Here is a 55,059-nt window from a genome sequence, read left to right on the forward strand (position 1 = left end):
AGCACGCCGGTGCCGCCCGCGCGGGCGACGGCGACGGCGAGGTGGGGCGCGGGCCGGCCGAACGGGGCGACCCCGATGATCTCGGTCCGGGGCCGCTCGCCCCGGCCTGCGTCCCGCCCGCCCCTGCCCGCCATGCACAGCCCCCCGACGTCCCGCGCGGTCCGGCGCGTGACCGGCGCGGCTCGCAACAACGGAGCGCCACACTACGGTCGGCGACGGCATGATCACGGGGACGACACACCCGGGGGCGCGTTGATGGCGGCCCGGCGAAGGAGATTGGAACGTCCCTTGACGCGCGGCGGGGGCCGGAGGTGGCCCCGGCCTGGGTCTCCCGCCGCCGCGGCCACATCGCGCATAATGGCGATCACAGTCCGTGGCGGTGTGCCGCGGACGGGCCAGGCGGGGGCGCGATGGCGACGCTGAATCCGGCGACGGGGCGGTTCCGCCTCCCCGCGCGGCGGCGGGAGGCGGCGGGAGGCGGCCCGGACCCCGTGCGGGCCGCCCTCGCCCCCCTGCTCGCGGCCCATCGCGCCGCCCACCCCGGCGGCGCCCTCCCGGGAGCGGCCGAGGCCGAACTGCTGCGCGGGTACACGGTGGCCGAGCGCATGCACCGCGGGCAGCTCCGTAAGTCCGGCGCCCCGTACATCACCCATCCGCTGGCCGTCGCGCTGATCCTCGCCGGCATGGGGCTGGACACCACCACCCTGGTCGCCGCGCTCCTGCACGACACCGTCGAGGACACCCCGTACACGCTCGGCGAGGTCCGCGCCGACTTCGGCGACGAGATCGCGGTGCTGGTGGACGGCGTCACGAAGCTGGACGGCCGGCGCTGGGGCGACCGCGCCGAGGCCGAGACGTTCCGCAAGATCGTGCTGGCCGCGGCGGCGGACCTCCGGGTCCTGGTGATCAAGCTGGCGGACCGGCTGCACAACCTGCGGACGCTGCGCCACCAGCCCGAGCACAAGCGCGCCCGCTACGCCCAGGCGTCCCACGAGCTGCTGGTCCCGTTCGCGGAGCGGCTCGGCATCCACGTCCTCAAGCGGGAGATGGACGACCTCGCCTTCGCCGCCCGCGACCCCGGGGCGCACGAGGCGACGCGGCGCGCCGTCCGGGCGGCGCTGAGCGGGGCGGGCCGCACGTTCGGTCCCGCCACGGCGCTGCTGCGCCCCTCGCTCGCCGAGCACCGGGTCAGGGCGCGGGTGGAGGTCCGTCCGTCGCACCTGTACGCGGTGCACCAGTCGTTCGGCGGCGGCCTGGCCGGGCTGCGGCCGTGCGAGGCGGCGCGGCTGCTGCTGGTGGTGGACGGCGCCGAGAGCGACTGCTACATCGCGCTCGGGGCCGTGCACGCCGCGCTGCACCCGGTGGCCGGGCAGGTCCGCGACTTCATCGCGACGCCGAAGGACAACCTGTACCGGTCGCTGCACACCCGGGTGATCAGCCCGGACGGCGACCCGTTCGAGGTGATCATCCGCAGCGAGGCGATGCACCCGGTCGCCGAGTACGGCATCGTCGCGCACATCCGGGACGCGGGCCGCGACACCGGTCCCACCGTCGCCGAGCGCCGCGACCTGGTGTGGCTGAGCCGGCTGCTGGCCTGGCAGTCCGACGCGCCGTCCGGCGAGTTCCTGGACCGGCTCCGCGCCGACCTCGCCGCCGGCAACGTCGCCGCGTTCACCACCCGCGGCGACATCGTCCCGCTGCCCGCGGGCGCGACCGCGCTCGACTTCGCCTACGCGCTCGGTCCCGGCACCGGCGACCGCTGCATCGGCGCCGTCGTCAACGGCCGGCTCGCGCCCATGTCGGTGCAGATCCGCAGCGGCAACGTCGTGCAGATCCTCACCGACCCGGCCGGCGCCCCGTCCGAGGACTGGCTCGGCTTCGCCGTCTCGGTGCCCGCCCGCGTCCGCATCCAGCAGCGGCTCGCGCTGCGCCGCGCCGAGGAGGACGCCGAGGCCGGCCGGCGCCGCCTCGTCCGGGCGCTGGCGGAGCGCGGCGTCGACCTGCTCGCCGCCGAGGCGCGCGGCGACTCCCTGGCCGTCGCCCGCGACCTCGGCTACGGCGACGCCGACGCGATGTACGGCGCGCTCGGCACCGGCGCCCTCGGCCTCGACGACCTTCTGGCCCGGTTCGTCCGGCCCTGAACCGCCGATTACGCTGGTCCCGTGGTGATCACATGAGACCGTTCGAGTACGGCGTCGACGGACCGAAGGTGATCGTGGCCGGAGTGGACGGCTCCGAGACGTCGCTGCGCGCCGGCGCCTACGCGTGGGGCCTCGCGCGCCGCGCCGGCGCCCGGCTCGTCGTCGTGCACGTCACGTCGGTCGCCTCGATGGGCACCCTCACCCCGGGCGGCGCCGCCGCGCTGCGCGAGACCGCCGAGGAGGTCACCGCGCAGATCCGCGCCGAGCTGGAGGCCGCCGCCGGGCGCGAGCAGGTCCGCTACGACCTCGTCACCGAGCTGGGCGACGCCTACACCGTGCTCGCCCGCGTCGCCGACGAGTCCCGCGCGGACGCCGTGATCGTCGGCGCGTCGGCGCAGGCCGGGCACCGGCTCATCGGGTCCGTCGCCGTCCGGCTGGTCAAGGCGGGGCGGTGGCCGGTGACCGTCGTGCCCTGACCCCGGTTCGGCCCCCGCTCGCGGGGAAGGGCGGGGTGGACGGCGGCGACCGGGGCGGAGGCGGCGATGGCGGATCCCCTACTGACGGAGATCGGCTGGGCGGGGACGGCGCTCCGGCTGGCCGGCACCCTCGAACCCGGCGGCGCCGTCCGCGAGATCGAGCTGCTCCTGCGCGAGCGCGACGGCGACGGCCTGCTGCGCGTGCCCGCCTCGGCCCGCGAGCGGGACGGGCGCGTCGCGTTCGAGGCGGAGGTCGACGTCGCGACCCTCGCCGGCGGGAACCCGCTGCCCGGCGGGCTGTGGGACGTGAGCCTGTCGGTCGGCGCGCCGATGGAGACCTCCGTCGTCCCGCTCGGCCCGGGCCGAGCGCCCGGCCTGGACGCCTCGCCCCTGCGGCGGTTCCTGCCCGACTCCTGCACGGTGATCGTCTACTTCGGGGCCGGCGGCGCCCTCGCGATCGACGTCGGCGGCCGCTCGCACGTCGCCGGATCCGTCGCGGCGGACACGCTGAGCTGGAACGAGGAGCGCGAGGAGATCGTCGTCGCTGGGCATCTGGACGTGCGGCGGAGCGGCAGGCCGGTCTCCGGGACGTTGATCATGACCGAGCGCCGCTCGCGGCACGTCTACGAGGTCATCGCGATGCTGGAGGAGCGCCCGGACCGGCTCGGCTACCGGGCGGTGGTGCCCGCGACGCGGGCGTTCGTCGACGACCCGCTGCCGCGCGGGACCTGGGACGTCTCGCTGTGCCTCGGCTTCTCCGGGATGCACCGCGAGGTGCGGCTGCTGGCGCCGGACGAGCCGGTGGACGTCCGGGTGCGGCGGCGCCTGCGGCACGTCCGGGTCGTCTCCACCGCGGCGCCCGGCCCGCTGACGATCACGGTCGGTCGCGTCTGAACGGGCGGTCCCACGGGGACTGCCGGGACGTCGCCGCGACCACGGCACACAGCAGCGCCACCACGGCCGACCCGCCGGCCAGGTTGATCGCGGCCGTGGCGAGCGCCGCGTCGAGGCGGGCGTGCAGGGTGAGCGGCAGGATCGCCAGCAGCGCGACCGCGATCCCGCCGATCCAGGCGAACGCCCGGACCGGGCGCGCCGCCGACGACAGCAGCAGGTGCATCAGCGCGGTGGCCTGGATCACCGCCGCCGCGGCGCACAGCGCGTAGCTCGTCGCGGCGGGCGCCGCCGCGGTGTGCCCGCCCGCGAACACCGGCACCTCGACGCCGAACGCCGACCGCAGCCCGATCGTCACCGCGAACGCCGCGCCCCCGCCGACCAGCGCGGCGGAGACGCCCGTCCACCACAGCGGGCGCAGCGGCGCGCCGGAGCCCTCCCTGGAGATCTCCTCGTGCAGCGCGACGAAGTCCTCGTACCGTCGGGGCGGCGCCTCCATCGGCCGCCGCCGCGCCGCGGAAGGGCAGCGGAACGAGCGTTCCCACGGCCGTGGCGCTGGGCGGCCGGCGTGCCTGCCCGGCAGGCCTCCGGAGTTCCGCCCGAAGGATGAGTCGGGCATGTTCCCTCCCCCGGTGCGACGTAGGTGTGCTACCCGTCGCCGCAGCAAGGAATACGCCCAACCTCACCATTTTGCAGATGTTTGGCCGCGTTCCCCCTTATGGCAGAACACGGCGGATCCCCGGGAAGCCGCGCTTCCCGGGGATCCGTTTCGCCGGAATCGTCAGACCAGGCCGGCCTTCTCCAGCGCCGCGCAGCAGGTGCCCGTGATCAGGCGGGTCACCACGTACGGGTCGACGTTGGCGTTCGGGCGGCGGTCCTCGATGTAGCCCTTCTTCTCCACCTCGACCTGCCACGGGATCCGCACCGAGGCGCCGCGGTTCGACACGCCGTAGCTGAACTCGCTCCACGGGGCGGTCTCGTGCATGCCGGTCAGCCGCCGCTCGATGTCGGCGCCGTACCCGGCGACGTGCTCCTGCGCCTTCTCGGCGAGCGCCTCGCACGCCGCGATGATCGCGTCGTAGCCCTCGCGCATGGCCTTGGTCGAGAAGTTGGTGTGCGCGCCGGCGCCGTTCCAGTCGCCCTCGACCGGCTTCGGGTCGAGGGTGGCGGACACGTCGTGCTCCTCGGCGATGCGGTACAGCAGCCACCGGGCGATCCACAGGTGGTCGCCGACCTCGATCGTCCCCGCCGGGCCGATCTGGAACTCCCACTGGCCGGGCATGACCTCGGCGTTGATGCCGGAGATCTTCAGCCCCGCCGCCAGGCAGGCGTCCATGTGCTGCTCGACGATGTCGCGGCCGAACACCTCGTCCGAGCCCACACCGCAGTAGTAGAAGCCCTGCGGGGCCGGGTAGCCGCGCTCCGGGAAGCCGAGCGGGCGACCGTCCTTGAAGAAGGTGTACTCCTGCTCGATGCCGTACCAGGAGTCCTGCGCCGCGAACTGCTCGGCCACGGGCCGCAGCTTGGCGCGGGTGTTGGTCTCGTGGGGGGTGCCGTCCACGAGGTACACCTCGCACAGCACCAGCTTGTTGTCACCGCCCCGGATCGGGTCGGGACAGGAGAAGACCGGCTTGAGCACGCAGTCCGAGTGGTCGCCGGGCGCCTGGTTCGTGCTGGACCCGTCGAACCCCCAGTCCGGCAGCTCGGCGCCGTCGGCGAGAATCCTCGTCTTCGACCGCAGCCGCGCGGTCGGCTCGGTGCCGTCGATCCAGATGTACTCGGCCTTGTAGCTCAACGTCGGTCCCTTCGTTCGCTGCCGGGCCTTTGCGGGTTCGGCCTCACAGAACGTGCCAACCGGGCATTTCGCGTCTGTTGCCCGTTTGTGAACGGCGTGTAACACGCGAGACGACCTGCTGAGACGTTGCTCACACCGGCGCCGCGCCGCCGCTCCCTCCGTCCGACACACCGTCCGACACACCGCCCGACACGCCGCCCGGCACGCCGCGCGGACACCGCCCCCGACCGCCCAAATCGGTATTTAACATCCCATGAAATGGCGTGCCACCATTTATCAGACGCTTCCCACTCACTTGACGAAACCCTCGGATGTTTCTTTACTTCTCGCTCACCCGGTCGTGCCATCTCTTCTGTTCAAGATGAGCGAGGACGCGCCACTCCGGCGCGCCCCCACCATTGGCAACAGAACGGGGAAAAAGGATGAGGCGGACTCTCGCGGCCTCGCTCGGTACGGCCGTCGCGCTGGCGGGGCTGGCGTCCTTCGCACCGGCCGGGCACGCCGCCGACGGCGGCAAGGGCAGGCGGATCCACATCGTGCGGCCGGGCCACTCGATCCAGAAGGCCGTCGACCGCGCGCGGCCCGGCGACGTCATCCGGCTCGAGGCCGGCGCCTACGAGGGAGGCGTCCTCGTCCGCAAGCGCCTGACCATCGAGGGGGACGGCGACAGGACCGTCCTGCACCCGGGCCGCAGGGACCACTGCGCCAAGGCCGGCGCGGCGGGCCAGGGCATCTGCGTGATCGGCCACCGCAAGCACCCGGTCAGGGACGTCACGATCAAGAACCTGAGCGTCCGGGGCTTCAAGCAGAGCGGCGTGTACGGCCTGTACACCGACCGCCTCACCGTCGAGCGCGTCCTCGCGGCGCGCAACGGCGAGTACGGCATCACGGAGTTCCGCTCCACCCGCGGCCGCTTCGTCAAGAACCGCGCCATCGACAACTCCGCCGACGCGGGCTTCTACGTCGGCGACATCCAGAACGCGCGCGGCACCGTCGTCGCCTACAACCACGCCTCGGGGAACGCGATCGGCCTGCTGGTCCGGCACGCCCGCCACGTCCAGGCCTGGGAGAACGAGCTCGTCGGCAACTGCACCGGGGCCGCGCTCGTCAACGACGACCAGAAGGGCGGCCAGGGCGACACCAAGCTCTGGAAGAACAAGATCGCGAAGAACAACCGCTTCTGCCCGCAGCACGAGGACGTCCCGCCGCTCGGCGGCACCGGCGTCCTCGTCTTCGGCGGCGACCACAACACGATCGAGAAGAACGCCGTGCTCGGGAACCGGGGCAGGCTGCCCTACTCCGGCGGCATCGTGCTGTTCCCGAGCCCGAAGGGCGAGCCCGCCCGGCACAACCTGATCAAGTTCAACCTCGCGAAGGGCAACGCCCCCTTCGACCTGGTCGACCGGAGCGGCAGCAGGACCAACCGCTTCATCGGCAACAGGTGCCGCACCTCGGACCCGCGCGGCCTCTGCTGACGCTCCGGCGAGGACCCCGCTCCCCGTCCGGGAGCGGGGTCCTCTCACTCCGGAGGTTCCCCGCCGCGCAGGAACCGCTCCCCGAGCGGCGTCAGCGCGTGGTGCACCGTCTTGCCCCGGCGCTCGCTGGTGAGCAGGCCCGCGCCGCGCAGGGCGGTGGCGTGCTGGGACGCGGACGCCGCGCTGACGCCGAGCCGGGCCGCCAGCGTGCCGGTCGTGAGCTCCCCGTCCGCGCCGACCAGCCGGATCACGGCGGCCCGGGTCCGGCCGAACACCTGCGGCAGGGTGTCGCCCGTCCCGCTGAGCGGCCGGGACGAGGGGACCACCACGGTCGCCGGGCCGTCCCCGCCGACCAGGACGCGCGGACCGGTGACGAACACCGAGGGCATCAGCAGCAGCCCCCGCCCGCCGAGGCGGACGTCGCCGTCGCGCAGCGTCTCGATCTCCAGGACCGGGGACGTCCAGCGGACGGCGGGATGCAGGCTCCCCAGCAGGCCGCCGATCCCGTCGCGGGCCATCGTCCTGGCGTGCCGGGACGCCTCGGCGCACAGGTGGTCGCTGAGGCCGGACCAGGAGTCCTCCAGCGCGACCCGGTGGAAGTCGCGGAGCCCGCGGACGAGGGTCCGCATGGTTTCCCCGTCGCCGCCGGCCAGGCGGGGCAGCCACGAGACCGGCGGCCGCGGACCGTAGGACCGCTCCAACTCCTCGCGGATCCGCCGGACGGGCGTCGAGGCGACGGCGTCGAGCTCCGGCTCGAACCCGGGCACGAGCGTGTACGGCGTCAGGAAGTCGGGGACCCAGCGCCCGGGCGGCACCAGATCGAGCAGCAGGCGGGACGGGCCGGTGAGCCGCGCGCGCGTCCGCGACCGCCACGGGCCGGGAATCGGCTCCGGGCCGACCCCGCGCAGGGCCTGCGCGCCGAGAACGGTCTGGGCGAGCGGCGAGAGGCCCGGGGTGATGCGGATCCGGGTGAGGTCCTCATAGTCGAGCCAGAGCCGCAGCATGGGTCGGAGAATACGACATTTAACCTATTTCTTAAATCATTGCACTCGCCGTGGAACGTACTGGAAGGTGCGGGTCATGAATCGACTCCGCCTGTTCTGCCGCACCGTTCCGCTGATGGTGCTCGCCGCGTTGACCGCGGTCGCCCTCCCCGTCCGCGCCGACGACGGCACGAGCGTGCGCGAGGGCGACATCAACGGAGTCCCCTACCGCGTCGAGGTCCCCGCCCGCTGGAACGGGACGCTCCTGCTGTGGAGCCACGGCGCGTACAGCCTGGAGTACCCCGCGCCTTCGGAGATCTCGCTGACGAACCACCCGGCCACGAAGCAGTGGCTGCTGGACCACGGGTACGCGCTGGCGGCCTCCCAGCTCCGCGTGTCGCGCGGCTGGGGGGTGGTCGAATCCGGGCTCAGGGACCAGATCGACCTGCTCGACTGGTTCACCGCGAACGTCGGGAAGCCCAGGCGCACCGTCTCCACCGGCTCGTCCGCCGGCGGCCTGACCTCAGTGCTCCTCGCCGAGCGCAACCCCGGCCGCTTCGCCGGGGTGGCCTCCCTCTGCGGGGTGCTCGGCGGCACGACGGGCCACTTCAACAGCGCTCTCGACACCAACTACGCGATCAAGACACTCCTGGCGCCCGACCTGGAACTGGTGCGCGTCAAGGACCCGCAGGCCAACACCTCGGGCGCCCGCCGCGCCCTCGGAACCGCCCTCGGCACCCCCGGCGGACGCGCCCGCCTCGCCCTCGCCGCCGCCCTCGCGGACATCCCCGGCCGCTACACGTCCCGGGCGCCCGCACCGGACACGGTCGCCGGCCAGGTGGAGCAGCAGGTCTACTACGCCGCCTACGACCGGGGGGCCTTCTGGGGCGCCAACCGCGCCGACATCGAGAAGCTCGCGGGCGGGAACCCGTCCTGGAACACCGGCGTGGACTACCGGACGCTCTTCGCCCGCTCCAGCCAGAAGTCCCTGGTGAAGCGCGCCTACCGTGAGGCCGGTCTGAGCCTCCGCGACGACCTCGCGCGCTTGAACGCGGCGCCGCGCATCACGGCCGACCCGGCCGCCGTCCGCTACCTCGACCGCTACGGCACCCCGTCCGGCCGCACGCCCTGGCCCGTCGTCACCCTCCACTCCACGGGCGACGGCAACGTCCCGCCGGAGAACCAGCGCCGGTACGCCGCCCAGGTGCGCAACCCGGCGAACCTGAGGCAGCTCTACGTCGACCGCGGCTACCACTGCTCCTTCACCGCGTCCGAGGAGATCGCGACCCTGCGAGCGCTCCTCACCCGGATCGACACCGCCCGTTGGCCCGACACCCGGCCGGCGGCGCTCAACCGCTTCGCCGCCACGCTCGCCCCTGACGCCCAGACGGTCTTCGACACAGACCCCGAGCCCGGCCTGCAGCCCACGACTCCGTCCTTCATCCAGTACCACCCGGGCCGCTACCTGCGTCCGTAACAGGCTCCACCCACAGAGGCCATGGTCCGCGGGGGCGAACCATGGCCTCTGTGCGATGAGTTCGGCGACGCGGCTGAGTCCACACTCCCACACCCTGCAGATCCTGGAGGAGCCATGACCGCCAAGGCACTACCGCCCGTCGTGGACGCCGAGACCTGGCAACGCCACCTCGACGAGCTGCGAGCACGCGAGAAGGCCGCGACCCGCGAACTCGACGCGATCGCCGCCCAGCGCCGCCGCCTGCCGATGGTCGAGATGCCCGGCTACACGCTGGAGGGCGAGGACGGCCCGGTCAGCCTGGCCGAGATCTTCGACGGCCGGTCCCAGCTGATCGTCTACAACCACATGTGGTTCCCCGGCGAGGAATGGCAGTGCCCGGGATGCACCGGCTTCACGTCCCAGTTCACCCGGCTGGAGTTCCTCGACGCCTACGACGCCCGGTTCGTCGTCGTCACCCAGGGCCCGATCAAGGAGGCCCTCGCCTACCGGCAACGCGTCGGCAACAAGATGACCTGGTACTCCACCGCGAACAGCCCGTTCGGCACCGACGTGGGCGCGCCTCCCGGCGGCGGCTTCGCGGTCAACGTCTTCCTGCGCGACGGCGACACCGTCTACCGCACCTGGCACACCAACGGCCGGGGCACCGAACAGCTCAGCCACACCTTCCCCCTGATCGACCTGCTCCCCTACGGCCGCCAGGAAGAGTGGCAGGACGTCCCCGAAGGCTGGCCCCAGTCCCCCGCCTACTCCCGCTGGCCCAGCTCCGAGGAGATAGCCGCCCGCTACGGCCAGGACGCCTGACAGCACCGCCCGCCCCGGGAAAAGCCTTCGACGCGACGCCCGGGGCGGGGCATGATCCCGAGGCCTACGACCCGCCGTGTGAGAGTGGAGGGCCATGGGTTACTGGATGTGGCTGACAAGGTACGACGGCGCCGAGGTCGCGGCCTTGCTCGATCATCCGCACGGCCTGCACGCGGGCCTCAGGCGGCTACGGACCATCTGGGACGACCTGCCCGTCGAGCTCGGCTACGACCCGTCCGGCTCCCTGGGCAAACTGGAGGAGATAGACACCCACCGAGCCTGGGACGCCCTGCACGTCCTGCTGACCGGCCACCCGAACGAGGACTACGAGCGCGCCTCCGGAGACCCGCCCGCCCGCGACGCGGTCATGGGCGGCCTCGTCATGAACGAAACCGGCGAAGGCTCCCTCCTGCACGTCCCGCGCCTCCTGCGCCCCGACCGGGTGCGCGCGGTGGACGCCTTCCTCCGCGGCCTGGACCGCGACGCGCTGATCCGTGACCGGCACGCATTCCTCAGAGAGACCCAGCCCTACTCGTTCGAGGGCTGGGGAAGGCTGCAGAGCGGCGAATCCTGGGACATGGTGGAACACGGCGTCCTCGCGAACACCTTCGACACCGTCCGAGACTTCTATGCTCGCGCCGCGACCGCAGGCAACGCCGTCATCAAGGAAATCGTCTGACCGGGAGTGTCCTGGTCCCGTGGCCTTAGCCACGGGACCAGTGGATGCAGGGACCGGCCGGGTAGGCCGACCCCCGGTTGCACACCCGCAGGGCACCATGCACCCTGCGGGCGAGCTAGTGACGCTTCAGGCGGACGACGCCGTGGACGGCTCCGCGAACGAGGACGCCACCGGCGCCCCCGCCGACGAAGCCACCGGCAACGCCGCCGACGACTCCCCCGAGAAAGCCGAGGAAGCCCAGGAGGCCCCCGGTCAGGAGGCTTCCGACGCCGACGGCTATGGCGCCGCCGATGCCCCAGGCGACGGTGTAGGCGATGCCCCTGGCGACGCCGCCGATGACGTTCCACGACTCGTCGCTGGCGGTCGTGTCGGCGAAGAGGACGCCGATCACGACGGCGACGATGCCGGCGACGACACCGGCCGAACCGCCCCCGAGGATGCCACCGACGACGCCGCTGAGGGTGACGCCGCCGAAGACGCCGAGGACGACACCGGCAAGGGGAAAGCGAGGCTTCATGAAATCGGTCTCCTTTGCGTGGACACCCGTGGCGATCACGGGTGTCCCGGAGTACCGTCCTTCCGCCGACCCGCCGGACAACCCCCGAGGGTCAGCGTCTGCGGGGCCGGGCGAGAACGAAAGAACCCGTAGACCGAGATGACGGCTGTCGAGAACCCGGTAATCAGGATCAACGAACAGCCGGAGGACTTCTTCCCTGGCGTTCCATGGGCCGTCTCCGACTCCATGCGAATCTGACGCTCAGGCGCGGCACCTGGCGACAAATCCGGAAATACACGAATGGTCCCGCAAAACAGTCCGGGATCCACACCACCAGGGCCCTAGGGCCCCAAAATCTCTTTCACGCATTGAGGCCCTTCAGCCCTCCACGCCCCTGACTCGCACCGAGTAATTTCTCCATGAGTTGCCGAAGGGGAGATGAACAATGGGAATCGCCGTCCCGGGCAGGGCCGCCCTCGCCGCCGCCGGCCTCGTCATGACGACCAGCCTGGCCCTGGTGTCGTGCGACGCGACGCCCGTTCAGGAGACCGAGCTGAGCGCCGGGGGCAGCAAGACCGCCCAGGCGGCCCAGAGCCTGACCGCCGCGCAGATCGCAGCGGGCGCCACCCGCGTCGGCGGGGACTCTGCGAACACGCCCGTCTATCTCATCAGGGGATATCGGCAGACGGTCACCGACACCGGATGCGCCGACAAGTGGAGCAGCGCGGTGAAAGCGATGCGCGGCTGGGGTTGGACGGGCAAATTCCACCGGGTCGGCTACTACTCGACCGACGATCCGAAGAACTGCGTGCGGATCGCCAAGGGGTCGACCGACACGTCCATCAAGGATCTCGGCAGGAATCTCGCCCAGAACATCTACAGGAACTACTCGTCCAAGGGCCAGACCGTCGACATCGTCGCGCACTCCATGGGCGGCCTGGTCGCCCGCGCCGCGATCGCCGGCTACGCGCGCCACGAGCCGGGCTGGCCGCCCAAGCTGCTGATCCAAGACGTGGTCACGCTCGGCACGCCGCACCAGGGCGCCATCGTCTCGGCGTTCTGCACGTCGAACAAGCAGTGCCAGGAGATGAGCGGGACGAACGCGTTCATGAACTGGATCGGCACGCGACTGCCCCAGGCCGAGGGCGGCACCGACTGGACGCTGGTCGCCACCGACCGGGACCAGGCGGTCAACTCCTCCAGCGCAGCGCCCCAGTCCATCGGAGCCCAGCACCGGGTGCGCTACGCCCCGATCGCAGGCCTCCGGCACAGCGACCTGCGCGACAAGGTCTCGGGCCACTACCCGCTGAACTACAGCCTCAACGACGCCGGTTGGAAGCACATCCGGAACGGCGCACCGCCCATCCGCGTGGCCATGGACGCCATCTACTGGTCCAACAAGTGGTGACCCAGGGCTCCCTTGACCGCCCCGCGAGTGCGGTCAGCCAGAGAGCTTCGCGGGACCGACGTCCCAGGTGAGTACACCGTCTTCCGAGACCTGGGGTAGGTGACTGCGGTGCCGAAAGAGGCTCTGTCCGGTCTCCAAGCTGGTGGCAATAGCGGCCATCATCACCGGAAGTGAGAAGAAGCCCTCGGACGACTCGACGCGGTCCCACTCACGGATCGCTCGTCCCCCAGCGCGTTGGTCGACGGCCCAGTGAACCCCCGAGTCCGTGCTGGAGGCGAAGCACATCCACGAGGGATGCCACCACGGATCCAGACCGTCGTCATCCTCGTCTTCCTCAGGGTCTCCAAGGACCTGCATGTGACCGTCGTAGTCGTCCTCGATCTCTTCCAGAGACAGCAGTCTTGTCCACATGGGCAGGAAGTGGGCGATGCCTTTCCGGTTCGCCTGCCCGATCTCCGGGTCGGTCGTCCCGTTATGGCGCAGCAGCAGAGTCGCCAGGTCAACCGGCACAGGCACGCCCATCCGGGTGAAGGCGTCACTGATTTGCTCGGAGGTAGCCGGAGGGTTGAGCGTCCGATAACTGGCCGGAGCGTGCTCGGCAAGCCACACATCAATCCGATGCAACGACTCCACGAGCGGGGCACTGATCACGCCGCGAACCCTGCCAAACACCCCCGACAACTGAGCGTCGCCGCGTCCCCCGCAAGCCAGCCCGCAGGACCAGCTCGCTGGCAACCTCGCCGACTCAACTCGGGATAAGACCGACGGGTGGCGAAGGCCCGGTGGGCGCCGGACCGACCTGCTGCTCGGCGTTGCAGGCGACGTCGAAGAGGCAGCACCTGTCGCTGGGATCTGCGGGAGCGGTCACCTTACGCACCACCCCAGGCGACGTATCCGGACAGGGAGGAGCGCTTCGGCCCTGCGGAGTTGGGAGTCCCGTCCGGCTGCAGCTCCAACCGCCAATCGCCCGCCTGCCACCTGACGGTGAAGGTGCCCTCCACGTACGTGGAGGGGTCCAGACGGGTCAGGAGGCTCACCACCGCGGTGTCGGGCCCATAGGTGATGAACTTGAACCCGGCCACCTGCGCTACTCCGCCCGCCGGCAGCGGCGGGCTCGCGCCCGTGCCCGCGCGCTCGCGCGCCAGCGCGACCTTTCCGGGGCCGTCCACGACCTGGTGCGCGAGGAACGCCTTCCACCGGGCGGAGTAGGTGAGGCGGGCGCTGATCTGCAACGAGGCGATCATCGCGCCGACCGGAGTGTGGGCGTAGCAACTGCGCTGCCCGCCCTGCCGGACGAGCGGACCGGTGGTCGCCGAGGTCGGGAGCGCGATCGCCTGGAACAGCTCCCAGGTGACGCCGGGCGGGGCCGAGACGGGCACCTGCTGACTGGTGTCGGTCGGCCGGCAGCCCAGCGGTTTGCCGCCCCCTGCCCCGAGCGGCGAGGCCGGGACGGGAGGCGCTGAGTCGTCGGGGCTCTCCGAACCGGAGCCCGCTACGGCGACGACCACGCCGAGGACCACGATGACGGCCATGAACCCGGCAGCCACCAGCAACCCCGGCCGCCGGAACACTCCAGGGGGTTCAGGGCTGGGAGGGAACGAGTCAGGGGGCTGGGTCACGCCTTAGCCCCTCATCGTCGTGCCGACGAACGTGGACGCCGAGCCCGCAAGCATGCACGCGGCGAGCACCCAGACCAGGCCCCGGGCGCGCTCACCGCCCTCGCCGCAGCGATGCGAGATCGCCATCCGCCCAGTCCCGGGCGGGGCCGTTCCCTGCCCCGGGTCCGGGACCGCCCCGACAAGGGCCTGAAGGTGATCAGTGTCGGCCGCCGTCGCGGAGACGACATCAAGCATTGAATCCTCCGTTGACGCTGTGCAGGTCTGCGGCCAATGCCGCGTATTCGGCGGAGAGAGAGATCTGACCAGGGGGTCGCCGAGCCGGACCGCTTCCACCCAGGGCAGATCCCACACTTTCGGTACGCCGCCGGCAACCAGAGCGAGCAGGTCTCGCAGCGGTTCTGGTCGTCGGCCCGGTGCGTCGACGACGAGGGCCGTGCAGTCGCACCGCCCGCAGTTGCGGGGACTGCGTCCATTGCCAGGCCACGGTCTGCGCGGCACGCAGCCTATGGGCCGACGACCGGGTCACCAGGACGACGCGAACGGGCGTGGGAGCGCACACCGGCCACCAATGGCCCGCGTCCATCCCGCCAGGGACGGCGGCGTGCAGCGTGCTCGTCCCGGCGCCCCCACGGCAGCCCAGAAACCACCACGGCGGGCCACCGCGCGCCAGGAGCGGGCCGAGGTCGTGAATGGGCCACCCGCCCTGACGGGGAGGGGATACACGCGTGGAAAATGAGGCGAACCGCCCGGAGTCCAGGGGTGCGGGGGCGTCGGGTTCTGCTGCCGTGGAGGCGCTTGAACCGGCTCTCCGGTGTTATCTGACTGCACGGCCAGAACAGCCCCCGCCAAGGTCTGTCGATCAAGAACTGCCGATATGGTAGGCCATCGCACCCCACGGCACTACGTTTTATCTACTACTTCCCCCATCTGCTGCAAAGTGTGATCAACACGTAAACTGGCGCGCCGGAACCTCGTGACCAGCAGATAACCGAATTGGGCAAAGTGCAGGCCAGCTAAGGGGTGCCCACGATCGAGGTTCGACGCAGGTCGTGTGGATGCCAGCGTCGGGCGTCCTGGCGATCATCGTCTTCGTCGTGCTGATCGTGGTGGTCATCGCCGAGGATGCGGGAGCCTGCGGCACCGGCCAGAGCGGCGCCGCTGGCGGGGCGGGCCACCCGGCGGCGTCCAACAAGGACCGCGAGGGGATAGAACGCGGCCAAGATCAGGGCGGGACAGCGCACGCACCCTGTCCACGAATCTCGCCTCACAGCTCCCGCGTTCTCGCGCAGCACCCCCACCGTTCCCTCGATAAGGACGGTGTCCTGCGGCGGACGAACTTTCCGGCGCGCGTCCAAGTGCGGTGAGACGGTGGCCACAGGACGCTTCTGACCTGTACCTGCAGGACCCCGGCACACCGGCGACACGTTCGCGGCCGAGTCCGGGGACGCTGCGCGACCTCATGAAGCGGATGGGCCATGACAGTGTGCGGGCCGCCTGAACTACCAGCACCGGACGGCCGCGGCAGCCGGGCGATCACCCGAGCGACGCAAGACATGACCTGGAGCCCGCCACGGTGAAGACGACGGCTGTTCAGGCGGTCATGGCGCGCATTCCTCCTCTCCCTCTGGCGTTCCCGGCGACTTCACTGACAGTTATAGACGCGGCCCAAGAGGGGTCGACCTTGCCAAAAGAGAGGAAAGAGCATGTCACGATCACCATGTGCCAGGGCGAACACAGCGCTTCAGGTGTTGATAGCGACGAATGAGCCCTGGGCCACCTACCACGTGCGGCCACTGCTCGCCGAGGCCGAACGGCGCGGCTGGCAGCTGACTCAGGTGGTGCCCGACAAGTCGCGGATCAAGCCCGGGGATCCGGTGCCGACCGCGACACCACGAACTGCTCCGGCCGCTGACCTGCTCGTGGTCGCCGGGGCCGATGACTGGCCGGTGGAGGTCGCCGGTCGGTTTCCGAAGCTGCCCCTGGCCGCCAGCGAGCTCGCCTATCTCGGACCGCGGCAAGCCGTTGGCGCACAGAAGTTGCGCCCGCGGCTGCGAAAGATCACCGCCGCGTCACCGGCGGCGGCCGACGCGTTCGCCGGCTACCTCGGCACGGCGCGGGGGACGGTGACCGTCGTTGGTTCCCCGCAGACCGACGATCTGCCGGAGCGGGTGCCCGAGCCGGGGCTGGTACTGGTCCTGACGAGCGTCACCCGCCCCGACTCGACCGGGGAAGCGGCGCCCGGCACCGCTCTCCTGCTGGCGGCCGCAGAGAAGCTGCGGACGGCCGGTAAGCGGATCATGGTCGGTCTGCACCCGAGGGAGAACCCCGCGTTGTGGGCCCGGTATGAGATGAGCCAGGTTCCGTCGCTGAACGCCTCGGCACGGGCTGAGGCGACGATCGGGATTCCGGGAACGGTGTTCCCCCTGATCGCCGCCGTGGGCACACCTCTCGTGGGGTGCACAGATCCCGCGCTGAAGGTTCCCGACCATCTACTCAAGGTCTGTTCGTCCACCATCGATGATGCCGCGCTCGCGGTATCGGCGGTGGCCAATGCTCGGCTTCCGGCGTCCGAGACGCTGCGGGACAGCATCGGACCGGTCGGCGGGTCGGCGGCTCGCCTGCTCGACGTCTGGTCGAGGGCGGCACGTGGGGATGTCACCTGACATCACACCATTTACCGAATAGAGGCGGGAGGGGCATCCCCTCCCGCCTTACCCTTTCCGCGCGACGTGCAGCACCACGACCTGCACAGAGCCCTCCACTTTTGGTGGAAGCCCACCCGCGGGGGAAGACCGCCGCGTCAGGTGGCCTTAGACGTTTTGGAGACCAGCCCGACCTACCGGGCCGCACGACCGGGCGCAGACTTCCTGCCCGACCGCCGCGCCCCCACCTCCGGCACGCTGAGGGTCGGCCGCTGGCACCGATCGGAGAACACCACGATCGACAACACGCTTAGGCCGGACGTTAGTTGGGACAGTCCGCGCACCGAAAGGCGGCCTCGAGCGCGGCGATGCCGGGCCAGGGGCAGGGGGTGAAGGTGGAGCGCCCCACCGGACCAACGACCTTCACCCCTGGCCCTGGTCTGGTAGATCCCCGATCGGGACGACGGCAGACGGAAAGCTCAGGCCGGCCCTCGCCCTCCGGCGACCGTCGCGGACACGCCCGTGCTTCCCAGAGCCGGAGTGCCCCCCGCCGGAGGCGTTGCCTTTGACGGCTTTGGGGACCGGCCGGAGACTGGTTGCCTCCTCGGCCGTCGAAGGGGTGTCATGCGTGGTGCGCTCGTGGGTCTGATAGCTGGTGGCCTGTTAGGAACGTTGTGGGGGGCCACTAACAATTTCGGAGCTTGGAACAGTGGGATGGGTGCAGGCCTGATGGGCGCTCTCGTTGGGATTTGTGCTCGCTGTTGGAGGGATGCCCTGCGTGGCGCGCTCGTGGGTCTGATAACTGGTGGCCTGCTAGGGGCCCTGCTGGGGGGCTATAGCTTGGTCGGAGCTTTGTGGGGGGCCGAGACTTACGAGGCTTCCGACAGTGCCATAGGAACTGGCCTGATGGGTGCTCTCGCTGGAACTTGGATCGGCTTGGTTGTGGTGGCGGTGCGCAGTTCGTTGAGGAGTCACCGCGAGCGTCGCGGAGAACCCTGAGGCGGCGGCGCGACCCGGCGACCGCCGGCGGCTGGCAGGGCGGGGCGGGAGTAGCAGGACGCGCGGCCCGGCGTGGCCGTCCGGTGACCGGCGCCCACGCCTCACATTCCAGGCGGCCTGGCGCAAGGCCCAAGCGCCGCCGCCCCCTGACATCGACGCCGGGACGGTCACCGTCCGGCAAGCGCAAGTCGAGTTGGACACCGGTGAGCTGGTCATCGGGCCGCCCATATCGCGGGCGGGGTTGCGGACGGTGGCACTCCCCCAAGCGATCATCCCGGTGCTGCGGCGGCATCTCGGCAACCTCACCGGTTCGGAGCCCGAAGCGCTGATCTTCACTGGCAAGCGCGGCGGCGTCCTGCGGCGGGCGAACTTCCGGCGGGCGTCCAAATGGGGTGAGGCGGTGGCCAAGCTGGGCGTTCCTCACCTGCACTTTCACGACCTCCGACACACCGGGAACACCTTCGCGGCCGAGTCCGGTGCGACGCTGCGCGACCTCATGGAGCGGATGGGCCATGACAGCGTGCGGGCCGCGCTGATCTACCAGCACCGGACGGCGGGCGGTAACCGGGCTATCGCCCGAGCGATGGACGACAAGATCAACAACACCGGCTCTGACGACGATGATGGGGCGGCCGGAGCGCTCCCGCTCGTGGGCTAATGGCACGCTAATGGCACGAGACCCCGTTTCCGATCTTGGAAACGGGGTCTTTTGGCTGGTGGGCGCGGCAGGTTTCGAACCTGCGGCCACTCGCTTGTAAGGCGAGTGCTCTACCCCTGAGCTACGCGCCCGCGTTGCCGGGAAAGCGTACCTGGTTCTTGGGGGCGATCGCGAAGCGGCAGGGTCAGGAGGGCAGGTGGATCCAGACGCCCTCGGGTTCGGTGTAGGCGTCCAGGGCGTAGGGGCCCCATCTCGCGGCCCCAGCCGCTGGACTTGAAGCCGCCCCAGGGGGCGGCTGGGTCGGGCTGTAGAGGTGGCGGGACGAGACGTAGGGCGCGGCGGCGATGGTGTCCGGGGACAGGTCGGGGTCGTCCAGGTGGCGCTCGATGTAGGCGCGGACGCGCAGCGTCAGGGTGCGGCGCCGCGCGTCCGGCGCGGGGGCGTCGAGGTGTTCGGCCAGCAGGGTGGCCAGGAGGTCGACGATGTTGTCGCCGAGCCGGAAGCCTTGATCGCCGATCTCGTCGAGGCGTCCGGCGAGCTGGACGAGGAGCGCCGACAGCAGGGCGCCGACGCCTCGGCGACCGGAGACGCGGGTGTCGGTGATCCCCGCGACTGCCTCCTCCGGCAGGTGCAGCAGGCGGCGCGGGAGCATGAAGACGAGCTGCCGGTAGGGGTCGTCCAACGCCAGCGTGTAGGCGCGGGAGGTGTCGGTGACCGTGAGCGCGCCCAGCTCGGCGCAGCGCATGCGGCCGTCGAAGCGCTCGGGACGGGACGTCGGGAACGCGTCCGTCACGGCGGACCGCCAGTGGTCGAACCGGTCGGCGGCCGGGAGGTCCGATGTCGCGATAAGCGTGGACATGCGCGTTTCCCCAGATCAGGCTTCTGCCGTCCACATGGTGCCCCGTCCGGGCCGGGTGCGCCGGTCCCGGACGGGGCGGCGGCTCAGGTCATGGCCTCGCGGACGAGGTGGGTGTCGGTGAACTGCTCGAAGCCGGTGATCAGCCCGTCCTCCACCCGCCACACGTGGACGAACCGGACGCGCATCCCCTTGCCGGTCGCGCGGTGGGTGCCCGAGTAGTGGCCGATCGCGACGACGGTCCCGTCGCCGCCGTCGACCAGTTCGTCGGGGTCGGCGCGGAAGCCCTTCCAGTCCGCGCCGAGGCGGCCGAAGACCCCGGCCTTGATGGCGTCCGTCCCGACGTAGGTGCCCGCGTAGGGGAACCCGGCCATCTCGGTCCACGCCACGTTCTCGGCGAACTTCTCGACCATGCCGGCCAGGTCGCCGCGTTCCGAGGCCGCGTAGTGGGCCTTGACGATGTCGTACGCCTCGCTCATGTGCCGTCCTCCCGGTGTCAAGGAGCAAGTCCAGCGTCTCAGAGTGCCGTGGTTCTTTGCTCTGCCCGAACAGTGCTTGTCCGTCGCGGCACGGTCAGGACGCCGGGGCGAGGTGGTTCGCGGCCGCCGAGCCCGTGGGGCCCGCGCCCACCACGATGACGTCGTGCGTCACAGGTGCCGGCCGAACCAGTCGGCGGCCTGCGCGGTGACCTCTTCGAGGGCTCCGGGCTCCTCGAACAGGTGGCCCGCCCCGGAGATCACGTGCACCTCGGACGAGGCGAGGCTGCGGTGCGCCCGCTCGTTCAGCTCCAGGACCTCGGTGTCGCGCCCGCCGACGATCAGCAGGACGGGGGCCCGGACCCGTGCGAGGGACGGGCCCGCCAGGTCGGGGCGCCCGCCGCGGGAGACGACCGCGGCGATGCGGGGGCGGGCCGCGGCGGCGCCGAGCGCGGCGGCCGCGCCGGTGCTCGCCCCGAACAGGCCGATGGGGAGGCCCGCCGTGTGGGGGGCGGATTCGAGCCCTTCGGCGAGGCCGTCGACCGCGCCGACGAGGCGGCGCGTGAGCAGGTCGATGTCGAAGCGGAGGGCGGCGGTGAGCCGGTCGGCCTCCTCCTCGGGCTCGGTGAGCAGGTCGATGAGGAGCGTCCCGAGGCCGGCGGCGTTGAGGCCGGCGGCGACCGCGCGGTTGCGGGGGCTGTGCCGCGAGCTGCCGCTGCCGTGCGCGAAAAGGACGACGCCCCGCGCGCCGTCCGGTATGTCCAGGTCGCCCGCCAGCTCGGCGTCGGGCAGCCCCAGTGTGATCATGTGTTGGGCGGCTCGGCGCTGATGTCGGCGAGGGCCGAGCGCTCGTCGCGCTGGACGGCGAGGTCGCCGATGGACACCATGCCGATCGGGCGGTCGCCGTCGACGACCGGGAGCCGGCGGACGGTGTGCGCCCGCATCAGCCGCACGGCCTCGTCGGCGTCCGCCCCGGGCCCGACCGTGATCAGGTTGGTGCTGCAGATCTCGGCGACGGCCGTGCGGGACATGTCCCGGTGCTCGGCCACGGCGCGGACGACGATGTCGCGGTCGGTGACCAGGCCGCGGAGCCGCCCCTCGTGGACCACGAGGACGTCGCCGATGCCGTGCCGGCGCATGAGATCCCCGACCTCGACCAGGGTCGTGTCCGGGGACACCGCCACGGGCGCGGGCGTCATGACTTCGTTCACCTTCTGGCCCATGCGAGACCTCCCTCGGTGGCTCGCGTACCCAGCGGCGGACGGGATATGTCTGGCCGCGGCAGGTCTAGGCGGGCGAGTCGGGGCCCTCCCGCTCGGCGAGGAAACGCTCGAACTGCGCGCCGAGCTCGTCGGCGGTCGGCATGTCCTGCGACTCGGCCAGCAGGTTGTCGCGCTCGGCGGCGCCCGCGAACGCGTCGTACTGCTGCTCCAGCGCCCGCACGACCTTCTCGACCTCGTCGTTGCCGTCGACCTGCTCGGCGATGTCGGCGTCGGTGGCGGCGGCCGCCTCCCGCAGCCCGTCGACCGGCAGGACCAGCCCCGTCGCGGAGACGACGGCCTCCATAGCGGCGACCGCGGCGGCCGGGTAGGCGGACTGCGCCAGGTAGTGCGGGACGTGCACCGCGAACCCGACGGCGTCGTGGCCCGCCTCGCCGAGCCGCAGCTCCAGCAGCCCCGCGGCGCTGCCCGGCACCTGCACCTTGTCGAACCAGGAGTTGCGGGTGATCAGCTCGGGCCGGGTGGCGTGCGAGGTGGTGCCGACGGGGCGGGTGTGCGGGACGCCCATCGGGATGCCGTGGAAGCCGACGACCAGCCCGACGCCGAGCCGCTCCACCAGGTGCACGACGGACGCGGTGAAGCCCTCCCACAGCCGGTCGGGCTCCGGGCCGGACAGCATCAGGAACGGGCTGCCGACCTCGTCGTGCAGCAACCGGACGACCAGCTCGGGCGCCTCGTAGGCGGCCCAGTGGTCGCGGTCGAACGTCATCGGCGGGCGGCGCGCCCGGTAGTCGATCAGGGAGTCGACGTCGAAACGGGCGATGACGCGGTGCTCCAGCGCCTCCAGGAGGTTCTCCCGCACAAGCTGCCCGGTGGACCCCGCGTCCACGAAGCCGTCCAGGCTGTGCAGCAGCACCGGACCCGTCATCTCCGGCAGATCGGAGTCGAGCTCGTACAGATCCTCTGGGTTAAGCAACTTCTCCCCCACCTCTACATGTCCTCAGACAGACTATCCACTGCGGTGCGGCGGGTGCCGGGGCCTCCGGCACCCGCCGGGCCGCGGGCGGTGGACGGCTCGGGTGGGGCGGCAGTCAGCGCAGGCGGGCCTCCTCGAAGACTCGGCTGGTCAGGAAGTCTTCGGGATGCAGGGTGGTGAGGGCCTCGCGGTCCACCTCGCCCGGATGGGCCAGGAGGCGGTTGGCGTGGCGCAGGCGAGCGCGCTCTATCGCGTTGCGGACGGAGCGGGCGTTCGCGAAGCGGGGCCGGGCGCGGCGGCGGGCCAGGTAGTCGCGGAAGACAGGTTCGGTCTCGGGGGCGAGGGCGTAGCCCTCGCGGTCCATCATCAGGCGGCCGATGGCCTCCAGCTCCGCGGGCTCGTAGTCGGGGAAGTCGATGTGGTGGGCGATGCGGGAGCTCATGCCGGGGTTGGAGGCGAAGAAGGAGTCCATGCGGTCCTTGTAGCCGGCGAGGACGACCACCAAGTCGTCGCGCTGGTTCTCCATGACCTGGAGGAGGATCTCGATGGCCTCCTGCCCGTAGTCGCGCTCGTTCTCGGCCCGGTACAGGTAGTACGCCTCGTCGATGAACAGGACGCCGCCCATGGCGCGCTTGAGGACCTCCTTGGTCTTGGGCGCGGTGTGGCCGACGTACTGGCCCACGAGGTCGTCGCGGGTGACGGAGACCAGGTGGCCGCGGCGGACGTAGCCGAGGCGGTGCAGGAGCTCGGCGAGCCGGACGGCCACGGACGTCTTGCCCGTCCCCGGGCTGCCGGTGAAGCACATGTGCAGGTTGGGGCGTCCCGACTCGATGCCGAACCGGGCCCGGACGCGGTCGACGAGCAGCAGCGCGGCGATCTCCCGGATGCGGGTCTTGACGGGGGCGAGGCCGACGAGTTCGGCGTCCAGGGCCGTGAGGACGGCGTCGACCTGGGAGTCGGCGCGCTCCTTGGCGAGGTCGACGCGGGCGCCGGCGGGGAGCGGCTCCGCCGCGGGCGCCTCCTGGGGGTCCGCCGGGGAGCCGTTCTGCCGCATCCCGAAGCCCTGCCGCATCCCGAAGCCCTGCCGCGTCCCGAAGCCTTGCCGCGTCTCCGGGCCGGGGCGCTCGCTCAACGTCCCGCCCCGTAGCGGTCCCCCTCGGGACGGTCGAGGGCGTAGGGGTGCAGCGTGTAGCGGACGCGCCGGTCGGAGGTCTCGGTGCGGTCGAGCCGGAAGCCGGGCTCCTCGGCCGGGCGCTGGACGATGAACGACAGCGCCGTCGTCTGCCGCCCGTAGCGGGCGTCGTAGGCGTTGAGCCGGACGTAGCGGTCCGGGTAGGCCTTGCGGCACTCGTTGACCTCGTACAGGACGCCGGCCGGGTCGGTGAGGTCGAACATCGGCAGGCCCCACATCTCCCAGTAGGAGTTGCGCGGGTGGGGGTCGTCGGTGAACTCGACCGAGCAGGGCCACCCCTGGTCCAGGGCGTAGGCGATCTGCTTGGCGATGTCGTCGTCGGTGAGGTCGGGCAGGTAGGAGAAGGTGCCTTGGGTGATCCGCATGTCACACGCTCACGGGGGTCGGGGCGGCGTCGGGGGTGTCGGTGGACTCGTAGGTGAAGGTGATGTCGCCCCAGGTGGACAGGGCGACGTCCAGCTCGCGGCTGTGCTTGGCGGCGGCGCGCAGGATGTCGGGGCCCTCGGCGAGATAGTCGCGGCCCTCGTTGCGGGCCTTGATCATCGCCTCCAGCGCGACGCGGTTGGCGGCGGCCCCGGCGGCGATGCCCATCGGGTGGCCGATCGTCCCGCCGCCGAACTGCAGGATCGAGTCCTCGCCCAGGTAGTGCAGGAGCTGGTGCATCTGCCCGGCGTGGATGCCGCCGGACGCGACGGGCATCGTGCCCGGCATCGACGCCCACTCCTGGTCGAAGTACAGGCCCTTCACCGGGTCGGCCTCCACGCGGTCGAGGCGGAGGGTGTCGTAGTAGCCGCGGACGCTGTTGGGGTCGCCCTCGAGCTTGCCGACGACCGTCCCGGCGTGGATGTGGTCGACGCCCGCGAGGCGCATCCACTTGGCGATGACGCGGAAGTTCACGCCGTGGGTCTTCTGCCGCGTGTACGTGGAGTGGCCCGCGCGGTGCAGGTGCAGGATGACGCCGTTCCTGCGCGCCCACTTGGCCATCGACTGGATCGCCGTGTAGCCGACCGTGAGGTCGATCATCACGATGACGCTGCCGAGCTCCTTGGCGAACTCGGCGCGCTCGTACATGTCCTCCATCGTCGCGGCGGTGACGTTGAGGTAGTGGCCCTTGACCTCGCCCGTCGCGGCCTGCGCCCGGTTGACGCCCTCCATGCAGTACAGGAAGCGGTCGCGCCAGCGCATGAACGGCTGGGAGTTGATGTTCTCGTCGTCCTTGGTGAAGTCGAGGCCGCCGCGGAGGGCCTCGTAGACGACGCGCCCGTAGTTGCGGGCCGACAGGCCGAGCTTCGGCTTGACGGTCGCGCCCAGCAGGGGGCGGCCGAACTTGCCGAGGTGCTCGCGTTCCATGACGATGCCGTGCGCCGGGCCCTGGAACGTCTTCACGTAGTGGGCCGGGATCCGCATGTCCTCCAGGCGCAGCGCCTTCAGCGCCTTGAACCCGAAGACGTTCCCGATGATCGACGACGTCAGGTTCGCGATCGAGCCCTCCTCGAACAGGTCGAGGTCGTAGGCGATGGAGGCGATGAACTGGTCGCCCTGCCCGGGGACGGGCTCCACCTTGTAGCACTTGCCCTGGTAGTTCTCGTAGGAGGTGAGCCGGTCGGTCCACACGACCGTCCAGGTCGCGGTGGACGACTCGCCCGCGACGGCCGCGCCCGCCTCCTCCGGTGGCACGCCCTGCTGGGGCGTGATGCGGAAGGCGGCGAGGATGTCGCTGTCCTTCGGCTCGTAGTCCGGGCGCCAGTAGCCCATCTCCGCGTAGGGGATCACGCCCGCTGACCATCTGCCCGCGCTCATCGCCGCTCTCCTTCAGCCGAAGCCTGGATGTGGCGGGACGCGGCGCGCCGACCCGGTGGAGGACGGCATGTCCCAGGGGATCGGGGTGGAGCGCCGCGTCCCGGCCACGTGGAACCGTGACGCGTCCGAGAATCGCCTTCCAACACTTGCGATGTCCATCAAGTGTTCTACGGTGACCCTTGAGCATTCGCTTGAACTAGGAGGCCGGACGTGACGGAGGCGCGGCTGCGGGCGCTCGTCGCGCTCGCCGACACCGGGTCCGTGCGGTCGGCGGCGCGGCGGCTGTACGTGACCGAGTCGGCGGTGTCGGCGGCGGTCGCGGCGCTGACCCGGGAGCTCGGCGTCCCGCTCGTCTCGCGGGAGGGGCGGGGCGTCAGGCTGACCGGCGCGGGCGCGGTCTACGCCGGGTACGCGCGGCAGGTGCTCGGGCTGCTGGAGGAGGGGCGGGCGGCGGCGCGCGGCGCCGCCGACCCGGGGCGCGGGCCGCTGCGGCTGGCGGCGGTGACGACGGCCGCCGACCAGGTCCTGCCCGAGCTGCTGGCCTCGTTCCGGGCGCGCTGGCCGGACGTCGAGCTGGCCCTGGAGGTGGGGCCGCGCCGCCAGGTGTGGAGCAGCCTGGCCGCGCACGAGGCCGACCTCGTGCTGGCGGGCCGCCCGCCCGCCGGCGTCGCGGCGACCGTGCTGGCCAGGCGGCCGAACGAGCTGGTCGTCGTGGGCGCGCCGGAGCTCGCGGCGGGGTTCGCCCTGGCCCGCACGCCGTGGGTGATGCGCGAGCCCGGGTCGGGGACGCGGGCGAGCGCGGACGCCTACCTGGCCGAGCGCGAGGCGGCGCCGCCGCGGCTCGTGCTCGGCTCCAACGGCGCCGTGATCGCGGGCGCGGCGGCCGGGCTCGGCGCGGCGCTGGTCTCGCGGGACGCCGTCGGCGCGGAGCTGGACGCCGGGCGGCTCGTGGTGATCGACGCGCCGGGGATGCCGCTGGACCGGCCGTGGCACGCGGTGGCGGGCGCGGCGCCGACCGCGACGACGCTGCTGTTCGTCCGGCACCTGCTGGAGGCGCCCGGCTGGCGGCCCGCTGCGGCTACGGCCCCCCAGTGATCACGGCAGGCTCCACAGGGGTCACGGCAGGCTCCACAGGGGTCACGGCAGGCTCCACAGGGATACCGACAGCAGGGCCAGGCTGACGGCGATCAGGATCATCGCGGCCGACCGACCGCCCTCGCCGGACGGGGCGGCGCTCCGGCGCGTCAGCAGGACCACGAAGCTCAGGAGGAAGCCCGCGGCGACGACGTCCATCGCCACGGCGAGCCCCGTCATACCCCCACCATCCGCATCATCGGAGCAACCCTAGAGGAGCACGGCCCTTCGCAGGTGCGGTCTTCACAACGCGGTCTTCACCACACGGTCTTCACCACACCGTCTTCACAACACCGTCCTCACAGTGCGGTCCCTCACATCGGCGCTGCGGCGCGCATGAACGGCCCCGATCGCGTCAGAATCGTGTTCGGAACCGTGAAAGGGGCCTTCATGACCGCCGACCGCCCGTACGACGTCGTCCTGTTCGGCGCCACCGGCTTCACCGGCGCCCTCACCGCCGAGTACCTCGCCCGGCACGCCGATCCCGGCACGCGCTGGGCGCTGGCGGGGCGCAACCAGGCGAAGCTGGCGGCCGTGCGCGACCGGCTGGCCGAGCTGGACCCGGCGTGCGCCGAGCTGCCGCTGCTGCACGCCGACACCACAGACGCGGCGTCGATCGAGCAGATCGCGGAGTCGGCGCGGGTCGTCATCACGACGGTCGGCCCCTACGTGAAGTACGGCGAGCCCCTGGTGGCGGCGTGCGCGCGCGCTGGGACGGACTACGTCGACCTCACCGGCGAGCCCACGTTCGTCGACCGGATGTACGTGAAGTACCACGACGCCGCGGTGCGCAGCGGGGCCCGCATCGTGCACGCCTGCGGGTTCGACTCCATCCCGCACGACCTCGGCGTGTACTTCACGGTCAAGCAGCTCCCGGAGGGTGTCCCCCTGCATGTCGAGGGGTTCCTGCGGGTGCGCGGGGACGCTTCGGGCGGCACCCTGCACTCGGCCGTCGGCATCTTCGGCGACGCCGCCGGCATGGTGCGCGCCGAGCGCGAGCGCCGCAAGGTGGAGGAGCCTCCCGCCGGGCGCAGCGTGCGGATCTCGCGGCGCCCGGCGCCGAAGGCCCGTGTCGGGGGCGGCTGGACGCTGCCGCTGCCCACCATCGACCCGCAGATCGTGGTCCGGTCGGCCGCGGCCCTCGACCGGTACGGCCCCGACTTCTCCTACGGCCACTACGTCGCGGTCAAGCGGCTCGCCACCGCGGCGGGGATGGCGGCGGGCTCGGGCGCCCTGCTCGCCCTCGCCGCGCTCCCCCCGACCCGCAGCCTCCTGCTGCGGCTCCGCGCGCCCGGCGACGGGCCGTCCGAGGAGCGGCGCGCCCGCAACTGGTTCAGCGTGAAGTTCGTCGGGGAGGGCGGCGGGAGGCGCGTCGTGACCGAGGTCGCGGGCGGCGACCCCGGGTACACCGAGACGGCGAAGATGCTCGCCGAGTCGGCGCTGTGCCTCGCCCACGACGACCTGCCCGCGACGTCCGGGCAGGTCACGACGGCCGCCGCGATGGGCGACGCGCTGGTCGACCGGCTCGTCAAGGCCGGGATCACCTTCCGCGTCCTCGACGCGGGCTGAGCACCGGCCCCTCAGAGACGGCGCGGCCTCAGAGACGGCGCGGCCTCAGAGACGGCGCGGCCCCAGAGACGGCGTGATCTCAGGGACGGCCGCGGCCGGGGATGGGGATGACGGCCTCGACGGTCGTCCCGACGCCGGGGCGGCTCGTGACCGCGACCCGCCCGCCGAGCAGTTCGGCCCGCTCCCGCATGCCGCGCAGCCCGTAGGAGTCGGGGCGGCGTCCCCGGCCGCCCCGCGCGAGGACGTCCCGCATCGAGAAGCCGCACCCGTCGTCGGCCACCTCCAGCCGGACCCGGTCGCTGGAGTGCTCCAGCAGCAGGTCGACGCGGCTCGCCGACGCGTGCCGCAGGCTGTTGCCGACCGCCTCCTGCGCGATCCGGTACAGCGCGGTCTGGACGTGGTCGGGCAGCTCGTCCTCCAGTTCGCCCTCGACGGTCACCGTCACGTCGAGCGCGCCCCGCGCGGCGGAGCCGTCCCCGGCCTCCCGGGCCAGGGTGGCGAGGGCCGCCGACAGGCCGAGGTCGTCCAGGACGGGCGGGCGCAGCCCCCCGATCGCCGCGCGGGTCTCGGCCGCCGCCAGCTCGCACAGCCGGCGCGCCATCATGATCTGCGCCAGCCCCTCGGGATGGTGCTCGGGCAGCGCCCGCTCGGCCGCCGACAGGTGGAAGCCGAGGCTGGCGAGCCGCTGGGCGATGCCGTCGTGGATCTCCCGGCTCAGCCGCGACCGCTCGGCCTCCTGCGCCTCCACGGCCCGCTCGGCGAACCGCTCGGCCGCGTGCTCGCGCTCGCGCGCGGTCCGCAGCCGCCGGCACGACGACAGCACCGGGGCGAACAGCCCCGCGAGCGCGGTGGCGAGCGCGACGTCGTCGGGCGGGCACGGCCCGGCGGACCGGACGTCCACGACGGCGATCACGATGCCGTCGCCGTGCACGGGGATCGCGGCGCCCCGCCCGTCCGGGTGGGCGCGGGCGCGGCCGTGGGCGGCGACCCGGCCGACCTCGCCCTCCCCCAGCGGGACGGGCGCGCCCCGCCATTCCAGGACGCGCTCCTCGTCGTCCAGGACGTACACGTCGCAGAACGTCAGCGCCCGCGCGGACCGCACGACGAGTTCGGCCAGCTTCTCGGCCATCCGCGGCAGCTCGCGGTCGGAGCAGGCCACGCCGGCGACGCGCACGAGCAGGTCGCTCCCGCGCCCGGCGAGCAGTTCGAGCGGCCGCGGGCCGGTCACCGGAACAGCCCCTCGCGCAGCGCGACGGCGATCGCCGCCGACCGGTCGGCCACCTCCAGCTTGCGGTACAGGGCGCGCAGGTGGCTCTTGACCGTCTCCTCGCTGAGCACGAGGCGCGCGGCGATCGCCTTGTTCGACAGGCCCCCCACCAGCAGCGACAGCACCTCGCTCTCGCGCTGGGTGAGGCCGCGGTTGGCGCCCGGCCAGAACTCGCCGCGGGTCAGCCGCGCCGCGGTCACCGCCATCCGCCCGGCGAGCGTCGGGTCGATGACCGTCTCGCCCTGCGCCACCTCCTCCAGCCGCCGGACCAGCTCCGGCCCGTCGACCCGCTTGAGCAGGTAGCCGCCCGCCCCCGCGCGCAGCGCCTCGAAGACGTACTGCTCGTCGTCGTACACCGACAGGAACACCACGCGGGCCTCCGGGACGCGCCCGGTGATCAGGCGGCACAGGTCGAGGCCGCTCTCGGGGCCGAGCCGCACGTCCAGCAGGACGACGTCCGGGCGCAGCGCGGTGACCAGCCGGGCCGCCTCGTCCCCCGTCCCCGCCTGCCCGACGACGCGCACCCGGCCGGAGAACCCGGCCAGCATCGCGGTCAGCCCGGCGAGGATCATCTCGTGGTCGTCGACCAGGACGACGCGTACGGGGACACCCATCCCGGCACGATAACAACCAAAGCTACTCACCAGTAGCCCCCCTCGGGACGGGCCTCCCGCGGTTTCACCCCCGCTCTCCCCTGAATGGGGGACGAGCCGCCGCGCCGACCGGCCTACGCTGCACAGCGAAAACCGGATTCCGCAGGACGGAGGAGTCAGTGCCCCATCGGATCGTGCATATGCTCCGGGCGCGCGGGTCGGGCCGCCGCCCCGTCATGCTCGCCATCGCGGGGGACAGCGCGGCGGGCAAGACCACCCTGACCAGGGGGCTTGTGCGGTGCCTGGGGGCGGACCGGATGACGGCGGTCTGCGTGGACGACTACCACCGCTACGACCGCGCCGAGCGGGCCGGGAAGCCGTTCACGGCCCTGCACCCCGACTGCAACCACATCGACATCATGGAGCAGCACCTCCAGCTGCTGTCGATGGGCGAGCCGATCCTGAAGCCGGTCTACGACCACGCGACCGGCGGGCTCGTCCGGCCGGAACTGGTCGAGCCCCGCGACTTCGTGATCGTCGAGGGGCTGCTCCCGCTGCACACGCGGCTCGCGCGGGCCTGCTTCGACATCACCGTCTACCTCGACCCGCCCGAGCCGCTGCGCCACTCCTGGAAGGTCAGGCGCGACTGCGACAAGCGCGGCTACAGCCCCGAGCAGGTGAAGGCGGAGCTGGCGCGCCGCGAGCCCGAGAGCGCCGCCTACATCCGCCCGCAGCGCAAGCACGCCGACATCGTCGTCCGGTTCGCGCCCGTCGCCGGGCGCCTCGACCCGCCCGGCACCCCGCTGTCGGCCGAGCTGCTGCTGCGCCCCACCATCGACCACCCCGAGCTCGCCGACGTCCTGGAGAGCGGGCCCGGCGACACCGGGACCGCCCTGCACCTGCGCCTCCACCGCGACACCGACGGCCGCCCCGTGGACGCGCTGCACGTCCACGGCTACGTCTCGCCGGAGGAGTCGCAGGTGGTCAAGAAGGCCATCTGGGAGCGCCTGGGCCCCCGGGCCGGCACCGCCCTGCCCGACCCGGACGCCCTCGGCCGCATCGGCGACACCGGCACCAGCGACCCGCTCGCCATCACCCAGTTGCTGCTGCTGTACCACCTGCTGGACGCCGACCAGCGCCAAGCAGCATGAGCGAAGCGAACGGGGGGCGTGGGGGGCGCCCCAGCAAGAGACGCACATGAGACTCCGCGTGCGTGCGGGGAGGCCCCGGGGCCTGGACCTGTGCCCCGGGCCGCACGCCCGCGGCAGCCGGGAGGGCGCCCTCAGCGGGCGCGAGGGGCGTCCTCCCGGCCCCTACAGCTCGTGCCAGGGGATCTCGGGGCGGTGGGTGGCGACGACCGCCAGCGACTGGCCGCCGCGGATCCTCTCGTCGGGGGCGGGCGCCAGGCGGAAGCGGGCGTCCGGACGGTGCGAGTCGCCCACCGCGAGGAGCGTGCTCCCCCGGCGCAGCAGGGAGATCGCCACGTCCAGGCGGGCCCACTCGCCGGCGTCCTCGGGGATGTCCACGCGGTAGAGGGTGCCGTCGCTGTCGAGCGTGCTGGCCAGGTTGTGGTAGATCGCGGCGATGCCCGGGTTGCGGATCGCGACCGCGGTCACCGCGGGATCGTCGATGTCGACCGGCTCGATGTTCTCGCCGACCAGCCGGAGGGCCTCGGTGATCTCGGCCCGCCGGCCGCCGTCGCGCACCCCCGCCAGCAGGTGGACGGCCGGGTCGCCGTTGCGCCGCAGGTAGGCCTCGACGGTCAGCATCACCCGCACCGTCTCGTCGTCGGTGCGGCCGACCACCAGGACCGTCCGCGCCTGCTCCAGGCACGCCCGCTCGAAGGCGGTGTCGTCGAACGCGACGACGTCGTACAGCTCCGGGTCGGGGTTCTCCCCCGCCAGCTCGCCCGGCCAGAAGACGGTCACGACCGGCGTCTTCGCGAACTGCGGGTCGCCGCGCAGCTGGCGGATGATGGCGACCAGCCCGTCCCGCTCGTAACCGACGATCACGATGTGCCGCCGCCGGTGCAGCCGCGCCTGGCCGTTGGCCCTCATCATGCGTCCCTTCCCCATCCAGAGCGTCAGCTCGGCGAACATCACCAGCCCGGCGGTGAGCCCGGCGACCATGATGAGCACGCCGCCGACCCGGCCGCCGACCGTGGTCGGGGACAGATCGCCGTAGCCGGTGGTCGTGCCGCTGACCAGGAAGTACCAGATGTACTGGTGGGGCTTCTTGATGTCGGCGCCCGGTTCCTCGAACACCGCGATGAGCAGCCAGCCCACCGCGAAGGCCGTGAGGAGGACGAGCGCGGGCGCGCGCCACGTCCGCCCGGTGATCCGGTGCACCAGGCGCATCAGCACGATCGGCATTCGCGAAGCGTGGCACCGGGCAAAATGCCGCGTCAAGCCCGATATGCCCGGTGAAGGGCCAGGTCAGGCCACGTCGGATCCTCCGTCCGGCGGGACGGCGCGCCCCTCAGGCGGCCGGGCCTCGTTTCAGGACGCGCGACAGCGCCGCCGCGACCTCCTCGGAGAGGCCGCCGTCGGCGGGAGGCTGGGCGCCCGAATGCACGAGATCGGCCGTGCCCGGCTCGTCCCGGACGGCGTCACGGGTGTGGCCGCAGTCGCGGCACTCCACCTCGCCGAGCCGGCACACCAGCGCGGCCGAGCCGCACTCCGAGCAGCGATCCAGGGCGTCCGCCCAGTCGTGGACGGCCTGGCACCGGGGGCAGATCAGGACCTGGTGGTCCGCCCGGACCCCGCGCTTCCACGGGCTCGCGCCGCGCACGGGGTCGGTCTGCCGCGCCCCGCAGCGGAAGCAGGGCATCACACCTCCAGGGGTGCGGGGGCCGGTTCCGGCCACCCGGTCCCGAGGGCCGTGAGGTGTGCCGGAACCGGTCCGTTCAGCTCAGAGCCCGGCGAGCGCCTTGCGGTACTCGTCGATGTCGCGTGCGTCCGGGATCGCGTTCACGACCTTCCAGCGGACCACGCCCTCGGTGTCGATGATGAAGGTGCCGCGCAGCGCCACGCCCTTGGCCTCGTCGAACACGCCGTAGCGCTGCGCCGTCCCGCCGTGCGGCCAGAAGTCGGCCAGCAGCGGGAAGCTGAAGCCCTCCTGGTCGGACCAGGCCCGCAGCGCGAACATCGAGTCGACCGAGACCGCGAGCACCTGCACGTCGGCGCCGGCCCCCGCGACGAGGCTCGACAGCTCGTCGCGCAGCGCGCACAGCTCTCCCGTGCAGACGCCGCTGAACGCCAGCGGATAGAACACCAGCATCACGTTCTTGCCGCCGCGGAAGTCCGACAGCTTCACCGGCGCGCCGTGCTGGTCCTTCAGTTCGAAGTCCGGCGCGGCGTCGCCTACGTTGACCGACAAATCGTCTCCAGCCCCGGCTCTACTTGTGGCCCTTGGGTGCGACGAGCCGCGTGCCGGACCACTCCCTGGCGGCGCTGACGCTGCTGGTCTGCGAGAGGCCGGCGGTCTGCGCGGCCTCGCCGATGTCGCTCGGCTCGACGTGCCCGTCGCGGCCCGCCTTCGGCGTCAGCAGCCAGATGTTGCCGCCCCCGGTCAGCGGGATCATGGCATCGGTCAGGCCCTCGAACAGGTCACCGTCCTCCTCGCGCCACCACAGCAGCACGATGTCGACCACGTCCTCGTAGTCCTCGTCGACCAGCTCGTTCCCCGTGAGCTCCTCGACGGAGCGGCGGAGCTCCTCGTCGACGTCCTCGTCGTAGCCGATCTCCTGCACCACCTGGCCCGCCTTCAGGCCGAGCCGTTCGGCCAGGCTGCGCTCAGACTGCGCCTGACCCGCGGTCGCGCTCACGAAAGTCCTCCCATTGTCGTCAGTCCGCACGGTCCGTGCCCGTATGGCTCTCGGCCCCCCGGGACGGGTGGCCCGTCCGCACCTGTGCGGTGTTTGCCGGACAGTCCACACAAGTGTGGGCCCCTTGCGCAAGTGTCTTCCCGGCTTTTGGTGGCCCCATTGGCCCGATTACGAAGATCCCCGTCACAGGACGCCCACCCACGGTGACCCCCGGAGGGTTCGCGCTGCTCATTCCCGCACTGCGAAGGAGACGCCCCTCCACAGCTCCAACGCTACTCATCTCTGCTCCTTGTGGGGGACGACCCCCCACACCCCCGGTTCGCTGCGCTCATCCTTTGAGAAACGACAACCTGACCTGCCTGTCGGGGTTGTCGACGTTGAGGTCGACCAGCGCCACGGACTGCCACGTCCCCAGCGCGAGCCGCCCGCCGACGACCGGCAGGGTCGCGAACGGCGGCACGAGCGCGGGCATGACATGCGAGCGCCCGTGCCCCCGCGATCCGTGCGCGTGCCGCCAGCGGTCGTCCGCGGGCAGCAGGTCGCCCAGGGCCGCCAGCAGGTCGTCGTCGCTGCCGGAGCCCAGCTCGATGATCGCCACACCCGCGGTGGCGTGCGGGACGAAGACGTGCAGCAGCCCGTCGCCGCCCGCCGAGGCGGCGAAGCGCTCGCATTCCGCCGTGATGTCGTGCACGGCCTCGCCGGTACCGGTGGCCACCCGGACCACGGTGCTCTCCATGGTCCCGTGTCTACCCCATCCGCGGCCCCGGACGCATCCGCGCCCGGACGGATCCGCGGCCGGCGGCGCGCACCTAGCGGGACGCCTTCGCGCGCGGCTCGATGACCGCGTCGGGCCCCGGGTACACCAGCCCCTCGTGGCCGTCGTCGAAGCGGACCAGGAAGGGCGGGCCGCCGTCCGGGCCCCGCACCTCGATGATCTCGCCGGTCCGGTCGGGCTGCCCCACCACGTTGCCGTGCACGTGAAGCCGGTCTCCGGTCTTTCCGTTCATCCTTCCACCCCCAAGCTCGCCGGCCCGCCGCCGGGACGGACCGCGCCGGGCATGTGAGCGCTCGTTCGCTCCCCGCCTCATACGTTCCCCGCCCTCCGCCGGAGGGAATCTCCCGGCCGAGTGAAAAAGGCGGTTCCGGCCGGGTCGGTCCCCGTCCTGACCGGGGAGGATGGTTACTGATTGGTAGAGATGCGTTAGCCGTGATAACCGGCGACGATGGATCACATACCAAGGCGACGAACAGTCTGCCGGGACCGGCGGCCTCCCGCGCGGCGGCCCAGGTCTGACCTGCACAGACGGTAAGGACAGAGGGGACCCCGTGGCTTCCGGACGTCAACGCTTTTCGATCATCAGCGACGGGCTGCCGAGCCAGCTGCCCGACATCAACCCGGACGAGACCCGGGAGTGGCTGGAGTCGCTGGACACGGTCATCAAGACCGAGGGCCGCGGCAGGGCGCGCTACGTGATGCTGCGGCTCCTGGAGAGGGCGCGCGAACTCCAGGTCGGGGTGCCCGGCCTGCGCAGCACCGACTTCATCAACACGATCCCGCCGGAGTCGGAGCCCTGGTTCCCCGGCGACGAGCACGTGGAGCGGCGCATCCGCGCCTACATCCGGTGGAACGCCGCGATCATGGTGTCGCGGGCGAACCGCCCCGAACTCGGCGTCGGCGGCCACATCGCGACCTACGCCTCCGCCGCCTCGCTCTACGAGGTCGGGTTCAACCACTTCTTCCGCGGCAAGGACCACGGCGAGTCCGGCGACCAGGTGTTCATCCAGGGCCACGCCGCTCCCGGCATCTACGCGCGCGCGTTCCTCGAAGGACGGCTGCCCGAGGAGAAGCTCGACGGGTTCCGGCAGGAGCACTCGCACCCCGGCGGCGGCCTGTCGTCCTACCCGCACCCGCGGCTCATGCCGGACTTCTGGGAGTTCCCCACGGTGTCCATGGGCCTGACCGCGATCGACTCGGTGTACCAGGCCCGGTTCAACCGGTACCTGTACAACCGCAAGATCAAGGACACGTCCCGCTCGCACGTGTGGGCGTTCCTCGGCGACGGCGAGATGGGCGAGCCGGAGTCGCTCGGCGCGATCGGCCTGGCCGCCCGCGAGGAGCTCGACAACCTCACCTTCGTCGTCAACTGCAACCTCCAGCAGCTCGACGGCCCGGTGCGCGGCAACGGGAAGATCATCCAGGAGCTGGAGTCGTTCTTCCGCGGCGCCGGCTGGAACGTCATCAAGGTCATCTGGGGCCGCGACTGGGACCCGCTGCTCGCGCAGGACGTCGACGGCGTCCTGGTCAACCAGATGAACACGACGCCCGACGGCCAGTTCCAGACGTTCTCCGTCGAGTCCGGCGAGTACATCCGGGAGAAGTTCTTCGGCGACGACCCGCGGCTGCGCAAGATCGTCCAGCATCTGTCGGACGACGACCTGCGCAAGCTGTCGCGCGGCGGGCACGACTACCGCAAGGTGTACGCGGCGTTCAAGTCGGCCCGCGAGCACGTCGGGCAGCCGACCGTGATCCTCGCGCACACCATCAAGGGCTGGACGCTCGGCTCGGACTTCGAGGCCCGCAACGCCACCCACCAGATGAAGAAGCTCACCAAGGCCGAGCTGAAGGAGTTCCGGGACCGCCTCTACCTGGACATCCCCGACTCGGCGCTGGAGCAGCCGCTGCCGCCGTACTACCACCCCGGCGAGGACTCCGAAGAGATCCAGTACATGCGCGAGCGCCGCGCGGCCCTCGGCGGGTTCCTGCCGAAGCGGGTCGTGCGGGCCAAGACGCTCAAGCTGCCGGGCGACCCCGTCTACAGCGAGCTGAGGAAGGGGTCCGGCAAGCAGAACATCGCGACGACCATGGCGTTCGTCCGGCTGCTCAAGGACCTGATCAAGGACGAGAACATCGGCGCCCGGTTCGTACCGATCGCGCCGGACGAGTACCGCACGTTCGGCATGGACTCGCTCTTCCCCACGTCCAAGATCTACTCGCCGCACGGGCAGACCTACGACGCCGTGGACCGCAAGCTGCTGCTGTCGTACAAGGAGGCCGAAAGCGGCCAGATGCTCCACGAGGGCATCAGCGAGGCGGGGTCGATGGCCTCCACCATCGCGGCGGCCACCGCCTACGCCACCCACGGCGAGCACATGATCCCGGTCTACATCTTCTACTCGATGTTCGGGTTCCAGCGGACCGGCGACCAGATGTGGGCGCTCGGCGACCAGATGGGCCGGGGGTTCCTGCTCGGCGCCACCGCCGGCCGCACGACGCTCACCGGTGAGGGCCTCCAGCACGCCGACGGCCACTCCCCGCTGCTCGCGGCGTCCAACCCCGCGTGCGTCCACTACGACCCGACGTGGGCGTTCGAGCTGGCCCACATCGTGAAGGACGCGCTGCGGCGCATGTACGGGTCGTCCGAGGAGCACCCCCTCGGCGAGGACATCTTCTACTACCTCACCGTCTACAACGAGCCCTACCAGCAGCCCGCCGAGCCCGAGAACCTCGACGTCGACGGGCTCCTCAAGGGCCTGTACCGGCACAAGGCGGCCCCGGAGGTCGCCTCCGGGAACGGCGAGGCGCCCCGGGCGCAGATCCTCGCCTCCGGCGTCGGCGGCCGGTGGGCCCTCGAAGCGCAGCGGCTGCTCGCCGAGGACTGGGGCGTCGCCGCGGACGTGTGGTCGGCCACGTCGTGGAACGAGCTGGCCCGCGAGGCCCGCGAGTGCGACGACTGGAACCTGCTGAACCCCGACGCCGACCAGCGCGTCCCGTACGTCAGCCGGGTCCTCGACAACGTCGCCGGGCCGATCGTCGCGGTGTCGGACTACATGCGCGCCGTGCCCGACCAGATCGCGCCGTGGGTGCACGGCGACTACACCTCCCTCGGCACGGACGGGTTCGGGTTCTCCGACACCCGCGCCGCCGCCCGGCGGTTCTTCCACGTGGACGCCGCGTCGATCGTCCTCGCGGTGCTCACCCGCCTCGCCCGCCACGGCGAGATCAAGCCGGAGACCCTGACGGAGGCGATCCGGCGCTACCAGCTGAACGCCGAGGTCAGCGACGTCTTCGCGGGCGGCGTCGGCAGCGCCGAGAGCAACACCGGCGGCGACGCCTGAGCCCGGTGATCGCGGAGGTGTAGGCCGCGATCACCGGCTCGCGCGCGAAGGGCCCCGGGGTTGGTTCCCCGGGGCCCTTCCGCGTCCGGCGTCAGGACGACGCGGGCGTGAAGACGCCGAAGGTGTTGCCGGACGGGTCCTGCAGGTACGCGAACTTGAGGCCGTTGCCCGTGCTCAGCGGCGGCATGGCGACCTTGCCGCCGGACTTCACGGTCTGGTCGCAGGCGGCGTCGACGTCCTCCACGAGGACCAGGAACATCGCGTGGTTGCGGGACGCGTCCGGCTCGTGGGAGATGCCGCCGGACGGCACGTCGGAGCCCGGGTAGCTGACCAGGTCGTAGCCGTCGCCGTCGGGGTCGAGCGCGAACTTCCAGCCGAACATGTCGCCGTAGAAGCGGCGGGCCTCCTCCGGCGCGTCGGTGCCCACCTGGAACCACGTGACGGTGTTGAACGCGGGAACGGTCATTGGTCTCCTCCTTCGAACGCTGCTGCCCTCAGCGTGGAAGAGGCCCGCGACAGCCCCCTGTCGGAGTTTTCAAAAGACTTCGCGAACCGGAACTCCGCCCACACCACCGTGCGGTCGCCGTCCGTCCGGTACCCCCAGCGGTCGGAGAGGGCTTCGACGACCCGCATCCCGCGCCCGCTCTCGGACCCGTCCTCCGCCTTTACGCGGGGGCGTCTGCCGTCCGCCCCGTCATCGGCGACCTCCAGGCGGTGAACGCCGTCCCCCACCAGCAGGCTCACCGTGACCCAGCCGCCGTCACCCGAGGCCGTGTGGGCGATGGCGTTGCAGACGGTCTCGCTCCCGACCGTCATCAGATCGTCCAGCACAGGATGCCCAGGGGGCAGCATGTCCCGCAGAAATCGCCGCGCGTTCCGGACCGACCGGTGGACGCCCGGCAGCGTCACCGCGCCGAGCACGACGAGTTCGCCGCTCATCACCCCGCCACCCACGACACTCCACGCCTGGCCGAAGTGGGCGGCGCCTCCCGTCTCGGCGGGGTCCTTCTCGTCTCGGGCGCTCCCATCGTGCGCCTCCCTTCGATTCGGAGTCGCCCGCCACACTCACCGCCCGAAGCCCTCGTGTCCTGGCGCCTGAACGTTCTCCGACTGAACGTTCAACCGGCCGCCATTCCGTGTACGGATCGCCACACTCGGTGACACCCTTGAAAGATGCCTTCCGGGAACGCCCCCACCGTTCGCCAGCGCCGGATCGGCTCGGCGCTCCGCAAAGCCCGCGACCACCACAACCTGACCGTCGCCACCGTGGCCCGCCGCTTCGGCCGCTCCCAGGGCTGGATGAGCATGGTCGAGAACGGCCTCCAGGCCATCGCCCCCGAGGAACTCAGCGACTTACTCGACCTCTACGAGATCGAAGACGGCCCCCTCCGCGAATCCCTCCTCCACCTCGCCACCCACACGCCAGGTAAGTGGGTGCGGGAACGAGAGGGCCGCATCTCCGCCGCTGCCCTCGACCTGGCCAGCTTGGAAGAGGACGCCGCAGAGATCCGCACCTTCCAGCCCTGCATCGTCCCCGGGCTCCTCCAGATCCCCGACTACACCCGTGAACTCATTACCGCAGGACCTATCAAGCATCCGCGCAATGCCAAATGGCTTGTCGACTTCCGGGTGTCACGCCAGCAGGTGCTGAACCGCCCCGACCCGCCTCGTTACGTACCGATCATCGCGGAGGCGGTCCTGAGCAACCGGGTCAGCAGCGACCCCGAGATCCAAAGAGCACAGATTCGGAGGCTGGCCGAAGTGGCTCGCCTCGATCACGTGGATCTGCGCGTGCTCTCCAGCAGTGCCAGCAAGTATCTGTGGCTTGCCAGCCCCCACCATCTCATCTCCTTGCGTCCGCCCGGCCGTCTCACCGTCTCTGTGGTCGATCATTTTGCCCAGAGCATTTTCGTGGAGGCCGAGGACAAGGTCGCAGCGCATGTGGAGACATTTGAGCTGCTGCTTTCGGCCACTCTGGACAGGACCGCTTCGCTGAGACTCATCGACGAGATAGCGTCGCAATCATGAACACTCCTGAGCTGCCCCGCCCCCTCTGGCGCAAGAGCACCTACAGCGGCGGTGACGAGGGCGAATGCATCGAGCTTGCCCCTCTTGACGGTCGCGTGGGCATCCGCGACAGCAAGAACCCGTCCGCCGGACACCTCACCCTCACCCGCCAGACCTTCGCCGCCCTCATCACCCGCCTCGCCGCTCGGCCATGACCACCCCGCCCTACTGGCGCAAGAGCAGCCACAGCGGGGGCGACGAAGGCAACTGCGTCGAGATCGCCGCCCTCAACGGCCACATCGGCATCCGCGACAGCAAGAAGCCCGCCGCCGGACACCTCACCCTCACCCGCAAACACTTCACCAGCCTCCTGGCCCATCTGGCATCCCGGCCATGACCACTACAACTCGCTGCGCAGGAGCAACGCCGAGGCGCGGCCGCCGCGAAAGGGGCAAGACCTCAGCCCACCCGGAATGAAACCGACGGGCTCACGGTGCTCGCCTCGTCTTTCGGCACCGCCGGCCGGACGTCCTGCAGACGTCCCCGAAGACACGCTCCAGGCAGGAGTAGGCGGTCTGGCCTTCGGTGCCCAGGAAGCTCAGCGCCAGCGGAATGTCACACCGAAGGTCCCCGTTCGCCCGGCAACGTCCCGCGGGTGCCGCCACGCTGGCCGCGCTCGTGGAAGGCCCGGGCACGTCCGGGGGCGAGGTCTTGCGCCGCGGCCGCCCTGCCAGCGACCCGTCCACCAGCGGCAGCGCCTATCGACACCCGGTGGCGGAGGCGTAGCCCGCAGTTCGGCCTCGACTACTCAGCAGAGACTGATCTGAGCAGCCAAGGGTCAGTAGGAGTAGCCCGCGAACTTCCCCGGTATGCGTTTGCCATCCATGGCGGCCTCCGGACAGACGGTGCGCCAGGACTGCTCCACCCGATCAAGCTCTGCGGAGTTGAGCCCGGCCCAACGGCTGGTGAACTGCCGGCCCGCGATCCGCAGCCGCAGTGTCGCAGTTCCCGCTCCCGGGCCGAGTAGCGACGGATGGTCGGGGTCGTAGTCGTGACCTCGGTGAGTGATGTGCACCGTGTGCACCATGTGGGAGTCGTGGTCAGCGGTCCGCCCGTTGGCGCGGTGCAAGCGGATGCGGCGCATGCCGTCGTCGACGACGGTCACCCGGACCAAGCGCCGTCGGTCCCGCAGCCAGTAGGCGGTGCTCCAGATCGCGTGGAGCGACGCTCCGCAAAACGCCGCGACGGAGACGAACGGCTCGCCGCCCAGCCATAGCAGGCCGCCGAAGCCGGCGAGGGCGGCCGCCGCCACGACATGGCGGAGCCACCGTAGGCCCCAGCCGTTCCGGTCGGCGGCCTCCCAGAGCAGGTCGTCCTCAACACGCACAAAGACCATCATCGCCCCGCGTCCGAGCTTGGCGCCAGGAACGCCTCCGCCCCTCCACGCCATCGCCATGAGCCGGAGGACGACGACAGCGATCCGCAGGACTGGCACGGCTCTCGGCTGTGAGGTCCCCGGTGTTGCCCAACTCATCGACACGGAACGGGCATGGGTGCGGACGTTGGCGGAGCTCATCGGGAAACGTTTCCGGTAGACGCGACAGAACCCCCAGGCGTTGGTCACATTAAGGGGAATGCCCGACTTCCATAAGTATGGACATCAAATTCCGCCTTCTCTGCGTTTCGCCTATCCTTGTAGTAACAATAATCGGTCTTCAATTTCGCATCTATTAGCACACCTGCTCGATATACTCTGTGCATGTGTTCGGTCACGGATATGGATCTCGGCGTGGCGTCCACCCAGGAACTGGTGGACGCCGCCGTCGCGATCGCCGCCGAACTCGCCAGCCGCCCCGCCCCCGAGTCCGCTGCGGCGTGCATGAGACTCGCCGAGACGCTAGCCGCAGCGTCCGACGCCCACGAAGCCGCGTTGGCCGGGTTCATCGCCCAGGTCGACGCGACCGGCGAGACGCACCGGTGGGGGTTTCCGTCCACGCAGACGTGGCTGCGGTCCCGGCTGGGCATGCGCGATGCGCGCGCCAAGGAACGCGTCAACCTGGCCCGCCAACTCCACCGGCTCCCCACCGTGTCCGCCCTGCTCTCAAGCGGTGAGTTGTCCTACGGGTACGCCTCAACGGTGGCCGACGCCGTCGCCCGATTGGATGATGACGACTGCGCGAGGGCCGAGACGCTGCTGCTGGAGAAGGTCGGGCAGGGGTTCTCGGCGGGGAAGGTGGCGGTGCTCGGACGGCGGATCCGCGAGGTCATCGCCGAACGCGACGGGCAGGAGACAGCTCCCGATGACGTGCAGCGCGGGTATGAGCGGTCCTGGATCACCGGAACCCGCTCCCTCGACGGCGGCCGCTACATCAACGGCTGGCTGAACGCCGAGGACGCCGCCGTCTGGGACGGCACCCTGGGCCCGCTGACGAAACCCGCCGGGCCCGATGACCACCGGGACTCGGCCGAGCGGACGGCTGCCGCACTGAGCAGCGTCCTGGCCGGTGGACACAAAGCAACCAAGGTCACCCTCATCTGCGACCTGGACACCCTCACCGGCGGCCAGGCACCCGCCCGCCTCGCCGACGGCACCCCGATCCCGGCAGCTCAGGCGCGTCGCCTCGCCCTGGCTGCCGGAGTCTCACCCCTCCTGCTGGGCACTGGCAACATGCCCCTCTACCTGGGGCACAAGGTCCGGTTCGCCACCGCAGCCCAGCGCCAGGTCCTGGAAGCCCTCTACCCCACCTGCGCCGTCCAGGGCTGCGAAGTCCCCGGCACCCTGTGCGAAGTCGATCACGTCAACGGATGGGCCCTCGGCAACAGCCCCACCGACATCGACAAACTGGCCCTGTGCTGCGGATGGCACAACCGCTACAAACACACCAACCCCCAACAGATCCGCACCACCCACGACCCCACCGGCCGCTACACCTACCAACTCCTCCCACCACCCGACACACCGGCAACCACCCCGCCAATCACCGACCCACGAACAGCCAACCCCGGCGCAACCGAGCCACGAACAACCGACCCACGCACAACCGACCCACGCACAACCGACCCCCGCACAACCGACCCCCGCACAACCGAGCCACGAACAACGGAGCCGCGGACCGCCGAGCCACCCACAGCCCTCGACTGGGCCGCCTGACCAGCGGCGCGCAGACGCGGGGCTACGACAGACCGCTCCCCCGGACCGGACGGGCAGCAGCGCGTGGTCGTGGCGTGCTTGCTTCCCCCAGCCGCGCGTCCCCGCGGTCGCGATGCGCTTGTCCGCCATGGGCTGCGCTGCAGTATCGACGCTGCGCCCGACCACACCTTCCTGCCCTGCTCCGAGATCACCGGCTTCCGGCTCATGACGTGGCGCGGGCAGCAACTCCTGGTGCTCGATCTCGCGCCGGGCTCAGCGCCAGCACCTGGGTGTCTTGATCTCCGGTCGGCGCCGGACGGGCCCCCTCGCCCCCCCTTGCGCCCCGCGCCCGGCGGCTCTGAACAGAGCCGCTCTTCCCTTCATTCGGGACACAAGGGACCAATTCGGGCATTCTGCTAATCTCTGTGGGCGTGACGCAGAGAAAAAGTTCGCATATCCCCCTTCTCCTAGTCGTTGTAGCGGCAGTGGTCTCGTTCCTAGGGGGAATCAGCGCAGCGGTGCTAGCTGCGGTTACCGACCTGGTCTCGGCCGAGACGGGGTGGCTCGCACTCCAAGTCGGAATCATCGCCACCGTGGTGCTTTCCTTCACGGGGTTCATGTTGTTCGGCCGTGAGGCCAAGAAGGTCCAGGCAGAGATCGACCGGCGTTTCGCCGAGCAGGGAGTTCGCGGAGCAGCCCGTGTCGTCAACTATCAGGTGCCCAACGCGAACACCCGCAGGAACCGCCTCATCATGCACATGGAGTTGGAGCTGGACATCCCACAACGAAGCGAGCCGGCCCGATGGTATTGGGGAGTGGTGTCCTCCATCGATATCGCCCGACTGACCACCGCAGAGCGTCTTCCTTGCATGGTGATGTGGGACGAGCAGACGTTCGTGCGGCTGTATCCACGTCAGGACATCGCGGCACCCCGCCTTGACGGCGAGCACATCGACCTCGCCCCGAGGACAGCCTGACCCCCCCGTCATCGATCACGGCGCCCTCCGCGAGTCCCTCGCCCACCTTGCCCCCACAAGCCCCACCTCACAGGTACGGGAACGCAAGCGCCGCATCTCCACCGCCGCGCCTGACCTGGCCGGCCTCGACGAGGACACCGCCGAGATCCGTAACTTCGAGCCCAGCATCGTCCCCGGGGCTCCTCCAGATCCCCGAGTACACGCGGAAACTCATCACCGTCGGCCCTGCCAAAATATGCGCGCAACGCCAAGATGCTGGTCGACTTCCGGCTGCCCGCCAGCAGGTACTCAACCGTTCGCACCCGCCTTGCTACATGCCGATCATCGCGGAGGCGGGAGACGTTCGAACCGTTGCGCTCAGCAGCGCTGAGCCGGACCGCTTCGCTGAAACTCATCGACGAGACAGCGTCGCAATCATGAGCACTCCGAACTGCTCCGGTCCCCTTGGCGCAAGAGCAGTCACAGCGGCGGCGACGAAGGCGAGTGCGTCGAGATCGCCGACCTCGACGGCCACATCGGCATCCGCGACAGCAAGGACCCCACCGCCGAACACCTCACCCTCACCCTCACCCGCCGACACTTCACCAGCCTCCTGGCCCATCTGGCATCGCAGCCGTCTGGTGGATGAGGCGGTCGGGCCTACCTGGCGTCACGCCGCGAGGAGATGCGTCAGGCCATGCTCGATTCGATAGTTGATTGACCTGGGTTAATGCTCGCTGGAACCTTCGGTCAGGTAGGAGGTCTACGAACCGAAAGCCCAGGTCCCGCCGCCGAGTAGCCGGTTCAAATCCTCCGCGACCTGTGCGAGGAGGTCGTCTCCGAAGACGACAAGGGTTTGTTCGACGTGGTGGCCGAACGTGCCCAGGCGGGCGTCCGCCGTGGTCAGGAACTGGAACTCCTCGTCGGCGATGGCGCTTCCCGGCCAGGACGGTTGTCCGGGGCCGCCGACGCGATGGGGGTCGAACTCCCATCCGTTGAGGTAGGGCCGGTGCTCGTACACCCATTCGCCGGGGCGGACACAGGCACGCAGGCCGCGTTCGATGACGCTTTCGGCGGCCGCGATCGCCGGGTCGTCGCGGCCGCCGAGCAGGCCGTAGAACCAGCGGCGCGAGTCGGCCGGCGCACGGTAGCGTCCTCTGCCGCTCTCATAGTCGAAGCCGACGCGGGCCTCGCAGAGGCGCGCGATCCGTCCGGCCTCACCGTTGTAGAGCGAGTGCCTCGCGGGCGGGGTCGCCGCGGGTTCGCCCGGCGGGTTCCAGTAGTGGGATCGGACGGTCGTCACCTCACGGAATCCGGTGGCGAGCAGGACGTCACGCACCTCCCCGTCGGCGTCGGCGACCAGGAACTGCTTGGGCGGCGACCGGAACCGCCACAGCGGCAGTTGAGCCAGGAGTTCGGGGCGGGCCGCGGTCAGCCCTCCGATGACGGCGTAGGCGGTATCGGAGACGTTCTCTAGCCAGCAGGCCGCGGTGACCATTCCGCGGCGGGTCAGCACACGGACCTCGACGTCCCAGTACGGGATGGAACGCATTGCGTGCCAGTTCGCCAAGGGGACCCGATGCGGGCCGGTTCGGGCCGCAAGGTCGAGTGCCTGCTGCGCCTGTGGTTCGTCCCACCGGACCGATCCGGCTTTCCCCACCGGTTCCGGCTCGGGGAAGTCGAGCTCGGCGACCTCACCGACCAGGACACTGCGCTCCCAACCTGCGGAGAAGCCGGCCGTGTCGAGCACGGCGCTCAGGTGGGACGCCGCTACGTCGTGGTGGAACACGCGCCACTCCACGGGTTCCGCACGTGCGGCCGCGGATGCCTGCACCTGCTCGGCAAGCCGTACGGCCGAAGCCGAGTCCTCCGCGTCCAGCGGGGGATGGTCAACGACGCAATGGGTGCCGTAGTGCGTGAGGTTCAGCGGACCGATCCGCTCTACGACGGTGCCGATCCGCGGAGGCATTCGAACGTGGCCCCGCAGCGTGCTGTCATGCTCAGCCCGGAGCCGCCCCACATCCAACGCCACGCTGGCATTCAAGCAGGGCGATGCCCGAGGAACCATCACTTAACGCCCGGCTCTCGGTTGTCCTACGGCAGAAGGGGCGGGTCGGCGCGGCACGTTGCTCAGTCCGCGAGCACAGAAGGTACTGGAACTGATTTCATCTTGGGTGGGCGGTCGGCGGCTTCCGCAGATCTTGAGGCGGAGAACGGCCATAGTCCGGGGCCGCGATGGATGGTCAGGCCGTCCTCTCCGTAGTCATTGAAGTCCAGGGTCACCGCGCGAGCCAAGCAGAACCGGCGCTGCTCTCATAGGTTCCGTAGGCCCTCCACAGCGGCTTGTAGGTGTCGCCGTGCGGCTTACCGTTCGCGCGCCTTTGCTGGGCCATGCAAGTTCCGCCGTCTCCTCAGCCGTCTGGTTCACCGAGCCTGAGCGGAGGCTGTGCTTGTCAGGTCAGTTGGGGGTGCCGGGGATTACTAGGCCTGACTCGTAGGCGACTACTACGGCTTGGGCTCGGTCGCGCAGGCCTAGTTTGGCGAAGATGCGGGTGACGTGGGTCTTGACCGTCGCCTCGCTGAGGTGGAGGTGGGCGGCCAGTTCGGTGTTGGACAGGCCGCCGCCTACCAGGCGGAGCACCTCTTTCTCTCGCGGGGTCAGGACGTCCAGGCCCTGGGGCTCAGGGGCGGGGCGGGCGAACCGCTCGACGAGGCGGCGGGTGATGGAGGGGGCAAGCAGCGCGTCCCCGGTCTCGACCAGCTGCACTGACGCCACGAGGTGTTCGGGGGTGACGTCCTTCAGCAGGAAGCCACTGGCTCCGGCGGCGAGCGCGGAGTAGACGTACCGGTCGAGGTCGAAGGTGGTCAGGATCAATACGCGGCACGCGGGGTCGTCGGCCAGGACGCGGCGGGTGGCCTCCAGGCCGTCCATTCCGGGCATCCGGATGTCCATCAGCACCACGTCCGGGCGCAGGCGCCGCGCGGCGGCGACCGCCTCCAGCCCGTCGGCGGCCTCGCCGACCACCTCGATCCCCGACCTGCTGAGAATCATCCGGAAGCCGCCGCGCACCAGTGTCTGGTCGTCGGCGATCAGCACCCGCGTCACGGCCGCTCCAGGGGGATCCGCGCACGCACCCGGTAGCCGCCGCCCAGCCGCCGCCGCGCGTCGAGGTCGCCGCCGTACACCGCGACCCGTTCGCGCAGTCCGGCCAGCCCCCGGCCGCCGCTGCCCTCGGGCGGGGCGGGGCCCGTCCCGGTGAGGACGCTCGGGCCGGTGTTGAGCACCTCCAGCCGCAGGCTCCGCGTCCCGTAGCTCACCGTCACCTCCGCCGTCGCCCCGGAGGTGCCGTGCTTCAGCGCGTTGGTGAGCGCCTCCTGGACGACGCGGAAGCCGGTCGCGTCGATCCCGGCGGGGAGCGGGCACGGTTCGCCGGTCACCCGCACGTCGACCGGCAGGCCCGCGAACGCGATCCGGTCGACGAGGGTCCCCAGGTGCGCCAGCGACGGCTGCGGGGCGAACGCCTCGCCGTCGCCGTCCGGGGAGGGCGCGAGGACGCCGAGCAGGTGCCGCAGCTCGGTCATCGCCTCTCTGCCGGTCCGCTCGACGGCCAGCAGCGCCTCCTCGGCCTCGCCGTCGACGCCGTGCCGGGCCGCGCCCGCCTGCACGACCATGACGCTGACGCTGTGGCTGACGATGTCGTGCAGGTCCCGGGCCACCCGGGCCCGCTCCTCTTCGACGGCCCGGCGCGCGGCGCCCTCGCGTTCGCGTTCCAGCAGCCAGGTCCGCGCCCCGAGCACGGCGCGGCGCCTGCGCCGCTCCCACAGGGCCCATGTGCACGGGATCGCGGCGAGGAGGGGCACGAGCCACGCAGGCAGCATCCGCCCATCCTGCCGCCAGACCCGGACGGAGCGCATCATCCCGGCGGTCCACGGCCGTACATCCCTCGGTTGACCCGGCCCCGGAGTTACCTCCAGGACCCGACGCGCGGGCGGGGGCGCGGCTCGTACCGTCACCGGCATGGAACTGATGGTCCAGCTGATGAACGTACGCAAGGAGTACGGCGAGACCGCCGCGCTCGCCGGGGTGAGCCTCGACATCCAGGCCGGTCAGGCCGTCGCGGTGATGGGCCCGTCGGGGTCGGGCAAGTCGACCCTCCTCAACATGATCGCCGGCCTGGACCGGCCCACCGCGGGCACGGTCGTGGTGCGCGGCGAGGACATCACGGCGATGGGAGAGGCCGAACTGGCCCGGTACCGGCGCCGCCGCATCGGCATGGTCTTCCAGTTCTTCAACCTGCTCGACGATCTGCCGGTGCTGGAGAACGTGATGCTGGCCGCGCAGCTGCTCGGCACTTCGCGCAAGCAGGCGCAGGCCCGGGCGATGGAGCTGCTCGACGAGCTGGGCATCGCCGACCGCCGCAACGCCTACCCGGTGGTGCTGTCGGGCGGGGAGCGGCAGCGGGTCGGCGTCGCCCGCGCGCTGATGAACAGGCCCGCCCTGCTGCTGGCCGACGAGCCGACCGGCGCGCTCGACTCGCGGGCCGGCGAACAGGTCATGGACCTGCTGCTCGACCTCAACCAGATCGGCCAGACCCTGCTCATCGTCACCCACGACGAGCGGCTGGCGACCCGGGTCGCCGACCGGGTCGTCGCGTTCGAGGACGGCCGCGTGGCCGCCGAGGTGACCCGGTGAGGGCGGTGTGGCAGGCCGCGCGGTTCGCGGTGCGGCGGCGCAAGCTGCAGACGTCCATCATCTCGCTGGTGCTGCTGGTCTCCACCGGGACGGTCGTGCTCGCGCTGGGCCTGCTCGCCACCGTGGACGGCCCGTACGACAAGGCGTTCGCGCGGCAGCACGGCGCCCATCTGACGGTCGCCTACGACCCCGCGAAAGCGACGGCCTCGCAGGTCGCGGCATCGGCGTCCCGGCCGGGCGTGACGGCGGCGGGCGGCCCGTACCGCTCGCAGGTCGTGAACGTCCCGGAGGAGACCGACCCGGCGCGTCCGGGGCTGCTTCCGCCCGGCCCCCTCACGGTCGTCGAGCGGACCGTCCGCGACGACGACCCGGTCGACCGGCTGGCGCTCAGGAGCGGCCGCTGGGCCGCCGCCCCCGGCGAGATCGTGCTGGGCACGGACTACGCGCGGTTCCCGTTCGACCCGATCGGGAAGAAGGTGACCTTCACCGACGGGCGGACCTTCACCATCGTCGGGATCGGCCGGTCGATCACCCGGTCCGCCCAGGCGTGGGTGGCGCCCGGGCAGCTGACCGCCCCGGACGGCCTGCAGATGCTCTACCGGCTCGCCGACCCCGCCGCCCCGGCCGGCACGGTCACCGCCGGGCTGCCGGCGACCGCGAGCCAGAGCTATCTCGTCTCCCGGCAGCAGGCCACCGAGGCCGGAACGACCGTCATCCCGTTCCTGGTCGCGTTCGGGATCGCCGGGCTGCTCGTCGCGGTGCTCGTCATCGCCAACGTGGTCAGCGGCGCCGTCGTGTCGGGGTTCCGGCACATCGGCGTCCTCAAGTCCCTCGGCTTCACGCCCGCCCAGGTCACCGGCGTCTACCTGGTGATGATCGCGATACCCGGGGTGGTGGGCAGCCTGATCGGGATCGCCGCGGGCAACGTCCTGGCCGGGACGGTCACCACCACGCTGGGCGATTCGTTCGACCTGCCGACCGCCAGCGGGGTCTCACCCTGGGTGGACGTCCTGGCCTTCACGGGCGTCCTCGCGGTCGCCGTCGTCACCGCGCTGGTGCCCGCCGTCCGGGCGGGCCGGATCCCGACGGCGGTCGCGGTCAGCGCGGGCGCCGCGACGCGGCGGGGCCGGGCCCTGCGGGTGCAGCGGGCGCTGGCCCGGACACGGCTGCCGCGCCCGGTCAGCCTGGGCCTGGGCCTGCCGTTCACCCGTCCTGGCCGCACCGCGCTGACCGTCACCGCCGTCGCGTTCGGAGTGGCGGCGGTGACGTTCGCCGCCGGCCTCAACCGGTCCCTGAGCGCCTACCTCGCCGACGCGGAACTCACGGGGACCGTCCAGGTCCTGGTCTTCGCCGACGGCGACCGGCCGGTCTCGCTGGCCGGCCGGCCCGGCACCGCGAAGGTCGCGGCCACGCGCTTCGAGCAGGCCCACGTTCCGGGGTTCGACCGGCCGGTGCAGGTCAAGGCGTACCAGGGGGACGTCACCGACCGGCACGGCTACCGGATGGTCCACGGCCGCTGGCTCGGCGGACCGGGCGAGGCCGTCGTGGGCGACCCGTTCCTGAAGACCGGCGGCAAGAAGATCGGCGACACCGTCGTCGTCACCGTGGACGGCAGGAAGGCCGCACTGCGGATCGTCGGGACGGCGCTCGTGGACGGCGGCGACACCGTCCTCACGGACTGGGCGTCCCTCACCTCGCTGCTCGGCCGCGAGAAGCCGGCGCAGCCCTCGGAATCCCCCGGCCCGCGCCCCGGCAGGGTGACCTCGCTCCTGGAGGTCGGCCTCACCCCTGGCACCTCCCCCGAGGACTACGCCGCCGCGCTCGAGGCGGACGGGATCCCGGCCAGGCCGGCCGCCGAGGGCATGGAGTCCGGCCAGGTGATCCTCCTCGGGCTCCTCACTCTGCTGACCCTGGGGCTGACCACGGTCGCCGGGCTCGGGGTGTTCAACACGGTGGTCCTCAACACCAAGGACCGGGCGCGCGACTTCGGCGTCCTGAAATCGCTGGGCGCGACACCGCGGCAGGTCCTGACGGTCGTGCTCGCGTCCATGGCCGTGCTCGGCCTGGTCGGCGGACTCATCGGACTGCCGCTGGGCCTGGCCGCCCACCATGTGGTGATGCCGGCCATGGCCGGCACCGGCGGCCTCGTCCTCCCCTACGGCCTTCTGGAGATCTTCCCCTGGCCGCTGATGCTGCTGTCCGTGCTGGCGGGCATCGCGATCGCCCTGCTCGGCGCGCTGGTCCCGGCGAGCCGGGCGTCCCGGATCAGGACGGCGGCTGCCCTCCGCTCGGAGTGACCGGCCCGCCCGGGGAAAGGCGGTGGAAGCGGGACAGGCCCGCTTCCACCGTCAGTGGTGTGGCGTCACGCCTGGGCGTGACGCCGTCCGCGACCCCGGAGCGTCACGGATCGTTAGGGCCACGCGGCGATGAGGCCGTCAGGCGAACTTGTACTTCCACGGGCCGTGGTCGTCCGGCTTCCAGACACTGCGAAGCCAGACGCTGGAAGGCGGAATGCCGCCCCAGCCACCGCCATTGGGAGCGGCCTCCGGAGGCGGCTCCTTCCAGACGGCGCCCTTGACGGTCTGCGCCACGGCGTGCAGGCCCAGGCGGTGGAAGGCCCGAAAAGCGGCGAGGGAGACCCCCACCACCAGCCCGGCGCCGATCCATCCGAGAAGCCCCGGCGACCCCCCTGTCCCGACGACCACGCCGACGAGGCACGCCAGCACCGGGTTGACGCACTTCACCGTGCTGATCAACCCGTCGTCGGACCGGACGAGCTCGCAGGCGCGGACGTGCAGCTTGTTGGCGATCATGTTCAGCAGCGACGTGACCGCCACGGTCGACAGCACGGACCAGGTCATCCAGTGCTCGTCGGTCCAGAGGAGGATCGGCGCCCCGACCAGGCAGGCGCCCGACCAGCAGTTCATCTCGACGACCCGGGGCAGGGCGCCCATCTCGGCCAGCTTGGCCGAGACGATCGTGGCGTTGACGCCTATGACGGCGGCCACACCCGTCAGGGCCAAGCCCCAGGATCCGATCCCGCCGGTGAACGGCCTGGTCAGCATGGCGACACCGACCAAACCGATCACGAACCACAGGGCGTGCAGTCGCCGGTTCGATCCGTGCGGAGACGAGACGAGCCGCCACGTCGCCAGGCCGAGCGCGCCGAGCGTCATGACGGTCATCAGGGTTCCGACGTCCACCCGCGCCAGCGCGGCCTGCTGGACCTGTCCCTGGAAGGTGCTGGGGACCACCAGAATGAGCACCCACTTCCACTGGTGCCGGCTCCACCGGGCCCTGGCGCGCCTTCGCTTCGCCCAGCCAGGCGAAAGACGCGTGACCGCGCTGAAGAAGACGGCCCCGAAGATCGTGATCAGTGCACCCACGGGCGCCGGCGAGTACTCGGGGTAGAGCCGCGTCGCGTACGCCGACCCTACCGATACGAGAATCAGGGAGAGCGCTTCCGCAAGCGCCCCCCAGGTTCTGCTCATGAGGAATCTCCTTTGGTTCGACCGGCTCTTCGCCGGTACCCGACCGCATCGGCCAGGCCAAGGAGACCGTCCTAGGGGAGACGCCCTGCGCAATCTCGATCGGTTGGGTCAGGAACCGTGAACCCCCTCGTGAATTCGGGTCATCGGGGATGGGACCGCCCGCACGCAGGCTTCGGACAGCGGTTGAGGCTTCAAAGAGTGGCCCGTTCATGCCACGGCATGCACCCGTTCCCGCACTCTGAGTGACGATGGATCGAACGGCTCTCGCGGACTTCGGTCCGGGGAGCCATCTTCGATGCCAGGAGTGCACATGAGAAAAGGCCTGTTGACCAGGGCGGTGACCGTGACGGCCGCGCTGGGGGTGCTGGTGGCGTCCGGCGCGAGCGGCCAGGCGGCCTACGCCGGCGGCGGGTCGGTGAACCGGCCGGTGGAGGCGGCCGGGAGCGGCGCGTCGGCCCCGGCCGCCCTGTACCGCGTCCAGGTGGCGCAGTGGGCCCAGCCCGTCCTGCGCGTCCGGGACAGTCCGGGCTGGCCGGGCGGCGGGCCGGGGAAGGTGATCGGCTCGATGCGGCCCGGGGCCCCCGCCATGGCCGTCTGCTCGACCGAGGGCGCCGACATGACCGCCTACGGCCGGACCGGCTCGACCTGGGTGAAGATCAGCCCGGGCTCGCCGCCCACCGCATGGGTCTGGGACGGTGGGCTCAATCCCCACGAGGTGCTGCCCCCGTGCGTCTGCGGGTGCCCGAGGATCAAGACGGACCGCGGCGCGGGCACCAGGCCCTGCGGCGACTGCCGGACCCGCGAGGAGGAACGGTGAACGCGTACCGGATCGGGGCCGCAGCGGTCGCGGCGCTGGCGCTGCCGGCCGTCGCGGCGCCCTCGGAGGCGGACGCGGCGCCCTCGGCGGCGGACGCCGGCACCACGGCCCGCGCCCGCGCGGACCGGGTCACCGTCGGCGACTGGGCCAGGCCCCTGCACGTCCGGGCCGATCCGGGGGCGCCCGGCATCCCGCCGGGGAGGATCATCGGTTCGATCATGCCGCCGGCGGAGGCCAGCGCGTTGTGCCACATCACCGACGGCGCGCGGATGACCGCCTGGGGCCGGACCCGGTCCGACTGGGTCAAGATCCGGTACGGCTGGGAGGGGCACGCCTGGCTGTGGGGAGGCGGCCTGAACCCCTACTCGCTCCGCGAGTGCTGAGCAGCGGCGGGCGCCCACGGGACGCCCAGCGCGGGGACGCCGCAGAGGGTGCGGCGTCCCCGCGGTCGTCGCGGGTCAGCGAGCGGGGGTGGCTCCGAGCTTGTTCACCCAGCCCTGGCTCTCGAAGGCCAGGTACTCACTGCCGGCCTCCTTGCCCGGAAGGGCGGTGTGCCGGTCCTCGAAGTCGAGGAGCTGGGCGGTCTTGCGGTCCACGACCAGCCGCACGCTGGTGCCCCTGGCGGTGATGGCCACGCCGGGCCTGCCCAGCCGGTCCGTGATCTGTCCGGTGACGCGCACGGACGGGGTGCGCGCCAGGATCCGGTAGAGGGCCGCCCGGGTGCCGGGGGTGGTCGGGGCCATGAACAGGTCCCAGGCGCTGACGAAGACGTACTCCCCGAAGTCGGCCGGGGCGGTGTAGCCGTGCGCACCGCCCCGGCCGTCCTGCTGCCACAGCCTGCGCAGGTAGCGCTCCAGGGCGCCGTCGGTCGCCGGCAGCTTCGCGATCGTCTTCCACTCGATCTCGTGGGATCCGATGACGGGGTTCACCAGGTGCGAGCCCTTGCTGTAGGTGACCATGCGGGGCTTCGAGACGGTCGTGCCGTCGTTGACGTCGAGCGGGGGCGAGCCCGCCGCCTTCCATGCGGCCTCGTCCTTCTTCGTGGGGAAGGTGAGCTTGATGTCCAGCGGTCCGTTCGTACCGAAGCGCATGTCGGTCCCGCTCTTGGCGCACGCCCAGTCCTCCACGCTGCTCGCGGTCCGCGCCTGGAAGTTCTGGGGCTTGCCCAGCGGCTTGGGCTTGGGCGTCGGGACGCCGGGGCCGGGCTTGAAGGGCAGGATGTCCTGCCACATGCGGGTCCGCTTGTACCAGCAGGTCCCGCGGGCGGCGGGCTGCTTGGCGGCCGTCGTCGCGCTGGCCAGCAGGAACGTGCGGGTGTCGAGCGTCCCGTCATGTCCGGCGCCGGGGGCGCCACCGGGGGCGCCTCCGGGGCCGTCCGACGGCAGGGCGACGGCCAGCGCCGCCGCGGCCACCGCCACCGCGGCCACGCCGCCGGCGAGGGCCAGCCGCCGCACCGGCCGCCGCACCGGGGCCAAGCGCGCGTTCACGGTCGACGCGCCGGCGCGCGCCCGGATCTGCGCCACGTCGGGGCGCCGCGCGTAGGCGTCGTCGGCGAGTTCGGCGACCGCCGCGGGCTTCAGGGCGGCGATCAGGTTGTCGAGTTCGTCCTGCTTCACTGCTTCTCCTGGATGACTCGCGGGCGCGGGGCGCGTCCGTGCGCTCGCGCGGGGCTTTCCGGGGACGCCTCGATCGCCTTGGCCAGCCGGCGGCGTCCCCGGTGCAGCCGGACGAGGAAGGCGGTGCGGGAGCACCCCGCGACACGGGCCGCCTCGGCGGGGTCGAGCCCGTGCCAGGCGGTCAGGGTGACCGCCTCGGCCTCCTTGGGCGGAAGGGCCCGCAGCGCGGCCAGCGCCTGGTCGCGGGCGATGAGGTGCTCGGCGACGTCCCAGGCGTGCAGGTCGGCGTCGGTGGTGAGGCCGGCCAGCCGGTCGGCCAGTCCGCGCGCCCGGCCCGCCGCGCCGTGCGACCGGCGGACCACGTTCCTCGCCACGCCCAGCAGCCACGGCAGCGCCTGGTCGGGGATCTCGTCGATCTTCCGCCACGCGACGGTGAACACCTCGCCCGTCAGGTCCTCGGCGGCCTGGGGGGCGGCCCGCAGCACGACATAGCCGAAGACGCTGCGGTAGTGCGTCTCGTAGAGGCGGGTGAATCGGGCTTCTTGCTCGTCCACGCCACCTCCTCTCTTCTCGGAACCGTTACGCCGAGAAGTCCGAGGAGGCCCCGGTGGATTACATGGCGGCCCGGGAATTCTTCACCGGTCACGTCGCACCCGATCACGTCGCACTCGGTCCGGCGCGGTCCGGCGAACGGGGCAGGCGCAGGGCGAACGTCGCGCCCCGGCCCGGCTCGCTGCGCACCGCCGCGGACCCGCCGTGCGCCTCGGCGAGCTGCCGCACGATG

Annotated in this window: 58 protein-coding genes, 1 tRNA gene and 1 pseudogene (1 of these 60 only partly in view); 25 read left to right on the forward strand and 35 right to left on the reverse strand. The window is 71.6% G+C overall.

Annotated features, from left to right (window positions below; all coding sequences use genetic code 11):
* Positions 1-410 precede the first annotated feature (410 nt).
* From ABWI04_RS14860 to ABWI04_RS14870, 3 genes are all read left to right on the forward strand, one after another.
* On the forward strand, positions 411-2,141 hold the full coding sequence (locus ABWI04_RS14860) for a RelA/SpoT family protein (RefSeq protein ID WP_353832755.1): 1,731 nt from the start codon (positions 411-413) through the stop codon (positions 2,139-2,141).
* A 32-nt stretch (positions 2,142-2,173) separates the two neighbouring features.
* A complete protein-coding gene (locus tag ABWI04_RS14865) occupies positions 2,174-2,617 on the forward strand; it encodes a universal stress protein (RefSeq protein ID WP_345178550.1) in 444 nt (147 codons plus the stop codon).
* 66 nt (positions 2,618-2,683) lie between these two features.
* Positions 2,684-3,511, forward strand: a complete 828-nt coding sequence (locus tag ABWI04_RS14870) for a hypothetical protein (RefSeq protein ID WP_353832756.1) — start codon at positions 2,684-2,686, stop codon at positions 3,509-3,511.
* Here ABWI04_RS14870 and ABWI04_RS14875 read toward each other — a convergent pair.
* Complete coding sequence (locus ABWI04_RS14875; protein WP_345178554.1) at positions 3,492-4,127, reverse strand: hypothetical protein; 636 nt, start codon at positions 4,125-4,127, stop codon at positions 3,492-3,494. The genes ABWI04_RS14870 and ABWI04_RS14875 overlap by 20 nt on opposite strands.
* A 162-nt stretch (positions 4,128-4,289) precedes the next feature.
* Positions 4,290-5,303, reverse strand: coding sequence for a glutamine synthetase GlnII (gene glnII / locus ABWI04_RS14880; protein ID WP_345178555.1), 1,014 nt, complete (start codon positions 5,301-5,303; stop codon positions 4,290-4,292).
* Positions 5,304-5,725: 422 nt separating this feature from the next.
* On the opposite strand from glnII, the gene ABWI04_RS14885 reads away from it, so the two are divergent.
* Positions 5,726-6,778 carry a right-handed parallel beta-helix repeat-containing protein gene (locus tag ABWI04_RS14885; protein WP_353832757.1) on the forward strand — a complete coding sequence of 351 codons (1,053 nt, stop codon included), beginning with the start codon at positions 5,726-5,728 and terminating at the stop codon, positions 6,776-6,778.
* A gap of 44 nt (positions 6,779-6,822) precedes the next feature.
* Here ABWI04_RS14885 and ABWI04_RS14890 read toward each other — a convergent pair whose 3' ends face one another.
* Positions 6,823-7,782 carry an ArsR/SmtB family transcription factor gene (locus tag ABWI04_RS14890; protein WP_353832758.1) on the reverse strand — a complete coding sequence of 320 codons (960 nt, stop codon included), beginning with the start codon at positions 7,780-7,782 and terminating at the stop codon, positions 6,823-6,825.
* Between the two features lie 76 nt (positions 7,783-7,858).
* Between ABWI04_RS14890 and ABWI04_RS14895 the strand changes: the two genes are divergently transcribed.
* The 3 genes from ABWI04_RS14895 (at position 7,859) to ABWI04_RS14905 (ending at position 10,718) form a co-directional block, all read left to right on the forward strand.
* Positions 7,859-9,238 (forward strand): alpha/beta hydrolase family protein, encoded by a 1,380-nt coding sequence (locus ABWI04_RS14895; protein WP_345178558.1) that lies wholly within the window; start codon positions 7,859-7,861, stop codon positions 9,236-9,238.
* 114 nt (positions 9,239-9,352) lie between these two features.
* Positions 9,353-10,039 (forward strand): DUF899 domain-containing protein, encoded by a 687-nt coding sequence (locus ABWI04_RS14900; protein ID WP_353832759.1) that lies wholly within the window; start codon positions 9,353-9,355, stop codon positions 10,037-10,039.
* Between the two features lie 94 nt (positions 10,040-10,133).
* The gene (locus ABWI04_RS14905) at positions 10,134-10,718 is read left to right on the forward strand and encodes a DUF1877 family protein (RefSeq protein WP_345178562.1); all 585 of its coding nucleotides are present in this window, start codon (positions 10,134-10,136) and stop codon (positions 10,716-10,718) included.
* A 115-nt stretch (positions 10,719-10,833) separates the two neighbouring features.
* On the opposite strand, the gene ABWI04_RS14910 is transcribed toward ABWI04_RS14905, so the two are convergent.
* Positions 10,834-11,274, reverse strand: a complete 441-nt coding sequence (locus ABWI04_RS14910; protein WP_353832760.1) for a hypothetical protein — start codon at positions 11,272-11,274, stop codon at positions 10,834-10,836.
* A gap of 385 nt (positions 11,275-11,659) precedes the next feature.
* Here ABWI04_RS14910 and ABWI04_RS14915 point away from each other — a divergent pair, with 385 nt between their 5' ends.
* A complete protein-coding gene (locus ABWI04_RS14915; RefSeq protein ID WP_353832761.1) occupies positions 11,660-12,622 on the forward strand; it encodes an esterase/lipase family protein in 963 nt (320 codons plus the stop codon).
* Between the two features lie 33 nt (positions 12,623-12,655).
* Here ABWI04_RS14915 and ABWI04_RS14920 read toward each other — a convergent pair whose 3' ends face one another.
* The 3 genes from ABWI04_RS14920 to ABWI04_RS14930 form a co-directional block, all read right to left on the reverse strand.
* The gene (locus ABWI04_RS14920) at positions 12,656-13,273 is read right to left on the reverse strand and encodes an SMI1/KNR4 family protein (RefSeq protein ID WP_353832762.1); all 618 of its coding nucleotides are present in this window, start codon (positions 13,271-13,273) and stop codon (positions 12,656-12,658) included.
* A gap of 218 nt (positions 13,274-13,491) precedes the next feature.
* Positions 13,492-14,169, reverse strand: a complete 678-nt coding sequence (locus ABWI04_RS14925; RefSeq protein WP_353832763.1) for a DUF8175 domain-containg protein — start codon at positions 14,167-14,169, stop codon at positions 13,492-13,494.
* Positions 14,170-14,244: 75 nt separating this feature from the next.
* On the reverse strand, positions 14,245-14,367 hold the full coding sequence (locus ABWI04_RS14930) for a hypothetical protein (protein WP_353832764.1): 123 nt from the start codon (positions 14,365-14,367) through the stop codon (positions 14,245-14,247).
* A 1,619-nt stretch (positions 14,368-15,986) separates the two neighbouring features.
* Here ABWI04_RS14930 and ABWI04_RS14935 point away from each other — a divergent pair.
* Together ABWI04_RS14935 and ABWI04_RS14940 are read left to right on the forward strand one after the other, a co-directional pair.
* Complete coding sequence (locus tag ABWI04_RS14935; protein WP_353832765.1) at positions 15,987-16,904, forward strand: hypothetical protein; 918 nt, start codon at positions 15,987-15,989, stop codon at positions 16,902-16,904.
* 1,171 nt (positions 16,905-18,075) lie between these two features.
* Positions 18,076-18,540 (forward strand): tyrosine-type recombinase/integrase, encoded by a 465-nt coding sequence (locus tag ABWI04_RS14940; protein ID WP_353832766.1) that lies wholly within the window; start codon positions 18,076-18,078, stop codon positions 18,538-18,540.
* A gap of 56 nt (positions 18,541-18,596) precedes the next feature.
* Here the strand turns inward: ABWI04_RS14940 and ABWI04_RS14945 are convergent.
* The 9 genes from ABWI04_RS14945 to ABWI04_RS14985 form a co-directional block, all read right to left on the reverse strand.
* Positions 18,597-18,671 (reverse strand) — tRNA-Val (locus ABWI04_RS14945).
* A gap of 53 nt (positions 18,672-18,724) precedes the next feature.
* Positions 18,725-19,399 (reverse strand): AraC-like ligand-binding domain-containing protein, encoded by a 675-nt coding sequence (locus tag ABWI04_RS14950; protein WP_353832767.1) that lies wholly within the window; start codon positions 19,397-19,399, stop codon positions 18,725-18,727.
* 83 nt (positions 19,400-19,482) lie between these two features.
* Positions 19,483-19,875, reverse strand: a complete 393-nt coding sequence (locus ABWI04_RS14955; protein ID WP_345178577.1) for a nuclear transport factor 2 family protein — start codon at positions 19,873-19,875, stop codon at positions 19,483-19,485.
* Positions 19,876-20,043: 168 nt separating this feature from the next.
* Positions 20,044-20,679, reverse strand: coding sequence for a dienelactone hydrolase family protein (locus ABWI04_RS14960; protein ID WP_353832768.1), 636 nt, complete (start codon positions 20,677-20,679; stop codon positions 20,044-20,046).
* Positions 20,676-21,095 carry a CBS domain-containing protein gene (locus ABWI04_RS14965; RefSeq protein WP_345178580.1) on the reverse strand — a complete coding sequence of 140 codons (420 nt, stop codon included), beginning with the start codon at positions 21,093-21,095 and terminating at the stop codon, positions 20,676-20,678. The genes ABWI04_RS14960 and ABWI04_RS14965 overlap by 4 nt, the downstream gene beginning before the upstream one ends.
* A 64-nt stretch (positions 21,096-21,159) precedes the next feature.
* Positions 21,160-22,068, reverse strand: a complete 909-nt coding sequence (locus ABWI04_RS14970; RefSeq protein WP_345178581.1) for a PAC2 family protein — start codon at positions 22,066-22,068, stop codon at positions 21,160-21,162.
* A 115-nt stretch (positions 22,069-22,183) separates the two neighbouring features.
* The gene (gene cbbX / locus ABWI04_RS14975) at positions 22,184-23,200 is read right to left on the reverse strand and encodes a CbbX protein (protein ID WP_353832769.1); all 1,017 of its coding nucleotides are present in this window, start codon (positions 23,198-23,200) and stop codon (positions 22,184-22,186) included.
* Positions 23,197-23,625 carry a ribulose bisphosphate carboxylase small subunit gene (locus ABWI04_RS14980; RefSeq protein WP_353832770.1) on the reverse strand — a complete coding sequence of 143 codons (429 nt, stop codon included), beginning with the start codon at positions 23,623-23,625 and terminating at the stop codon, positions 23,197-23,199. The genes cbbX and ABWI04_RS14980 overlap by 4 nt, the downstream gene beginning before the upstream one ends.
* A gap of 1 nt (position 23,626) precedes the next feature.
* Complete coding sequence (locus ABWI04_RS14985; RefSeq protein WP_345178586.1) at positions 23,627-25,060, reverse strand: form I ribulose bisphosphate carboxylase large subunit; 1,434 nt, start codon at positions 25,058-25,060, stop codon at positions 23,627-23,629.
* A gap of 210 nt (positions 25,061-25,270) precedes the next feature.
* Between ABWI04_RS14985 and ABWI04_RS14990 the strand changes: the two genes are divergently transcribed.
* Positions 25,271-26,155 (forward strand): LysR substrate-binding domain-containing protein, encoded by an 885-nt coding sequence (locus ABWI04_RS14990; RefSeq protein ID WP_353832771.1) that lies wholly within the window; start codon positions 25,271-25,273, stop codon positions 26,153-26,155.
* Positions 26,156-26,197: 42 nt separating this feature from the next.
* Here the strand turns inward: ABWI04_RS14990 and ABWI04_RS14995 are convergent, their stop codons facing one another.
* Complete coding sequence (locus tag ABWI04_RS14995) at positions 26,198-26,374, reverse strand: hypothetical protein (protein ID WP_345178588.1); 177 nt, start codon at positions 26,372-26,374, stop codon at positions 26,198-26,200.
* Between the two features lie 210 nt (positions 26,375-26,584).
* Between ABWI04_RS14995 and ABWI04_RS15000 the strand changes: the two genes are divergently transcribed.
* A complete protein-coding gene (locus ABWI04_RS15000; protein ID WP_353832772.1) occupies positions 26,585-27,763 on the forward strand; it encodes a saccharopine dehydrogenase family protein in 1,179 nt (392 codons plus the stop codon).
* 79 nt (positions 27,764-27,842) lie between these two features.
* On the opposite strand, the gene ABWI04_RS15005 is transcribed toward ABWI04_RS15000, so the two are convergent.
* Both ABWI04_RS15005 and ABWI04_RS15010 read right to left on the reverse strand, forming a co-directional pair.
* A complete protein-coding gene (locus tag ABWI04_RS15005; RefSeq protein WP_353832773.1) occupies positions 27,843-28,991 on the reverse strand; it encodes a GAF domain-containing sensor histidine kinase in 1,149 nt (382 codons plus the stop codon).
* Positions 28,988-29,644, reverse strand: a complete 657-nt coding sequence (locus tag ABWI04_RS15010; protein ID WP_185026208.1) for a response regulator — start codon at positions 29,642-29,644, stop codon at positions 28,988-28,990. The genes ABWI04_RS15005 and ABWI04_RS15010 overlap by 4 nt, the downstream gene beginning before the upstream one ends.
* Positions 29,645-29,823: 179 nt before the next feature.
* On the opposite strand from ABWI04_RS15010, the gene ABWI04_RS15015 reads away from it, so the two are divergent.
* Entirely contained in the window at positions 29,824-30,774 is a 951-nt protein-coding gene (locus tag ABWI04_RS15015; protein WP_345178679.1) for a phosphoribulokinase, read from the forward strand.
* Positions 30,775-30,936: 162 nt separating this feature from the next.
* Here ABWI04_RS15015 and ABWI04_RS15020 read toward each other — a convergent pair whose 3' ends face one another.
* The 6 genes from ABWI04_RS15020 to ABWI04_RS15045 all read right to left on the reverse strand — a co-directional run bounded on the left by ABWI04_RS15020 (position 30,937) and on the right by ABWI04_RS15045 (position 34,456).
* Positions 30,937-31,995 carry a potassium channel family protein gene (locus ABWI04_RS15020; RefSeq protein ID WP_345178591.1) on the reverse strand — a complete coding sequence of 353 codons (1,059 nt, stop codon included), beginning with the start codon at positions 31,993-31,995 and terminating at the stop codon, positions 30,937-30,939.
* Between the two features lie 106 nt (positions 31,996-32,101).
* On the reverse strand, positions 32,102-32,452 hold the full coding sequence (locus ABWI04_RS15025; protein ID WP_185026212.1) for a hypothetical protein: 351 nt from the start codon (positions 32,450-32,452) through the stop codon (positions 32,102-32,104).
* A gap of 81 nt (positions 32,453-32,533) precedes the next feature.
* Positions 32,534-33,001, reverse strand: a complete 468-nt coding sequence (locus tag ABWI04_RS15030) for a peroxiredoxin (RefSeq protein ID WP_345178593.1) — start codon at positions 32,999-33,001, stop codon at positions 32,534-32,536.
* A gap of 19 nt (positions 33,002-33,020) precedes the next feature.
* Positions 33,021-33,449, reverse strand: coding sequence for a DUF3052 domain-containing protein (locus ABWI04_RS15035; protein ID WP_185026216.1), 429 nt, complete (start codon positions 33,447-33,449; stop codon positions 33,021-33,023).
* A gap of 328 nt (positions 33,450-33,777) precedes the next feature.
* The gene (locus ABWI04_RS15040) at positions 33,778-34,185 is read right to left on the reverse strand and encodes a YjbQ family protein (RefSeq protein ID WP_345178594.1); all 408 of its coding nucleotides are present in this window, start codon (positions 34,183-34,185) and stop codon (positions 33,778-33,780) included.
* A gap of 73 nt (positions 34,186-34,258) precedes the next feature.
* Positions 34,259-34,456 carry a DUF1918 domain-containing protein gene (locus tag ABWI04_RS15045; RefSeq protein ID WP_185026219.1) on the reverse strand — a complete coding sequence of 66 codons (198 nt, stop codon included), beginning with the start codon at positions 34,454-34,456 and terminating at the stop codon, positions 34,259-34,261.
* A 319-nt stretch (positions 34,457-34,775) separates the two neighbouring features.
* On the opposite strand from ABWI04_RS15045, the gene aceE reads away from it, so the two are divergent.
* Entirely contained in the window at positions 34,776-37,565 is a 2,790-nt protein-coding gene (aceE, locus tag ABWI04_RS15050; protein ID WP_353832774.1) for a pyruvate dehydrogenase (acetyl-transferring), homodimeric type, read from the forward strand.
* 91 nt (positions 37,566-37,656) lie between these two features.
* Here the strand turns inward: aceE and ABWI04_RS15055 are convergent, their stop codons facing one another.
* Together ABWI04_RS15055 and ABWI04_RS15060 are read right to left on the reverse strand one after the other, a co-directional pair.
* Positions 37,657-38,031, reverse strand: a complete 375-nt coding sequence (locus ABWI04_RS15055) for a VOC family protein (RefSeq protein ID WP_345178598.1) — start codon at positions 38,029-38,031, stop codon at positions 37,657-37,659.
* Positions 38,028-38,504, reverse strand: a complete 477-nt coding sequence (locus tag ABWI04_RS15060; protein WP_353832775.1) for an ATP-binding protein — start codon at positions 38,502-38,504, stop codon at positions 38,028-38,030. Before ABWI04_RS15060 ends, ABWI04_RS15055 begins: the two co-directional genes overlap by 4 nt.
* 234 nt (positions 38,505-38,738) lie before the next feature.
* Between ABWI04_RS15060 and ABWI04_RS15065 the strand changes: the two genes are divergently transcribed.
* The 3 genes from ABWI04_RS15065 to ABWI04_RS15075 are packed head-to-tail and all read left to right on the forward strand — an operon-like array spanning position 38,739 to position 39,969.
* The gene (locus tag ABWI04_RS15065) at positions 38,739-39,593 is read left to right on the forward strand and encodes a helix-turn-helix domain-containing protein (protein WP_353832776.1); all 855 of its coding nucleotides are present in this window, start codon (positions 38,739-38,741) and stop codon (positions 39,591-39,593) included.
* Positions 39,590-39,787 (forward strand): DUF397 domain-containing protein, encoded by a 198-nt coding sequence (locus ABWI04_RS15070; RefSeq protein ID WP_353832777.1) that lies wholly within the window; start codon positions 39,590-39,592, stop codon positions 39,785-39,787. The genes ABWI04_RS15065 and ABWI04_RS15070 overlap by 4 nt, the downstream gene beginning before the upstream one ends.
* Complete coding sequence (locus tag ABWI04_RS15075) at positions 39,784-39,969, forward strand: DUF397 domain-containing protein (protein ID WP_353832778.1); 186 nt, start codon at positions 39,784-39,786, stop codon at positions 39,967-39,969. Before ABWI04_RS15070 ends, ABWI04_RS15075 begins: the two co-directional genes overlap by 4 nt.
* Before the next feature lie 441 nt (positions 39,970-40,410).
* Here the strand turns inward: ABWI04_RS15075 and ABWI04_RS15080 are convergent, their stop codons facing one another.
* Complete coding sequence (locus ABWI04_RS15080) at positions 40,411-40,971, reverse strand: hypothetical protein (protein ID WP_353832779.1); 561 nt, start codon at positions 40,969-40,971, stop codon at positions 40,411-40,413.
* A gap of 360 nt (positions 40,972-41,331) precedes the next feature.
* Here ABWI04_RS15080 and ABWI04_RS15085 point away from each other — a divergent pair, with 360 nt between their 5' ends.
* The 4 genes and pseudogenes from ABWI04_RS15085 (at position 41,332) to ABWI04_RS15100 (ending at position 44,307) form a co-directional block, all read left to right on the forward strand.
* Positions 41,332-42,723, forward strand: a complete 1,392-nt coding sequence (locus ABWI04_RS15085) for an HNH endonuclease signature motif containing protein (protein ID WP_353832780.1) — start codon at positions 41,332-41,334, stop codon at positions 42,721-42,723.
* Positions 42,724-43,133: 410 nt separating this feature from the next.
* A complete protein-coding gene (locus ABWI04_RS15090) occupies positions 43,134-43,679 on the forward strand; it encodes a hypothetical protein (protein WP_353832781.1) in 546 nt (181 codons plus the stop codon).
* 47 nt (positions 43,680-43,726) lie between these two features.
* Positions 43,727-44,002: pseudogene (locus ABWI04_RS15095) on the forward strand (Scr1 family TA system antitoxin-like transcriptional regulator); the annotation flags it as partial.
* A gap of 170 nt (positions 44,003-44,172) precedes the next feature.
* Positions 44,173-44,307: a DUF397 domain-containing protein gene (locus tag ABWI04_RS15100; protein WP_353832793.1), complete on the forward strand. Its 135-nt coding sequence runs from the start codon at positions 44,173-44,175 to the stop codon at positions 44,305-44,307.
* Between the two features lie 114 nt (positions 44,308-44,421).
* Here ABWI04_RS15100 and ABWI04_RS15105 read toward each other — a convergent pair whose 3' ends face one another.
* From ABWI04_RS15105 to ABWI04_RS15115, 3 genes are all read right to left on the reverse strand, one after another.
* Positions 44,422-45,690: a DUF2716 domain-containing protein gene (locus ABWI04_RS15105; protein ID WP_353832782.1), complete on the reverse strand. Its 1,269-nt coding sequence runs from the start codon at positions 45,688-45,690 to the stop codon at positions 44,422-44,424.
* Positions 45,691-46,116: 426 nt separating this feature from the next.
* Positions 46,117-46,764 (reverse strand): response regulator transcription factor, encoded by a 648-nt coding sequence (locus ABWI04_RS15110; protein WP_345178611.1) that lies wholly within the window; start codon positions 46,762-46,764, stop codon positions 46,117-46,119.
* A complete protein-coding gene (locus tag ABWI04_RS15115) occupies positions 46,761-47,537 on the reverse strand; it encodes a sensor histidine kinase (RefSeq protein WP_345178612.1) in 777 nt (258 codons plus the stop codon). Before ABWI04_RS15115 ends, ABWI04_RS15110 begins: the two co-directional genes overlap by 4 nt.
* Before the next feature lie 139 nt (positions 47,538-47,676).
* On the opposite strand from ABWI04_RS15115, the gene ABWI04_RS15120 reads away from it, so the two are divergent.
* Together ABWI04_RS15120 and ABWI04_RS15125 are read left to right on the forward strand one after the other, a co-directional pair.
* Positions 47,677-48,351, forward strand: coding sequence for an ABC transporter ATP-binding protein (locus ABWI04_RS15120; protein WP_353832783.1), 675 nt, complete (start codon positions 47,677-47,679; stop codon positions 48,349-48,351).
* Positions 48,348-50,648: an ABC transporter permease gene (locus tag ABWI04_RS15125; protein ID WP_353832784.1), complete on the forward strand. Its 2,301-nt coding sequence runs from the start codon at positions 48,348-48,350 to the stop codon at positions 50,646-50,648. The genes ABWI04_RS15120 and ABWI04_RS15125 overlap by 4 nt, the downstream gene beginning before the upstream one ends.
* A 138-nt stretch (positions 50,649-50,786) precedes the next feature.
* Here ABWI04_RS15125 and ABWI04_RS15130 read toward each other — a convergent pair whose 3' ends face one another.
* The gene (locus ABWI04_RS15130) at positions 50,787-51,617 is read right to left on the reverse strand and encodes a hypothetical protein (RefSeq protein WP_353832785.1); all 831 of its coding nucleotides are present in this window, start codon (positions 51,615-51,617) and stop codon (positions 50,787-50,789) included.
* A gap of 535 nt (positions 51,618-52,152) precedes the next feature.
* On the opposite strand from ABWI04_RS15130, the gene ABWI04_RS15135 reads away from it, so the two are divergent.
* Positions 52,153-52,659 (forward strand): hypothetical protein, encoded by a 507-nt coding sequence (locus ABWI04_RS15135; protein WP_353832786.1) that lies wholly within the window; start codon positions 52,153-52,155, stop codon positions 52,657-52,659.
* A complete protein-coding gene (locus ABWI04_RS15140; RefSeq protein WP_353832787.1) occupies positions 52,656-53,042 on the forward strand; it encodes a hypothetical protein in 387 nt (128 codons plus the stop codon). The genes ABWI04_RS15135 and ABWI04_RS15140 overlap by 4 nt, the downstream gene beginning before the upstream one ends.
* Before the next feature lie 75 nt (positions 53,043-53,117).
* Here ABWI04_RS15140 and ABWI04_RS15145 read toward each other — a convergent pair whose 3' ends face one another.
* The 3 genes from ABWI04_RS15145 to ABWI04_RS15155 all read right to left on the reverse strand — a co-directional run.
* Positions 53,118-54,275: a CU044_5270 family protein gene (locus ABWI04_RS15145; RefSeq protein WP_353832788.1), complete on the reverse strand. Its 1,158-nt coding sequence runs from the start codon at positions 54,273-54,275 to the stop codon at positions 53,118-53,120.
* Entirely contained in the window at positions 54,272-54,829 is a 558-nt protein-coding gene (locus ABWI04_RS15150; RefSeq protein WP_345178622.1) for an RNA polymerase sigma factor, read from the reverse strand. Before ABWI04_RS15150 ends, ABWI04_RS15145 begins: the two co-directional genes overlap by 4 nt.
* A 103-nt stretch (positions 54,830-54,932) precedes the next feature.
* A protein-coding gene (locus ABWI04_RS15155; RefSeq protein ID WP_353832789.1) for a sensor histidine kinase crosses the window boundary here: on the reverse strand, positions 54,933-55,059 show its final stretch. It continues 1,913 nt past the right edge of the window; only the last 127 of its 2,040 coding nucleotides appear in the window; its start codon lies off the right edge, out of view — the gene reads right to left on this strand; it ends in the stop codon at positions 54,933-54,935.

The sequence above is a fragment of the Actinomadura sp. NPDC000929 genome, assembly GCF_040492065.1.
GTDB lineage: Bacteria > Actinomycetota > Actinomycetes > Streptosporangiales > Streptosporangiaceae > Spirillospora > Spirillospora verrucosospora.

Excerpts from the sequence above, each read along its gene's own strand:
- ABWI04_RS14895 (WP_345178558.1), top strand. The coding sequence starts at position 7,859 with ATGAATCGACTCCGCCTGTTCTGCCGCACCGTTCCGCTGATGGTGCTC.
- ABWI04_RS14860 (WP_353832755.1), top strand. The coding sequence starts at position 411 with ATGGCGACGCTGAATCCGGCGACGGGGCGGTTCCGCCTCCCCGCGCGG.
- ABWI04_RS14875 (WP_345178554.1), bottom strand. The coding sequence starts at position 4,127 with ATGCCCGACTCATCCTTCGGGCGGAACTCCGGAGGCCTGCCGGGCAGG.
- ABWI04_RS14955 (WP_345178577.1), bottom strand. The coding sequence starts at position 19,875 with ATGAGCGAGGCGTACGACATCGTCAAGGCCCACTACGCGGCCTCGGAA.
- ABWI04_RS14900 (WP_353832759.1), top strand. The coding sequence starts at position 9,353 with ATGACCGCCAAGGCACTACCGCCCGTCGTGGACGCCGAGACCTGGCAA.
- ABWI04_RS15135 (WP_353832786.1), top strand. The coding sequence starts at position 52,153 with ATGAGAAAAGGCCTGTTGACCAGGGCGGTGACCGTGACGGCCGCGCTG.
- ABWI04_RS14865 (WP_345178550.1), top strand. The coding sequence starts at position 2,174 with ATGAGACCGTTCGAGTACGGCGTCGACGGACCGAAGGTGATCGTGGCC.
- ABWI04_RS15010 (WP_185026208.1), bottom strand. The coding sequence starts at position 29,644 with ATGGGTGTCCCCGTACGCGTCGTCCTGGTCGACGACCACGAGATGATC.
- ABWI04_RS15045 (WP_185026219.1), bottom strand. The coding sequence starts at position 34,456 with ATGAACGGAAAGACCGGAGACCGGCTTCACGTGCACGGCAACGTGGTG.
- ABWI04_RS14965 (WP_345178580.1), bottom strand. The coding sequence starts at position 21,095 with ATGGGCCAGAAGGTGAACGAAGTCATGACGCCCGCGCCCGTGGCGGTG.
- ABWI04_RS14960 (WP_353832768.1), bottom strand. The coding sequence starts at position 20,679 with ATGATCACACTGGGGCTGCCCGACGCCGAGCTGGCGGGCGACCTGGAC.
- ABWI04_RS15075 (WP_353832778.1), top strand. The coding sequence starts at position 39,784 with ATGACCACCCCGCCCTACTGGCGCAAGAGCAGCCACAGCGGGGGCGAC.
- ABWI04_RS14950 (WP_353832767.1), bottom strand. The coding sequence starts at position 19,399 with ATGTCCACGCTTATCGCGACATCGGACCTCCCGGCCGCCGACCGGTTC.
- ABWI04_RS15070 (WP_353832777.1), top strand. The coding sequence starts at position 39,590 with ATGAACACTCCTGAGCTGCCCCGCCCCCTCTGGCGCAAGAGCACCTAC.
- ABWI04_RS14985 (WP_345178586.1), bottom strand. The coding sequence starts at position 25,060 with ATGAGCGCGGGCAGATGGTCAGCGGGCGTGATCCCCTACGCGGAGATG.
- ABWI04_RS15020 (WP_345178591.1), bottom strand. The coding sequence starts at position 31,995 with ATGCCGATCGTGCTGATGCGCCTGGTGCACCGGATCACCGGGCGGACG.
- ABWI04_RS14915 (WP_353832761.1), top strand. The coding sequence starts at position 11,660 with ATGGGAATCGCCGTCCCGGGCAGGGCCGCCCTCGCCGCCGCCGGCCTC.
- ABWI04_RS15015 (WP_345178679.1), top strand. The coding sequence starts at position 29,824 with ATGCTCCGGGCGCGCGGGTCGGGCCGCCGCCCCGTCATGCTCGCCATC.
- ABWI04_RS14995 (WP_345178588.1), bottom strand. The coding sequence starts at position 26,374 with ATGACGGGGCTCGCCGTGGCGATGGACGTCGTCGCCGCGGGCTTCCTC.
- ABWI04_RS14885 (WP_353832757.1), top strand. The coding sequence starts at position 5,726 with ATGAGGCGGACTCTCGCGGCCTCGCTCGGTACGGCCGTCGCGCTGGCG.
- ABWI04_RS15000 (WP_353832772.1), top strand. The coding sequence starts at position 26,585 with ATGACCGCCGACCGCCCGTACGACGTCGTCCTGTTCGGCGCCACCGGC.
- ABWI04_RS14905 (WP_345178562.1), top strand. The coding sequence starts at position 10,134 with ATGGGTTACTGGATGTGGCTGACAAGGTACGACGGCGCCGAGGTCGCG.
- ABWI04_RS15060 (WP_353832775.1), bottom strand. The coding sequence starts at position 38,504 with ATGAGCGGCGAACTCGTCGTGCTCGGCGCGGTGACGCTGCCGGGCGTC.
- ABWI04_RS15040 (WP_345178594.1), bottom strand. The coding sequence starts at position 34,185 with ATGGAGAGCACCGTGGTCCGGGTGGCCACCGGTACCGGCGAGGCCGTG.
- ABWI04_RS15065 (WP_353832776.1), top strand. The coding sequence starts at position 38,739 with ATGCCTTCCGGGAACGCCCCCACCGTTCGCCAGCGCCGGATCGGCTCG.
- ABWI04_RS15115 (WP_345178612.1), bottom strand. The coding sequence starts at position 47,537 with ATGCTGCCTGCGTGGCTCGTGCCCCTCCTCGCCGCGATCCCGTGCACA.
- ABWI04_RS14870 (WP_353832756.1), top strand. The coding sequence starts at position 2,684 with ATGGCGGATCCCCTACTGACGGAGATCGGCTGGGCGGGGACGGCGCTC.
- ABWI04_RS15025 (WP_185026212.1), bottom strand. The coding sequence starts at position 32,452 with ATGCCCTGCTTCCGCTGCGGGGCGCGGCAGACCGACCCCGTGCGCGGC.
- ABWI04_RS15055 (WP_345178598.1), bottom strand. The coding sequence starts at position 38,031 with ATGACCGTTCCCGCGTTCAACACCGTCACGTGGTTCCAGGTGGGCACC.
- ABWI04_RS15085 (WP_353832780.1), top strand. The coding sequence starts at position 41,332 with ATGTGTTCGGTCACGGATATGGATCTCGGCGTGGCGTCCACCCAGGAA.
- ABWI04_RS14930 (WP_353832764.1), bottom strand. The coding sequence starts at position 14,367 with ATGGCGATCTCGCATCGCTGCGGCGAGGGCGGTGAGCGCGCCCGGGGC.
- ABWI04_RS14890 (WP_353832758.1), bottom strand. The coding sequence starts at position 7,782 with ATGCTGCGGCTCTGGCTCGACTATGAGGACCTCACCCGGATCCGCATC.
- ABWI04_RS14980 (WP_353832770.1), bottom strand. The coding sequence starts at position 23,625 with ATGCGGATCACCCAAGGCACCTTCTCCTACCTGCCCGACCTCACCGAC.
- ABWI04_RS15080 (WP_353832779.1), bottom strand. The coding sequence starts at position 40,971 with ATGATGGTCTTTGTGCGTGTTGAGGACGACCTGCTCTGGGAGGCCGCC.
- ABWI04_RS15120 (WP_353832783.1), top strand. The coding sequence starts at position 47,677 with ATGGAACTGATGGTCCAGCTGATGAACGTACGCAAGGAGTACGGCGAG.